The organism is Peribacillus sp. NPDC096448 (assembly GCF_044762675.1).
Taxonomy (GTDB): Bacteria; Bacillota; Bacilli; order Bacillales; family DSM-1321; genus Peribacillus; species Peribacillus frigoritolerans_B.
The window spans coordinates 1-56,558 of the sequence record NZ_JBIWEU010000020.1; the positions used below are offsets into that span (position 1 = coordinate 1).

Below are 56,558 nucleotides of genomic sequence, written 5' to 3' on the forward strand. Positions count from 1 at the left end.
GAAATGTTTGACTTGCTCATTTGCTTTTTTGATAGTGTGTGCTCACTTAAAATTTAACGTTGGCGCTTTGTTTTGTTCAGTTTTCAAAGAGCAATATTTCCCATCGCTTCGTTTAGCGACTTTATTAGTATAACACCCTCCAAACACAAAGTCAACAGCAAATTCATTTACTTGTTTATCTTGTTTGTCTCAAGCGGTGTATTTAATATATTAGCACTTGCATATAGATAAGTCAATTTAATCTTTTAAATTCCCTTCATTTTTTCTATTCTTCTATATATGCACCACTTTCTTTCTATAAATGCGGCCCCTTCCAATGAATCATTCAAACAAAACAGGGAGGGCAGCTGATTATAGCCACCCTCCCTTTATTAATGATTATTTATTGATGGAGATTACATCCGCTTCTTCCCTATCTACATTTCCGGCCTTTTCAATCTTGACACTTTCACCTTCGGAAAGGTTAGTAAAGACGATTGGCGTAATGATAGAGCTGGCATTGTTTTTGACATACTCTATATCAACTTTAAGCAATGGCTGTCCGCTTGTCACTTTATCTCCTTGAGCGACAAGCGCTTCGAAACCTTTGCCTTCTAACTTAACTGTATCGATCCCGACATGTATCAAGATTTCACGTCCAGCTTCAGAAACGATACCTATTGCATGTTTAGTCGGGAATAAGTTAACGATCGTACCGTCCACAGGAGAAGCAACCAACCCTTCCTCGGGTACAATTGCAAATCCATCACCCATCATTTTTTCAGCAAAAACTGCATCAGGCACTTCCGTGATCGGTTTTAATTCCCCTTTAATAGGAGAAACAAAGCGCTCGGAAACTTCATTCGTCCGTAAAGGTTTCGGGACGACATCCTCGATTTGCTTTTCCACACCTTCTTCAGGAGACGCTTCTACTTTACGCGGCCTTTTTCCATCAATGATATCCTTCATTTGCCCCTTGATCGTTTCTGAACGAGGTCCGAAGATCGCCTGGATGTTATTGCCCACTTCCAAAACTCCAGCGGCACCAAGTTTCTTCAGCCTGTTTTTATCAACGTCACCGATGTCTTTGACTGACACACGAAGGCGGGTAATGCAAGCATCCAAGTGAGAGATGTTTTCTTTTCCGCCCATGGCATCCAAGATATCCCCAGGCAGACTTCCAGCAGAACTTGTAGATGCGTCCGTTTCCTCATTCTCTTCCACTTCACGGCCAGGAGTTCTAAGGTTAAACTTCCTTATCGCAAATCGGAATCCAAAGTAATAGATAACCGCAAGAACTAAACCAACGGGAATAACAATCCATGCATTGGTTTGCGGATTGATTAACCCGAACAGTACGTAATCGATCAAACCACCCGAGAACGTCATCCCTATTTTCACGTCCAGTAAATGCATGGTCATGAATGATAGACCTGCAAACAGACAGTGAATCCCGAAAAGTATCGGTGCAACAAATAAGAATGCAAATTCAAGTGGCTCAGTAATCCCTGTCAAGAAAGATGTAAGTGCTGCAGAAGCCATCAATCCCCCGACTATTTTCTTTCTTTCCGGTCTTGCTTCATGATAAATGGCCAAAGCCGCAGCTGGTAACCCGAACATCATGAATGGATATTTACCAGTCATGAAGGTACCGGCCGTTAAATTCTGTACGCCATCTTTAATTTGTGCCATGAAGATGGCCTGGTCCCCTCTGACTGGCGTTCCCCCTCCTTGAGGGATATAACTACCAAATTCGAACCAGAATGGAGAATAGAATATATGGTGCAATCCAAAAGGAATCAGCGCACGTTCTACAACCCCAAAAACGAAAGCCCCAAGTGTCAGGTTAGCACCCAACATATTTTCGGAAAATGAATTTAACCCCGATTGAATCGTCGGCCAAACCAAAATCATCAGCAACCCAAGAATAACTGCGCTTGCAGCTGTTACAATAGGAACAAAACGTTTACCTGCAAAGAATCCTAAATAAGAAGGCAGTTCGATTTCATAAAACTTATTATACATAACAGCAGCCATGACACCGACAATAATACCGCCGAACACACCTGTTCCCAACGTCGGGATTCCCAGAACATTTGTATACACCGCACTATTGTTCTCAATGTCGGCAGCGTCAATGCCAAGAACAGTTCCCATCGTTACATTCATAATCAAGAAACCGATAATCGCCGCAAGGCCGGCAACACCATCTCCACCAGCTAACCCAATTGCGACCCCCACAGCAAACAACAAGGGAAGATTCCCAAAAATAATATTTCCGGCATTCTCCATTACCGATGCGACCATTTCCACTCCGCCACTCGCAAGAAACGGGGCGATATCCAACAAAGTTTCATTTTGCAATGCATTACCAAACGCAAGCAAAATTCCGGCCGCTGGTAAAATGGCTACAGGAAGCATCAAAGCTTTTCCGATTTTTTGCAAAACACCAAACAACTTCTTAAACATAGGTTTTCCTCCTCTTTACTGTTTTTCCATGCTAATAAAACGGTTACATTTAACGATGGTATTCATCTTCCCACGCATCAGTATTGAAATACAAAAAAGGCATAAGCAAAGATAGGATTGAAATGAAAATTCAGGTATATAATACCCTCTTTCAAGACAATCATTCTCCTCACTTATGCCTGATCGAATCAGTAACACGTAAGTTAATGTATGTTTATTTAATTTTCTTTTGTAATCGTTGGATATGCATCGTTAGATAGACAGCTTCCGCGTCACAAACCGGTTTGCCTAATTTTTGCTGCATAATTTTTATTAGCTTCCAAGAGATATTGTAACACAAAGGATATTCTTCTTTCAATAGCATTGCTATTTTTTCAGGTTCCTCTACTTTTTCCCCAGCCAACACCCTGTCTAACATGAATCTTAAATGACGGACCAAACGTGAATAGTCTATGCTATCCTTATTAATTTTTACGTTGAGCTGTTCTTCAACAACATGGATAAGGTGATAGATTAACTGCGAATGCTGATTGACTTCAGATAAGTCTTTGTTTGATATTGCGCTATGAATATGAAGCGTAATAAAACCGATTTCCCCTTGGGGCAGGCCTATACCTGTCTTATCTTGAATCAATTCTACTACATCAACAGCAATATCATGTTCAAAAGGATAAAGGGTTATCGTTTCTTTCAAGAATGGGTTTTTGATAGTCATTCCTTGTGAAACACGCTGAAGGGCGAACAATAAATGATCTGTTAAACCGACATGTATATGTTCATTTAACTTTCCAGTTACTCGGTCATTAATGAGATGAATGGATTCTATAATGGCAGCTTGAAGATTTTGATCGATTTGCGGCAAAAGTTTTTTGTAACTTTCCTGTTCCTTAACATTTTTCAGGACAAACGTTTTCTCCGCTAGTTCCGGACTCAACTCTTCGCCTCTCTTCCGGTTGAAGCCTAAGCCCTTTCCAATAGTAACGACTTCTCCATAAAACGGATGCGTGGCAATCACCACATTATTGTTCAAAACCTTTTCAACGATAAAACCATTCATTTTTCTCCCTCTTCTTTTCTCAAAGTCATCCTATGCCCCATACAGGATAAAGTACTTAGTACTTAGTACTTTTACTATACACGATATGAGCTTTCTCTTACAACATGAAAGAAGAGCCCCGAAATCAGGACTCTCCTTACACACTTGCATTATTACTTCAAGAAAATGAAATATAGCAGGAAGACGACCCCAAGACCCCACATTATCGGGTGAACCTCTTTAGCTCTTCCTTTCATCGACATAGTGATCGGATAGAAGATGAATCCGCAAGCTATACCTGTCGCAATTGAATATGTCATAGGCATCATGATGACCGTAAAGAAGGCCGGAACCGCAATTTCGAACTTTTGCCAGTCAATATTTTTAAGTGATGATGCCATTAATACTCCGACTATAACCAATGCCGGCGCAGTCACCGCGGATGTCACCACTGAAAGAAGCGGGAAAAAGAAAAGGGATAGAACAAACAGCAACCCAGTCACTACAGCTGCAAAACCGCTTCGGGCACCAGCAGCAACACCTGATGTGGACTCTACATAAGACGTCGTGGTGGATGTACCAAGAATTGCACCTGAAACGATGGATAATGAATCAGCAAGCAATCCTTTTCCCACTCTAGGAAGAACATTATCCTTCATCAATCCAGCTTGTTGCGCGACAGCCACCAACGTGCCGGCTGTATCAAAGAATGCTACGAACAAGAAGGTTAGTATCACGATTAACATTTGACCAGTGAAGAGATCACCGGGATTTCCAAAGGCATCGAACGCAACCCCGAATGTAGGCGCTATGCTAGGAACTGCACCGATAATTTTCTCCGGCACCGGAACTTGCCCAAAGATCATTCCTGCAATGGCTGTAATGACCATTCCTATGAACACGCCGCTTTTGACGCCTCTCGTCATCAAAATGACGGTTACGACAATTCCAAACACAGCCAATAAAGTATTCCCCGATGTCAAGTCGCCCAGACCGACAAGAACACTGTCATCATTCGTGATGATTCCAGCATTCTGAAACCCAACAAAAGTAATGAATAAACCGATACCGGCTCCAACTGCGTATTTCAATTCGACCGGAATTGCATTAATGATTTTCTCACGTATTCCCGATAGGGAAAGCAAAACGAAGATAATACCTGAAATTAATACTCCTGACAAAGCCGTCTGCCAAGGAATTCCAAAACCAAGCACAACGGTAAAAGCGAAGAAAGCATTCAATCCCATACCCGGCGCGAGCGAGATTGGATACCTGGCTATGATCCCCATCAATATCGAGCCGATTGCAGCTGCCAAGGCGGTCGCTGCAAAAACCGCTCCGTAATCCATTCTCAATTCATCCGGATAGTCCTCGATGCTTTGTAAAGTCAGCATCACAGGGTTAACAACCAGGATATATGCCATTGAAAGGAAAGTAGTTAGTCCACCAAGTATTTCACGGCGATAATTAGTTCCCAGCTCATTAAACCGAAAATAATTTTTCATTATGAGTCTCCCCTATCATAAGATCGTGCCAACAGAAAATGCCCCGTTCGCTTACGAACGGGGCTTGACTGCGGTCATGTAAAGAAGTGGCGGTTTATCCATACCGCCAATCCTTCCACATCGTAGTCAAGCCGTTCACGGCAGCTTGGTAGAAACTTTTGGGCCATATCCCCAATATTATACGACAATTATGTTTTTTTATTATTATAGGTATAGTGTATCAGTCACCAAAATAACCGTCAATATATCAAACGAATATTTTTTATGTAATTTTAGGCAATGTTCGCGTTTCGCTATATATTCCTTAATTATTATGGCTAGATCTTCGCCAAATTACGTAAAATGTAAGTAATCTACATATTCAAATACTATTTTAACAAAAAAATCAGTGAAGGTTAATTCCTTCACTGATTGGATGATTTTAATCTACTATTCCCACTCGATCGTTGCAGGCGGCTTAGACGTAATGTCATACACTACGCGGTTTACATGGTTTACCTCATTAACGATTCTCGTTGAGATGATTTCAAGTACATCCCATGGGATTCTTGCCCAATCGGACGTCATTCCGTCAATGGACGTAACCGCACGGATCCCGATTGTATAGTCATACGTACGCGCATCGCCCATTACCCCTACGCTTCGAATGTTAGGAAGCACCGTAAAGTACTGCCAAATTTCGCGTTCCAAACCATTCTTTTTAATTTCTTCACGTAAAATATGGTCAGATTCACGTACGATTTCAAGTTTTTCATCTGAAATTTCACCTAATACACGAATACCTAAACCTGGACCTGGGAATGGTTGACGCCAAACGATTTCATCCGGAATGCCCATTTCACTTCCAAGTGCACGCACTTCATCTTTGAATAGGGTGTTCAAAGGCTCAATCAATTTAAATTGCATATCTTCCGGCAGACCGCCAACGTTGTGATGCGATTTAATTGTTTGTGCAGTGGCCGTACCACTTTCAATAATGTCTGTGTAAAGTGTTCCCTGTGCAAGGAAATCGATTCCTTCGAGCTTCGTTGCTTCGTCATCGAATACGTAGATGAACTCGTTACCGATGATTTTCCGTTTTTGTTCCGGATCTGAAACGCCAGCAAGCTTCGATAGGAAACGTTCTTTTGCATCGACCTTGATTACGTTCATATTGAAACCTTCACTGAATGTTTCCATTACACCTTCGGCTTCCCCTTTACGAAGTAATCCATGATCAACGAAAATACATGTCAGCTGATCGCCAATCGCTTTATGGATCAAAACAGCAACAACGGATGAATCCACTCCGCCGCTCAAAGCGCATAACACTTTTTTATCTCCGACCGTTTGGCGGATTTTCTCCATCTCGATTTCAATGAAGTTCTCCATTGACCAGTCACCTTTACAGCCACAAACACCGAATACGAAATTTTTCAAAATGTCATTACCGTATACGGAATGACGGACTTCTGGATGGAATTGCACGGCATATAATTTACGTGACTCGTCACTCATAGCCGAAATTGGGCAAGACGGGTTCGTCCCATCAATTTGGAAACCTTCAGGCGTTTCCACCACTAAATCACCATGGCTCATCCAGACTATTTGTTCTTTTGGCAGGTCACTGAATAACTTGGACTCATTTTGGATGGCAAGAGTCGCTTTTCCGTATTCACGGTTTTTCGCTGGTTCCACCTTACCGCCAAAATGTTTGGTCATAAGCTGCATGCCATAACAAATACCAAAAATAGGAAGGCCCATTTCGAATATGCGTTCATCACAACCAAAAGCATTTGCATCATAAACACTGTTTGGGCCCCCTGAGAAAATGATTCCCGTTGGGTTCATTTTCTCGATTTCCTCTACAGTAATTGTATGAGGATGAAGCTCACTGTACACACCAAATTCACGGATACGACGAGTGATCAATTGATTATATTGGCTTCCGAAATCAAGTACTACGATCATTTCCTGGTTTTTTTGCAATTCTGTTTTCCCCGGCACAAACGTCACCTCTATCAATGTAATTCACTCATAAAATCGAGTGATAACTTCTTATAAAAAATATTATCATAAAAAAAGAAAAACTAAAAATCCACCCTCAAAAATACAGAAAAAGTACAGACGAAGGCAGATTTTCAGCTTTCCTGTTAAAATCCGCCTTCATAGTCAAATCATTTACGGTGATTCGGTAGAAACTTTCGATCCATATTATCGAGGATATATGAAGGATATATTAGTTTAAGTTAGTTTTTGTTATTGTATCAATATAATAAAAACCTGGTCAAGAGCTAGTTTTTCTCATTAAGCTTTCCCAACCCTTTTGAAAGTGTTTCCATTCCCCATCTTCCGCGTCTCCACGATATATCATTAACTCGTATCCAGCAGTCAATTCACTCATCTCATCCGTTTCGTACACTGCATCCACATAGGCGGCGTACTCCCTTAAAGTTTGCCCCTCCGGCCGAACTAAACCAGCTCGTTTTAATTGTTTCAATAATATTAAATAAGCTGTCGAGAAATGAGCACCGGTTTTCTTTCTATAACGAAGAATCTGCAGATGAGGAATCCACTTCCTTCTGAGGAAATAGCCGATAGAAGCGAAAATCATAGCACACGACAGTGTGATGGCAGTCCATTTTAAGAACCCTTCCATGTTTGCAATACCAGTTTTCACGGATGATTGAGTTTCCCTATCGGGTGTATCCTGGCGCTCTTTGGTCTCTTTCTTTGTTTGCTCTTCATTAGTCGGGGGTTCTTCAAGGTTCTTTATCGCTTCCTGTTTCAATTCCGAATCGTAAAATTCAACTTCCCCATCGAAACCCTTTGTCGGCTCGAAGGGAATCCAGCCTATCCCTGAAAAATAAACCTCGACCCAGGAATGTGCATTATTATTGGTCACCTTATAAACGGATTCGCCGTCAAGGATTGATTTTTCCCCTTCGGTATATCCCTTTACCCACCTTGCAGGTATATTGGCGGCCCTCAGTAAAACGACCATTGCAGTTGAATAATTATCGCAATACCCTATCTGTGTCTCAAATAAAAATTGATCGACATAATCTTGATTGCTCTCTGGATACGGAATATCGTCCTTAGAATAAATGAATTCAGGTCCGTCAAAATAATTCTCAATGGCTTTTGCTTTATCGTACCAATTCGTTTCATTCCTTGTTAGCCGGGATGCCAATTCAAATATCCGGTTTGGCAATCCTTCTGGAAGCTGAGTGTTTTTTTCCATTAATAAATCCATGGATTCGTCGGGTTCCGTTACCTTCCTTAACTCAGCTATATCAAAACTTGGCATATCATAAACCAGCTCATACTCTTTCATGGACAGCCGTTCGCCATTACCCTGTTCAGAAATAACTTTGTCCATATCCTGATAATATTTAAAACCCTTTCCGTTTTTGCCCTCAACCTTTTTTAAATACCCGGACTGCGGATGAAGGATATGTGAATAGGATTCCGTCATGGACACTTTTGCCGTCATTTCTTCTGTCCTCACCAATTCAGGAACGTCGTAAATATCTAAAGTTTCCATATCCTGACCGTTGGAAAAAGTGTGAAATTCCGTTTCCGGTATGGAAACCCACCCTTTACCGGTATAAATATTCTTGTTCTCTACTTTCCAGTAATGTCCTGCGGGAGCATTATTATAAAAAACGATGGAACTATCCGGCTCTATCAAACCGCCAAGATCCGAATCGTCTTCATCATATCCGACACTTTTACGCTTCGAATCACCGTCTTCTTTCACAGCTTTATCGGAATAGGAAGTAATATAAGGCACCGGGTCCGGCCATTGCGGAGAGAGCTTAGGGGCAGCGAAACCGACAAGGACACTTCCCAATATCATGCCGGTCAGCATCAAGATCCACTTATTGATGGAAGCCAACGGAAACTTAATCCTCTCCTGTACCGTTAGCCTCAGAAGGGACAGCAAGCCGAGCATCAAGAACCCGATGATGATGATTCTTATCATTGCCTTATCCCCCACATAAGGAGTGAATGTGTCAAGTACCGATATAAAAATCACCGTTAACATAAAAAAGAAAAAGATGCTTTGCCTCACCATCACCCAGTAATGGATCAAATATGTCACAAGCCAAAGAAGCACAAAAAATAGAAACGTTCGAAATGGATTTGTGATCAACTCCCAATTCCCATCATATATAAAACCAAGATTGCCCTTAAAATCCGCTAGAAACCCTTTCAGCCATGACAATTGATATAAATCGTCTTTTGAATGGAGGAACTGTAATGAAACCATTATATAAGCACTAATGAGAATAAATCGGATAGACCAATGTATGCGGAAATAATGCAGTAGCAGGGAATAGAGCAAAAATAAGATAAAAATGATGATATTACCTGTATCAGTGAGTTTATCGACAGGCCTTAACCATTCAGTAATCAACAACAGACCAAATACATACATGAGGACGTGCATGAACCTTTCCAATTTTTCGGTAGTGACATTCATTTCGCCATCACCTCCGATCTGTCAAACTTCAGTTGACCATGTTCAAAAAAGCTAACCTTTATCCCCCTCGAAACAGCTGCAGAACTTGACAACCTTTCCTCATCAGTAAGATCCCCCTGTTTCTTCACACATAAAATTAATCCCTGATTAGGCCGGAAAGCATTCAATATTTCCACCTTTTCTAAGGTTAAGTCTGAAACGACGAATATCACAGCAGCGTTTGCCGGAAAAATTCCCTTCCTGCCATTTTCGTTCAATGCATTTCCAACACTCGGCTCTTCTTTAACAAGTCGGTAAAAAATCTTTCGTTTCTGTTTATTGCCTGCTGCTGCCGGTATGATTAACCTCGATCCCCTACTCACATACCCAATTTCCATGCCTTTCTTTAACATGGCGTGGGCAATGGTAGCTGCCATTTCAATGGATTCTTCGAATAAATCCGATGGCTTTTCATCAAGCATGATGAATACATCCCGGTTTTTCTGCACCTCGAATTCATTCGTCATGATTTCACTCGTTCTGGCAGTCGCCTTCCAGTTAATCCATGACAACTGATCGCCTGGCTGATATTCCCTTACCCCGGAGACCACTGAATGTTCCCGTTGTGTTTTCTTTGTTGAAACCACTGCCCCCTGATTAAACACTCGATCAAGATCACTGTAGGCAAGTTCGTGATAACGAGGAAAAACAGTTATATTCAAAGGTGAACTATATATCGCTTCCTTTTCGACCAGCCCGAAAAAGTCCCCTATCCAAAAGCGGATCGATTGAAACGAATGCTCTCCACGCTGCAAGTTTTCCAAGGTATATGACATGCTGAAGGTACGCTTGAATCCCGGAAAGATAATCATTTTCCTTTGGAGTCCCCTATCTTCCATTTCCTGTGGCAATTCCTCCTCTACCACCATAAATAATAGGGGCAACCGGTTTTTACGGGTAAACGTCAATGCTATCTCAACAGATTCACCAGCCTGGCATTCCCTTTTATTGACCTTTCTCTCAACGGTAAAATCATGCAGCGGATAAAACAGCAGGATCGAAGCGTACACAGAAAACGGCAAAAATGAATAAAAAATGAACCAACTGACAAAACCGCCTTGAAACATTGCATAGCAAAAGGAAACGGTCATAAGTAATACAAGTCCGATCACACTCATATTTCCCCTTAGAGTGTTGATGAATCTGCGCATTAGGTCACAGCCCGCTTCACAGGCACTTTTGTTGTTGCGACAATTTCATGTATCACCATTCCAGCATCGAAGCCCTCATAATTCGCTTCAGGTTTCAAAATAAGCCGGTGGGAAAATACGAATGGCACTAAATATTGAACATCGTCCGGCAGAACATAGTCCCTTCCCTGGATCAGCGCGTAGGCCTGGGCTGCCTTCATCAATGCTATCGATCCACGCGGGCTCACCCCTAAATAGACCCCTTCATGTGAACGTGTTTGATTCGCCAATTCAACAATGTACCGTTTTATTGTGTCATCCACTATCACCGCTTTTACCTCAGCCTGTAATTCTATCAATTCATCCAAGGTGATGACGGATTCCAGCTCCTCTAGCGGTGCCGTGTATTGAACCCTATGAAGAACCTCTATCTCTTCTTCCACACCTGGATAGCCCATTTTCATTTTTAATAGGAATCTATCCAATTGAGCCTCCGGAAGCGGATATGTTCCCTCGTACTCGATTGGATTTTGTGTCGCCATTACGAAGAAGGGCTTCTCCAATCCTCTTGTGACACCATCAATCGTCACACTTGCCTCTTCCATGGCTTCAAGCAATGCAGACTGAGTTTTCGGCGAGGTCCGGTTTATTTCATCGGCTAAAATAATATGGCCCATTATCGGACCTGGCCTAAAGATGAATTCCTGTTCCTTAGGATTGAAGATCGAAACGCCAGTAACATCCGAAGGAAGTAAATCAGGTGTGAATTGAATTCGCTTAAAGCTTGCACCTATTGATTTTGCCAATGCCCTTACCATGACTGTCTTTCCCACACCCGGAACATCCTCCAATAAGACATGCCCGCCGGAAAGGAGTGCCACGATGCTTAATTCTGCTATATCCCGTTTTCCGATAATCACCTTTTCGATATTCCCCAAAATCATTTCTAGTTTTTGGTTCAACTTCTTGTAAATCATTCGCTACCTCCCGGGATTCACATTATCATTATTATTTCATGTCTTTTCTATATCACGCATTTTACATTAAGCTCCAATTAAACCTTACATTGTAAGTTTACTAGATAATCAGTAAACCATAAACGAATTTGTCTAAAAATATAAATGCTGCTTAATGAAAAAGGTATGGTAAACTGTTGCTAAGCCATCTTCTTTAATTATTGAAAGCGAAATAAGCATCGTTTGTATAGACTGTTTTTTAAGTGCCCTTAATGTAGTCCAACGAATACCATGCTTTTCATTTGCATCTGCGGATACATGCTCAATCGTTTTTTGTATTTCGGATATCTATTTTTTACATCTTGATGATTACGCAGATGATATGCTTCATATGCCCGCCAGTCCTCAGGTATGGTTTCTATCTAAATGTTATAACAAGTTGATTGAAGAGAAAGGTACGAGACTCCTGCGGGAAATGAACGTCCAAAATGTACAAGCCATAAAAAACGGCAGGAAAACTCCAATAAATTGTCCACCTTTTCATAATTTCCCGCCCCGGTCATCAAGGCAATGAAGCCACGCCCTTCCGATTTGTATATTCTTAAGTAAACTTCTTTTCTGTCTTGTTTATGCTAAAATGAATGCAATCCACTCATAAGATATTAAGAGGTACTGATCATGTATAAAAAATTCTTCATTTTGATCTTCGCAGCCGCCCTTCTTTTAGGGCTTATTAAAACCATTATGGATATATAGCCAAAAACAGCCCGATTCCTGACAGGAATCGGGCTGTTTTCATTTTCGCTTAACCTCTCCATTCAGCTTCCCCATTTTCGGGATAAGGATAAAAAACAAACAAACGACCAAAAGCGCCAAAACGATGCCGAGCAATATCGTCAGGTCAAAATTAAGTGAAGGCTCTGTTTCTTCTTCGTTTCTCGTTGGAATGCGGACCTCCGAGAATAATCCAAGCTGTTCTGACTTTGAAGCGATGGTATTATTTTGATTCTCCGTCACAGGTGACAGAAACAGCGAGTCCTTCACCGAGTCAATGGCATCATACTTCCCTCTTTCAAAAGTGAGATTCTTTTGTTCTTCAGGCAGTTTCCGCTTTTGTTCCAACAATCCTTCTTCATGGAAATACTCCGTTTGAATATCAATATCCTTTTCTTGATATTCATTGGGCTCCACCATCGGTTCCTCTTCCGCCCCGCCATGAGGTGCATGGCTAAAAAACAGGATGAGCAAGACAGGCATTACGTATTTATTCCACTTCATGGGCCATTGCTCTTCTTTCTGCAAGACGCTTCACTACATATGGAATGATCGTTGCGATAAGCGTCAGCACAATCAAGATGATACTAGCCGGAATGAATGCCGACTGATTACCGAATTGAATGGACATGTATACGTCTGCAACAGGGTGGTCTACATTGAAATTAGGCATGATTAAATCCAATAATGGTATGGTAAAGAAACTGATTAAACCAATCACCAGGATAGAACCGACAAACGGCCCAATCGAGAAGGCAAGTCGGGTAAACGCTGAACAGAAGAATAAAAGCAGGACGGTGAAGACGGTCCATTTAATCTCCTGCATATCTCCCAGTGGATAGATCTTCAAACCATATATGCTGATGATTAAACCTACGATCAGATTCAATAAGGTAAACAAGGCCGCATGGACCATCATTGGAATGGTTTCATAATGATGCAGGAAGAAACCGATCAATAACCCGGAAATAAGTATGATCACCAACATGACGATCGGCGGGATATTAACCTTTTCTTGATGAAGGACTTCCCCGCTGATTTGTACGGGATTCGCTAAATATTCGTACACATACCCGTTCTCCTGATCATCGACTAGAGTGTTGTTCAAGACGCTATATACGTCCGTCTTGATTTTTTCGGTTGAGTCTACATTTTGGGACCAATTATCATTAAGCTGATCGGCCCTTTCCTGCACTGACCCCACTTTCGCTTGCAGGTCTGCTGTATCCTTCGTGACCGTGTCCTGTCGTTCCGCTACAGAATTGACAAGCTCGGAAATGAAGCCGACAGTTGTTGCCGTATTGTCTTGAAGTGATACAAACATTTCTCCATCAAGGTTAACTGGCGGTTCGGCCTCCATCTCAGGAACTTCCATATGATCCGACAAATTGGCAGACACTTCTTGAGCCTTGCCGGTAATTGCCGCTAATTCAGCTAAAGTAGCTTTCTGCCCCGTTTCAACATTAGCATCATATTCTTTCATATAACCCATAATGGAATCCGAGAACATCTGAAAGTTCTCATTGACTCCTGCTAAACTGGCTTTAACGAGTTTCGCTTCTTCATCCACGTTTCCGGAAACCCCATTTTTCAAGTTTTCCAATTCTTTTATATTGGCTGCAAATATCTTATCTACATTTGCTTCAGTGACTCTTTCAGCCAATTCACCATAAGATGAGAGTGAACCGTAATAGGCAAGGAGGGTATTTGAATCCCGATTGGTGATAGGATTCTCAAATGCCTTCACAAGCACTGCTCGCCTTTCTCCCCCCACTTTTTCAAGAAGTGACTGTTCGAGAGTCTTGATTTCTGCAATGGCCTCATCGATTGTCATACTCTGGATGTCATGTAATTTTTGAATATCTTCTTGTGACTTTTTCCATTTGTCACCTAAATCCTTATAATTCGTGCCGAGTTCATTATAATCAGCTTGCAATTGCGTAAACTGCGCCAGCAGATCATTATATGAATCTACCAGTGTATTAAACTCCGTTATCACTTGGTTATGATTCCCCGTTCTGCCGCTTACCGTTCCGCTGAGATTATTGATTTCCGTTTGGAGATCCGCTGTTAGGATGTTGATTTGTTCAGCAGCTCCTTCACTTCCTTCTGCCGGCACCAAACTTTCAAGTGCCGTGTTGATCCCATTGATTTGATCCAGCAGAACCTGCAGCGACAGTTCATCTATCGGGTCCTTCTTTTCAGGTGCAGCAACCGATTCACCTTTTCCCGTTTCCGTTTCAATATCTTCTATAGGCGTGGTTCCTTCACCAATATCCTCCCCATCACCAGAACTGCTTGCAAGATTCCCTCTTTGCACAAGCAAGGTGGACTGAAGGTTATCAAGACCCGCCTCTTCCGATTGCTTCAATTGTTCAATCGAGCTTTGTTGATCTTGGGTGATTTTCGTAATTTGTTCGACTTGTTTGTCTTTCATGCTTGTTGAAAATTGTTCCAATTCATTACTGCTGGAATCGAGTTTCTGCTGCATGATTCCAACATTTTCACTAATGCCTTGATCATTAAGGCTGTATTTCGTATTCATTCCTTGCTGAATCTCCGGTATAGCTTGATTACCCTCATTCAGCACCTTGTCATATGATTGTACACTCTCCATGACAAGCTGCTGATTTTGGGCAGATGCCTTCTCAAAAAGGATACTTTGAGCCTTTTGATATTCCTCAAAAGAAACAACATCTTTCACAAATGAAGCCATTTGAGTCTTCGTGTTCCCTATTTCATCCATTGTTTCAGTACTTGTTTTGCCAGCATCCTTCGTCTCGGCAAAGACTCCTTCAAGCATGTCCTTATGCTGCTTGATTTCGCCGGCAAGACTTTCCGAGCTCGGAGTATAAAACTTATACATCGTGTTTTGAAAAGCGATTTCTTTAGCAAGGACATTATCGAACTTCTTACGGATGTCCTCGACTGATTGGGAAACATAGCTCCAATACTGTGTTGAAATATGCTTATTCATTTTGCTCTTTGTCTTCTCTAATTCCTTTTGTACCTTTTCCATGTTCTCTGCATTCAAACTGGGTTGTACCTTGTACTTTATCCCCGCCTTAACAGGCTGTTCATCATCGAATGTATAAATATTCTCTGAAAAATCGGATGGAAAATATATGACTGCATCATACTTTTCATTAGCAAGTCCACTTTCCGCCGTACTTCTATTAACCACAAACCACTCATATTCAGAATCCTTGTCAAGTGTAGTAACAAGCTCTGAGCCCATGTAAATGGGATTATTGTTAAATTCAGTCCCATTATCTTCATTTACAATGGCGATTTCACGAGAAGCCGTTTCTGTCTTTTTCATTGGATTTTGGCCAATATAAGAAAAAAACAAGATTGGCAGCGCAATGATCACCAGGATTTTACCGATTAACAGCATCGGTTTTATTTTTTCAGACACTCTCTTGCACTCTCCTTCTTTCTTCACTTAGCGGAATTTGGATTTTACTTTCCTGGCCATTCAGCACAAAGTATCCGTAACCCGGCTGTATTTCTTCTTCTTTTCTGGAATAGGAGAGGGTGTACAAGCTTTGGTCCGATTTTTTAAGAAGCAAAACAGCCTGCCTGACTTGTTTCAATTCGGTTGTCAACGAATCATACCCCTTCGTGAAGTCGTTGGCATTTCCCGCGACAATCAGACTAAACCCGAGATGGCTGTATTGTTTCATCAAACTGCTGATCCTATCCTGAATCCTGCCGTCTATCGTTTGTTGGATCCTTGAAATGCTATCTATGACAAATATGACCGGTGGGAATTCCAGTTGCTTCATCGGTTTCATTTCCAATGCCGCAAGATAACTTCGCTCACGTTCTTCAAATATTCCAGTGATATGATCGAGCCATTCGGTTATCTGCTCTTTTGTTTCCACATAGCTCACCTTCTCCTCAAAAGCATAAGAAGATAAGCCGCGATCCACTCCGTCAAATAATCCAATTTCCCCGATTGCCTGTTTAAGCAACGATTCCAGTAGCACTTTAAGGACATTCGTTTTCCCTTTACGTGACTGTCCTACGACAAGCAGGAATGGATTGGAATTCAACTCCACGAATACAGGTGTAACGCTTTCCTCTGAAAGCCCGATTGGAATGGTACCCTTCTTTATGGCTTGTGAGCAGTAACTCTTGAAGTTGCTGGAATCAAGACGTGCCGGTAACATCCGAATCGCCGGTGGTTTGTCCATTTCCTTATATTTAGCCTTATGTTCTGCCACGACTTGTTTCATTTCTTCCAAAACGGCTATATCATCCGCTCCATCGGCTGGTAAATAAACCTGCGTGAGATAGGTTTGATCCTTTTTCACCAACGCCCTGCCAGGAACAGGTTCATTTTCATAAGGGGTTCGCCCCAAAACTGAATATTTTTCCGAACTGTCCATTAAGTAATGGACGACCTTCGTCTTAAGGCTATTCATTAACGGCTGGCGAATCGCATTGATTCTCGTTGCCGTTAAAATCATGAATATCCCAAGTGATTGTCCATCACGTGCAAACTGAACGAATTGGGCTTCCTGATCCTGCATCTCATCCTTCACTAAGTCAAAATTGTCGACCACGATATAAATAATCGGCAATTTATCTTCCACTAATGCATTATAAAGCTTTATGTTACTAAGCTCCTTTTCTGAAAAAAGCTGCTTACGCCTTTCCATTTCCGCCTTCATGAATAACATGAATTTTTCTATTTTCCTTAACTCATCGAACCTAAAGTATTCCCCAGTATGAGGCAGCTGGCGCATTGGCAGTAAAGCGCTATTCCCGAAGTCGAAAATATAATAATGCAGTTCTTCAGGACTGAATTGATCTGCAAAACTAAAGAGAAGTGTCAAAACGGTGGTGGACTTGCCGTACCCGGAAGAACCAAAAACCCCAATATTCCCATCTTCAATCCAGTTATAGACATAATTTGTCTGGCTTTGCAATTCGGGCTCATCCTTCATTCCCAGGTGGAATTGATTCCTCGTCGGGCTTCTTTCAGTGTTTCTCGATAAACGATCTGAAAGAGGCGGCAGCCATGGGCTTGCCAACTTCTTAATCTCCATTTCTTCCTGCATCGCAACAATTCGATCCGCCACAGCTTCTATTTCACTAATCTTTTCTTTCCTCTTATTAGTGATCTGTTCCGATACATTTGAGATTTGAACAAGACCGAGGTCTGTGACAAGTGCCACTTCGTCCTCAGATCCAACCGTATCCTCTAAATATGGGGCACCGCTCCACGCAGACTGGAACAATTCATAAACCTCGTTATTTCCTACCTGCAAATATCCCCGTCCGGTGACAGTAATATTTGCCGCATCGCTATTTTTAAGAATTTCCTTACTATCACTGGCATCCTGCACTTTCAAGGAAATTTTAAAACGGGCATTGCTCCAAATCTGGTTATCAATTACACCGCCCGGCTTTTGTGTAGCAAGAATTAAATGAACTCCCAAGCTCCGTCCAATTCGCGCCGTACTCACTAATTCGCGGATGAAATCGGGTTCTTCGTTTTTAAGTTCCGCAAACTCATCTGATATCAAAAATAAGTGCGGTAACGGTTCATCCGCTTTGCCTTCTTTGTATAAGTCCGTGTAATCGTTGATATGATTGACTTCGTATCGATCAAACATGCGCTGGCGTTTCTTCAATTCGCTATTGATGGAGGCTAGTGCCCTGGCACTGAAGTTCTTGCTTCCCTCAATATTCGTAATGACTCCCAGCAGGTGCGGAATCTGCCTGAATGGCTGTGCCATTCCCCCGCCTTTATAATCAATGAGCAAAAAGGCAACTTCATGTGGATGATAATGAACGGCTAATGATAGGATGTATGTTTGCAGTAATTCACTTTTCCCCGATCCTGTCGTTCCAGCAACCAATCCATGGGGGCCATGCGCCTTTTCATGCAAGTTCAATTCAACCCTATCCGTTTTCCCTTTCAATCCAATCGGAACTGCCAAGGATTTGGAAGACTGATTGGTCCGCCAGTTTTGGCTGATAGGCAGATCTTCCACTTCACGAGCTTTCAATAATTCCAGAAATGATACCGTTTCTGGTATGGAATTGTTCATGCCTTTTTGATGATCTAGCGAACGCAGCGTACGTGCAAAACGCTCATTCCCTTCTTTTGAATGTGCATCAAGTTTAAAAGGAGTATGAACGGCCTTCGTTTGCTGGATGAGAATTTCACCTTCAAAATCATTGATATACTTCACAAGCGTATGGACATTTTCGGTCAAACTTTCTTTTGCATCCGCTGCAAAAATCGTCGAGATACCCAAATCGTCTGTTTTACCTTCTAAATATTCCAATATGACATGCTCCGCAATTAAATTACGATCCGTGACAATAAAGACAAAGTGGGGAGTGAATCTCACTTTCCCTTTGTTCTCGTCCAAATCTCTTTCCCTCAATAGCTGATAAATCGAGGTCAGCAGCTGGTCACGTGATTGCTCATTATATATAAAGCCTTTTGCATAGGCATGCGGCAATTGAAAATGAGGGAGCCATTTCATCCATTCCCATTCTTGGTAATCCTTTTCCGGAAAAATGGCCACAAATCGAACATCATGATAACTATGAAAAAAGGCCAGTTGCCCAATCAGTTGCTGCAGCTCCCGTTTAACGATCGATTCCTTTCCGACCAGGCCCATCGATCCATTTGATAAATCGATCGATAATGGAAGATCATCCAGGTTTTTGTATACATCCACAAGTTCCTGCGACTGCTCAAGTAAATCATCTATATCCCGATTGGACATATCGCTGCTATTTACCGACACCTGATAACTTGAGGGTATGGTCGTAGTTCCGATCTTAAAGTGCAGAGCATCTTCACTTTCCAAAGTTCGCTCCCATATACGATCGCTAATACTGTCAGTCAGCAGCTTCATCCTTTCAAAGGAGGGGTAATGATAGGACAGCACATTCTTTTGTTTTTCAGACAGCTCTTGCAGTTCTTCCCTCTTCTGCTCTAGATACCTGGTATATACACGTTGACGTTTTTCTTCTCTGAATTTTTGCTTCTTTTTGTCTTTAAAATATTGTACCGTCGAGGTAACTAAAGTCGTTGTGAACATCACAATCGATATGATGATGAAAATTCCCCGAGGCTGAATGACCGTGATGACCCCCATGACGATTAGCATCATTAAAGGCGGCATAAGGATTAGCCATAACCCTCTATTATTATCTTCCGATTCTTGGCTCGGAAAAGATATCGTCACTTTTTCATCCGGCAATTCGTAGATCATCCTTGGTGTCCGGCGATACTGTGGATAGCTTTTTTTCATTTCAGAGATTGGTTTCTTCATTTTAGATAAAGATGTTTCATAACTTTCGGCACTATGAATCATCAATAAGTCGCCTTCAACCAACCTCAGCACCATATTCGGCCAGCAAATCAGATCACCATTTTGAATGGGAACAGCCTTCGTTACCCTTTCACCATTCAAGAAAATCCTGCTATGTTCATTTGGCATGAGGTGCCACTTCCCTTTATGCACCACAAGGGAAAAGCCAGTGCCGGAAACCGGTCCTTCTTTACGGAAAGTCGCTCCCGCCTTGGCCGATAAAGTGATTTCTTTCAAGTTGCCTATATAATAGAGGCTTTCTTCCAATTCCCCTGCCGTATAAAAAATCTCAACCGTTTCTTCTCCTTCATGAAAGGTGAAGCTATGGAATGGCTTTACATCGCCAAGCTTCTTGTCCTCCCTAAACACCTCATATTCATCAAGTCCCTCATGTTTTTTCAGCTTGATGGAACCTTGTTCAAAGGGAATGGAATAAACGGTGATCGTATCCTGTCTTGATGGCCCAATCGTAATTGGACCGTTATGATTATCCTTGATCGTATAGGATTGGTAGGTCCCCTTATAATAAATCCATAATAAACTCATTAAATCTCACCTCCGCAAAAGGCCCATTGCTCACTCTTTGCTTTTCTCTTTTTCTTCAGTTGATTTTTTGGAGGAATCCTTACTTTCTTCTTTCCCCACAGAAGCAGGTTCGTTTTCCGCTTCTTCTTTTACAGCAGGTTTTGCTTCCACTGCGCTTTTATCCTCTATATTGGACTCTGTTGCTGACTGGTTTTGATCTTGCTGTTCCTTCATTTGCTCATCCAATTCCTTTTTTTCCTTTTCATATTGGGACAGCTCTGTATCGATTTCTTTAATTTGCGTTTCCTTTTCTTCCCCAGAAAGTTTATCGTCCAACTTAATCTGTTCTTTCTGGTTTACCAGCCCATACATTATCAATTCGCGATCCTCCATGATTCTCGCCAAATCGATCGCGTCCTCACTCATGCCCCTGCCTATATAAATCCAATATAGGAGATACTGACTATCGGTCTGCAAAGTGATTGCATTTACTACATTCTTCTTCCTGACATCATCTAACGGCTCATAAGCGACATAGGCCATAGCCAGTTCATATTGAACGACATACGGCATATTTTTTGGATCGTAGTTTTCCAAACGGTCAATGACTTCACTGTATTTTTGTTTTAAGAAGCTTTCACCGCTTTCTACATATGCTTCCTGCTTAGGTTGTGAGAAGAATAGTGTGTAAATCGTAAACAACAGCAGCGGCACCAGAACGATCATCGTACCCCAAAGTGTATAACGGCCCGTTTTCCATTTCTTTTCAGGAATATGCACAAATGCTTTTTCTTCCTTCTCTAAAACATCTATCCGATCTTGAATGACCGTGGAAAGTTCATCCCAAGTCCCCGATACCAATATACTTTGTGTTTCGTTCGATAGTTTCAGTGTCTTATGATAAAGTAAATACTCTTCGAATGTATACTGCCCATCCACAAGTGCCGAAATCGTTGCCTTCGTTTCTTTAAATAACTCATCTTGATTATGCTCATAAGGAGGCAAACTGTCTTTTACGCCATAATGCAGGAAATATGGGGCCAAGCTCGAATCAAAAACGATATTTTCTGGACAGACGACTAGTTGCAGGCGACTCAATTCATGATTCCTGATTTTCTTCAAGATTTGATAAGACGATAACCATCTACTCAATGAATTTTTATCTTTAGCTTTGGAAAAAACAAAAAAAGAGGCTGGTGGATTTACTCTGATCTGCACCTCGTCCTCTGTAACTTCTATATGTTTCTGGAGAGCATCATCCGCTTCATGAATAATCTGTAATTCCAGTGGGTCCTGCATAGAAAGTTTTGCCCGTTGGAAAACGAACGAATGCCCCTTATCATCCTTCATCATTACAGCTTCTGTTTTTTTCTCCAAATATGAGGATTTTTTCTCATCCATTTTATGTAACTCCTTTACCCCTGCTAAAGGGCTTTAGACTTTTTTCCTATAAAGAGTCCACACTTAATCCATTAGAGGATCTCAAGGCGGTCCCCCGTCGTAATGCCGCTATCAAGCAGGGTTTCATATCCTGAACATACGAACTCTTTATTCTGGACCCGCACCCAATAGCCTTCTTTAGGTGCACTGGCAATATCCTTTACCTGCCAAATTATTTCCACAACCTTCTTGATGGAACGGTAATTCGAAACTTGCAAATCAAATACTTCCCCTGTATATCTGTTTAAATCGATCGTTAGTTGAATATATATGGAAACCACCTCTTTTAAAGCAAAAAAGCACCACGATCTTCATAAAGAGTCGCGGCGCTTTTTCCTAGAAATTTCTTTATCTCATTGACCTAATGATTATCCGCGAATTTGACTAGCAATCTGATTATCTGTGTCTTCAAGGATTTGAGCTGATTTATTCAATTGTTGAGAAACTTCATTCAACAAGCGGGCCATATCCATGAATGAAGGCTTCAATTCTTCATACTGACCTACGAATGCCTCGCTGGAGGAACCTTCCCAAATACCAGTTAAATGATCTCTCATTCTATCTAAACGACCAATCATATCCGTTACTTGTTGGCTCTCATTATCATATTGTCTAGCTACATCTTTCAGTTCCGAAGGTGTTACGCGAATTTGTGACATAGAAAAAATCCTCCTTTTATCTTATATAGTACATTTTAATGGAACCATACATTTTCTGCCATATAAATAAGCGCAAAGTCGAAAAATGGTAAATTATGATTATACAAAAAAACCTAAATATGGCATTATGAAAGTCTATGTACCTGTTTTCCCAAACCTTTAAACCCATTTTTTAATTATTTTTTAATATTTTACATTTTTATGGTAAAAAAAGTTCCTTATACCCAATATTTCTGAACCTTCATCCAATAATATGATTTTCACCATAATAATAGTGACTTTAGACTTTCTTTTTTAGAAAATTAATCAAACGTTTGATTAAAGTCTGAAAATGATCCTTTTCAGACTGTTCACCTTTATTATTGATCGAATCCAAACCATTTAAAAAAGGACATCAGAATGAATGGAAGACCTATTTTTACAATCAGCCGCAGCAGGAATCCGTGTCATATAGCGAGAATCGATATTCCCAACAGAAACAGGCCATCTCTTCCCAATGGTTTTTGGAAAAGTGATAGCCTTTATGTTTAATCCATGATTCAATTAAGTTGCTAAGTCATATAACCCGTTCCAAAAAATCTTTCAAAAACCGCTCACTTTCCACATTCGTACAGACACGGATTCTAGGTTCGCCATCCTTTTGACCGATTGTCCTGCCTGTTTCTTCACCCTCGGTCACCACCTTGACGGTCATCAACTCTGTACTCACAAAACTTGAATCAATCGCAACCCCGACAGCAAGCGGATCGTGAAGGGCGCAACCGCCTAAACCTGGATGGGAGTTTTCATATGCTTCCATATAATAATCTGTCATTTCCGCTAAAAATTTGGCGCTTTCCTTACCAGTGGCACGCCAATCATCAAGCTTCGATTTCAGTAGGTATGTTTGCAGTGTCACATCAAGCCCCACTAGTGTGATTGGCAGTCCAGAAGTTAATACCTGATCGGCTGCTTCAGGATCTGAAATAATGTTTGCTTCAGCATAAGGGCTTACATTTCCAGGTACGTTTACGGCACCGCCCATAATTATGACCTCTTTTACAAGCGACATGATCAGTGGCGCTTTATTAATCGCCAATGCGATGTTAGTCAGTGGTCCAACTGCAATGATCGTAATTTCATGCGGTCTGCTTTTCACTTGATCGATAATGAAATCTGCTGCATTTCCTTGTGATGCTTTGATGGTTGGTTCAAACCGAAGGGTATTTCCTAACCCGTCTTCCCCATGGACATGCTTGGGATACCTCTTCTTCCTTCCGCGTACCAAAGTTTGGCCAGCACCTTCATAAACCGGTATGCGCCTATTTAATTTCTCCAAGACGGCAAGCGTATTACGGGTCGATTCAACAACGGGCACGTTACCAAAGCAAGTGGTGAATCCGAGCACTTCCAATTCAGGGGAATTTAAAGCATATGCCATCGCCATGGCATCATCAATCCCAGTATCTACATCGAATATGATTGGTTTCAATATTTCCACACCTTCCAAACACTTTTTGAGACCCTTTTAACAACTCATTGCCTCTCTTTTCTCTTTCTTATATATAAAGAACACTGTTTTCCAACTGAATTTTAACATTCAACGATAGCCAGTTCCACAGAAAGTTAGGAATAATCATAATTTGCAAACAAATGACAAGTAAGGCTGGTTCTTGTATCTACCAGTAAAAATAGTTGACCGCTCATAAATATCAATGATATAAAAAGTGAAAAGAAGAAGTCGTCTCTTAGAAGTGACCTAATTCCTTTTCAACTTGTTCAATGCTATTACGATGTAGTTATGAATACATGCGTTACGAATTTATGATATCCAAGGTGGAAAAAGGATGAAAATGTTTAAGTTGATTGAAGATGTTCCTTCTGCGTATAAAAAAGGAACAAAATTCTTTTTAATATCACATTCAGAGTTCATTGGCGTGAAAAGTTATGTATTGCTGGCTGAAGATTTGAAAGGCAAGATCGAAGTAACGGAAGAGGAATTGAGGAGTAAATTCGTTTCCATACATTGATTTAAAAAGCTCCATTTGGTTAACTGTAAGCTGCTTAACCAAATGGAGCTTTTCCTTTCCAAGACATGGGATTGAACCAGCTGAAAACTGAATATGTGGAAGGAAAGGACATGTCCATTATCGTGAATGTTTTCTTAAAAACTATGATTCTAGTGGGCCGGAAATTTTCATCCAGCTCATTTTTGACGAGTGCACCATAACAAACCTTATTTAATAGTCTATTTACGGGATAATATTCATCATATTCTATCCCACCCACAGCAGGAAAAAGCATTGATCAAGTCTATACCAAATCAGATGAAGTTCATTCATCAACTATTTGATATGGCTGCATGGACTGATTCTAAATAACTCTTTCAAATAAATGCATCTTAAAATCAGAACCGGATATTATCTTTGCCTTCTATTTTATTGTTTTTTTGATTCACACTACACCATATAATAATCAAATTTCAATAAAAAAGAGAAGTATTCGCGTATAGCGATGAGGCGCCGCCAGAATGTAAAAATAGGATGTTATCCTCCGGCTTAAAGGTGCCTTTTTGTATTAAATCGATGAGTCCCGCTGCCGCTTTACCCGTATATACCGGATCCAGCAAAATCCCTTCTGTTCTTGCCATTATCTTGACTGCTTCCACCATTTCAGGTGTAGGCAAAGCATAACCCGGCCCGACATACTCATCAAAACACGTAACGGCCTCACGAGGAATTGAATTTGGAATGCCGATGTGTGCTAAAGTTTCTTTAACTAGCTGATAAACTTTCTCTTCTTGTTCAACTTTTCCTCTGCTTACGTTTATTCCAATTACTGATATTCCACTTTGGTTTCCATGAAATCCGGCCACTAAACCAGCATGCATTCCTCCGCTTCCGCTTACACAAATAACAGCTTTCAAATCAATTCCTTGGTCAAAGGACTGTGCCAAGATCTCCTGGGAGCAAGCAACATATCCCGTTGCACCAATGACATTGGAACCCCCAACCGGAATGATGTAAGGTTGATGTCCTTTCTCTATCACCTCTTTAGCCACTTTCTGCATTTCTTGCATCAAGTCCGCTCCATTAGGCACGACTTTGATTTGTTCGGCGCCCAATAAATGATAGAGAAAATAGTTACCGTTAAAATCCAGTTCAGAATTTGAAAGACCCTCTTCCAACACAAGGATGCATTTCATTTTTTCTTTAACCGCAGCAGCTAGTGTCAAGCGGCAATGATTGGATTGAATGCCCCCACATGTAATTAACGTATCCGCACCTTTATCCAATGCATCGGCAACAAGGAACTCTAGTTTTCTTGTTTTATTTCCCCCGGCCGTCAGACCAAGTAAATCATCTCGTTTAAGATAAATAGAAGGGCCACCAAGAACTTCGGAAAAATGATGTAATTTCTCAATGGGTGTATCTGTTGGTGTATATCGCTGTCTAGGAAGTTTTGCTAAATTCATATTAAAACTCCTCCTGATATTTTCTGTTTAAGACTGGCCATATTTACATTAAAGAAAGTAGAATATCAACCTGCCTTCCCTTTTATATATAATTAAATAATAGCCAACGCTTCTATTTCAATAAAAGCATCTTTAGGTAAACGAGCAACTTCAATCGCACTTCTTGCCGGATAATTATCAGAGAAAAACTCTCCATATACATGATTCATCACGGCAAAGTGATTCATATCGCTTAAAAAAACCGTTGTTTTTATTACATGCTGTAAGCTTGATCCTGCCGCTTCTAAAACCTTCTTAAGATTCTCCAATGATATCCTTGTTTGCTCCTCAATATTATCAGGCATTTCTCCAGTTTCAGGATCAATTGGGAGCTGCCCTGAAGTGTACACTATATTTCCTGCCTTAACACCTTGTGAATAAGGACCGATAGCCTTGGGGGCTTCTTTTGTTATGATTGATTCTTTTGTCATATAAACCACCTCTTTTTTTGTGTGTAATCCTAGTAATACGGGATAGAATTAAATTTAATTTCCCTTTTAATAAAGCGCTTACAATCAATACAAGCCTTCCCCCTTATTCTTTGCGCTCAAAATCACACTCCATCAGAGGAACCATTTTTGTTTTCTTAATGATTTTATAGCCAAGCCAGAGAAGCAAGAAAATAGGAAGACCTATATACGTCGCGATAATTTCTGCCCAGCTAATTTGATCTCCGTAAAAAAGAGTCTGCCCAAAAATGAAAACCACAAAAAATAACAGCGTGATAACCGGGCCCAGCGGGTACCATTTGGCTTTAAACGGCAATTCATTTAGATCTCTGCCTTGGGCTACATAAGCCTTACGGAAGCGGTAATGACTAACGGCAATCCCGAACCATTTGATAAATCCGGTAAGGGCTGAAGCATTTATCAACCAAATAAAAACTGAACCATTTCCAAAAAGGGAAGCCAAAAAAGAGGCAAGTCCTATAAAAGCAGTTGTACAAAGGGCCCACATGGGAATTCCCTTCCTGTTAAGCCGTGCAAAGATCCGTGGTGCCTTTCCTTCTTTCGCCAGTGCCCATAGCATACGTGAAGAAGCATACATTGCTGAATTTGCTGCTGATAAAACAGATGTAAGAAGCACTGCATTCATGACGGAAGCTGCAAATGCCAACCCAGCTCTCTGAAGAACAAGCGTGAAGGGGCTGATAGATACATTTTGAACGCCGGATTTAAGCAGGTTTGGATCCGTATAAGGGATAATCAAACCGATAACAAAAATCGTCAACACGTAGAAAATAAGGATTCGCCAGAAGATTGACCGAATGGCTTTCGGTACGTTTTTCGATGGATTTTCGGTTTCACCGGCTGCCGTCGCAATCACCTCAGTTCCCTGGAATGCAAAGCCCGCGATGAGCACAACACTGAAGATAGATACAAGCCCGCCATGGAAAGGAGCATCTCCTTGGGTAAAGTTACTGAACCCGACCGTATGTCCTCCCATAATTCCAAAAATCATGGCAACCCCAATAACGAGAAATACGATGATCGAGATGACCTTAATACCAGCAAACCAATATTCACTTTCCCCATATGCCTTGACTGATAAAACATTTAAAATTAGCAACAAACCCAGAAAAAGTGCGCTCCACAAGATAGAAGGTGAGTCCGGAAACCAATACTTCATAATAAGAGTAGAGGCCACCAAATCTGCAGGAACCGTTATCGCGGTTGTATACCAATAGTTCCAACCTAACGCAAAGCCTAACGCAGGATCAATATACCTTGAAGCATAGATGTCAAAAGCCCCCGGGACCGGTAAGAAGGCCGATAGCTCTCCTAAACTATTCATGACAAAATAGACCATGATTCCTACCAGAATATATGCAGCAAGCGCTCCTCCCGGCCCCGCACTGCTAATCGTCGATCCGCTGGATACAAACAATCCAGTTCCAATAGCGCCACCTATAGCCATCATCGTTAAATGTCTGGATTGCAGCTTCCTTTGTAAGGATCCTTTTGAATTTCGCTCTTCTAGGGTGTTACTTATCTCTGCTTCTAATTTCCCCATAGTGTATCCCCCTTTTCCCTCATAGTTCAAATACTTTGTATGCAAAGCTCATCTGGCTGTTCTTTTGAATAATCTCTTTATTGACTATTCAGGGAACTTTCAGTAAATTATTAAACTACCTACCTTTTGCTTTTGTCCTTACAAAAAACTCAGCCGAGAAATTGATATGGGCACTCTCTTTCATTTCAAGTAACTTTAAATGGGTAAAATAGAAATCTTTAAAACAAAGTTAACATAATTGGTATTTTTCCAACTTGCGATAAAGAGTAGACAGGCTAATCTTTAGTTCCCGGGCAATTTGTTCTTTATCATTTCGATATTTTTCAGTCAGAAAATAGCTCTGGATTACTTCCTTTTCATATTCTGAAATCATTTGTTCTAAGCTTAACCCACTACTCTCAACAGAGAGATGATCCTGTTGAAAGAGATAGTCAGGTAAATCTTGAAAGCCCACAATATCCGATTCGGCCATATTGACCATATATTCTACCGCGTTTTCTAATTGCCTTATATTCCCAGGCCAATCATAGCGAATAAGCCATCGCTCCAGCATGGGGTCAAGTCTCAGTGGATCCCTTTGCATGATCATACAATGTTTATGAATGAAATGTTCGAGATACAAAGCGATATCATCACGCCGTTCTCTCAAAGGTTTGGTATGGAGAGGGAGGACATTGAGACGATAATATAAATCTTCGCGAAAGGTACCGTTTCGCACCATTTCCTCTAAGTTTCGGTGAGTGGCTGCAATCACCCGTACATTAATTTCGATTGCTTTTTTGCCACCGATTCTTTCAATCTCTCTTTCTTGTAAAACCCGTAATAACTTTGGCTGCAAGAAAAGCGGCATATCACCAATTTCATCAAGAAAAATGGTTCCTTTGTGCGCTAATTCAAATTTTCCCATTTTTCCATTCCGACTCGAGCCGGTAAATGATCCGCCCTCGTAACCAAACAACTCACTTTCCAACAAGCTCTCAGGTATGGCTGCGCAATTTACTGCCACAAATGAATGCATTCGGCGCTTGCTTTCAAAATGAATCGCTTTGGCTAATAATTCTTTTCCCGTACCGCTATCTCCCCTTATCAAAACAGTGGATGGGCTATTTATAATCCGTCTAGCTTTTTTAATAACATCTTGAAGCCCGGAATCTTTACCAAGAATGTTTTCAAAAGAAATAGCTTTTGGGGTGATCGGTATCTCTTCTTGAATTTTGCAACCCGGTTCTTTACCAGGGTCCAGCATTGCTAATTTATTGACTAACAATGTACTAACATTGCGTAGAAACTGTATCAGATTCTCTGATTCAATAATCATTTTCTCCTTTTGTTCATGGGAAAAACCAATCATGCCGATGACCCCAACTGGTTTGTCTTGCTTTACAATAGGAAACCCGATGGTAGCGAGTTCTTTGCACTGATTTACGAATTTACAACTCCTACACTGCGACTCATCTTTTTTCACATCGTAAACCACTCCAGGCTCCCCTGTTTCCAATATCATTCTGAAAAAGGAGCCTTCCGGAGCCGTTTTGCCAATGAGATCTTTATAGTAGCCAGTTCCACTAATACGAACGCCCTTTTCATCAAGCACGGTTATATCCAGACCAAGGATTCCTGCTGTGTTCTCAGCGTAATCTTGAATAAACTGCTGCATGCCGATAAAGCCTGCCATATTATCCTCCTCTGCTATTGCGCTTTACTGAAATAATAAAATTAATTTATTATAAAATAAATTTCTACGCTTTGCACAAAGAGGAGACAGCTTTTTCTATGCCACCCAAAGCATTTTTCAACATTGAACGTGGACAAGCAATATTGAGGCGCATAAACCCTTCACCTTCCTTACCGAAAATCTGCCCTTCATTCATTGCAACCCTTGCTCGGCGCAACATAAATTGATCCATTTCTTTAACTCCCAATTCCCGGCAATCAAGCCATACAAGGTATGAGCCTTCAGGCTGGATGACTTTGATTTGCGGGATGTTTTTGCTGAAGTAATTCAGAGTGAACTCCATATTCTCCTGCAAATATTCAATGAGCTGATCCAGCCATTCTTCTCCGTGCCGGTAAGCAGCCTCTAAGGCAACAACGCCAAATATGTTCGGCGAACCAATAGATAATGTATTAAGTTCCCGATCATACCTATCGCGCAGTTGCTGATTTGGAATAATGATACTTGACGTCTGTACACCCATTAAGTTAAAAGTTTTGCTTGGCGCAATACAGGTAAGAGAATGGTTCGCAAACTCTTCTGATATAGAGGCAAAAGGAATGTGAGTATGTGTCTTATAAACAAAGTCAAAATGAATTTCATCTGCCACAACAAGAATGTTATGCTTCATACAAATCTGTCCCAATCTCGTCAATTCTTCTTTGCTCCATACCCTTCCGATCGGGTTATGAGGACTACACAGAATCAACATTTTTACCGATGAATCTATCTTTGCCTCTAGATCTTCGAAATCTATGGAATAACGCCCATTTTCAAGCTTAAGCGGGTTGTTTACAATTTCACGGCCGTTCGCTTGGACTACACGGGCAAAATGATGGTATACAGGAGGTTGGATAATTATTTTGTCCCCTGTCTGCGTGAAGGACTGAATCGCCAACGATAGAGCTGGAATCACTCCTGGGCTGTGGGTAATCCATTCTTTTTCAATGGACCATCGATGTCTTCTTTTCAGCCAACCAACAATGGATTCCATGTACGAGTCCGGTCTAAGCGTGTAGCCATAAACACCGTGCTCCACACGTTGTTTTAATGCTTCGATGATAGGTTGTGGAGAATGAAAATCCATATCGGCCACCCACATCGGTATAACATCCTTTACGCCAAAATGATTTTCAAGATCATCCCACTTTTCGCAGTCAGTGTTCAGTCGACGGATTTCTTGGTCAAAATTATATTTCATCGAGTATCTCTCCCTCATGTTTGCTTGTTTACCTTGCCTCTTTTATATATGCAATTGTCATGCCAACCCATTTCTCTTTATAAAATCTCCTTATTTTCTTGGAATATCTTGTTTGAATACCCTAAAAACGCGGTCTTTTTTTAAAACCCTTTCACCCTAAGCATTGGCACTTTTGCATTCTTAGGAAATAGTTTTCGCATGGATGATAAAATACATTTCTGGTGGGTCATAATTTCTTCCGATTTCTCCATTCCTCATAACCGCCTATAAGGCTTTGTACTTCTTTAAAACCATGAACTTGCAAAAGGCTTGCAGCGATAGCTGACCTTCCTCCGGTTTTGCAATAAACCAAAATTGGTTTATCATGTGGAAATTTAGATGCCTGTTCTTGTAAATGGCCAAGCATGACATGATTAGCCTGTGGAATATGGCCTTCCTTCCATTCAGTCATGCTTCGGACATCAAGCACATATATGCTTTCTGTTTGAATTGCAACATCCATCATGTCCATTGTAACTTCTTCATATTTCATAACACGTGAATCAGATTCGCCAGCCTGCTCAATGATATATGGATCCATTGTTGCAATGACGCGATCCAACCCAATGGACTGGAGATCTTTTACAACACCTGTAACGTCAGCATTGCTTGCTAGAAGATATATAGGCAAGTCATAATCCAACAGCCACCCCGCCCACGTTACAAATGTTTTGTTATATGGGATATTAATTGAGCCTCGTATATGCTTGGTGGCAAATTCATTGGCCGGACGCGTATCTAAGACGATTCCCTGTCCCGCCCAATCCTGCACAATATCTATTGGCCCCCCCATTGGAATTGGTGCTGCTATCCTTCGAATTTGTTGCGCTCCCTCTTTATTCAACCGCTTCATCATTGAAAAATAAGGGGGTGCCTCAGGCTGCCCTGCCAACAGAGCCTCAACAAAGAGATTTTCATCATTATATTGCAATGCCCAATTTGTCCGTTTTTCATAGCCGATGGTTGACGACGGGATTGCACCTAGCGATTTACCACAGGCACTGCCCGCTCCGTGCCCTGGCCATACTTGCAGATAGTCTGGAAAGTTTTTAAACTGTTGCAATGACCGAAACATCATGCGTGCCATTTTTTCTGATGAACCATGTACCCCTACGGCTTTTTCTAATAAGTCGGGACGCCCCACATCACCGACAAATATAAAATCCCCGGTAAATATGCCGAGCGGATCCGCACCCCCATCTGTTACGAGCAGCGATATATGTTCAGGTGTGTGTCCTGGAGTATGTACCACCTCAAAATTAATATTTCCAATGGCAAATACATCTCCATTTCTCAGAAAGCGGTGTTCATACCCAGTTGCGTATTCATATTCCCAGTCCGGCCTTCCTTCATCAGACAAATACAATGTCGTTTCAAGCTTAGAAGCCAGCTCCAGTGAACCAGACAAAAAATCGGCATGAATGTGTGTTTCCGTTACGCCCACGATCCTTACACCATGTGCTTTTGCCGTTTTTATGTAAGGTTCTATATTACGTGACGGATCAACAATGATCGCTTCACCGGTAGCCTGACATCCCACAAGGTATGAAGCTTGAGCCAGTTTCTCATCATAAAAATACTTTAATAGCATAAATCCTTCTCCTTTCAAGCACCTCGAGTACTTTTGTTTTGTTATGGCTATCTACGTTATTACATCATTCCTTTAAGCATTCCGTTCCAATACATAACGGGAAGCAAGTTTTTCTTCAATAAATACATACTGAACCTCTCACGGGATTGATCGATTGGAAAGGTTTCTTGCGGCTGTAAATCATAATCGAACTCAGCCAGTATAAGCCGCCCATATCCGGTAACAAGCGGACATGAAGTATAACCGTCATATTTATGAACCATAAGTTTGGCACGCATCCGATGAAGCAAATTTTGCACAAGCACGGGCGCTTGTTTGCGAATCGCAGCCCCCGTTTTCGACGTAGGCAGGTTTGTGCAATCCCCTATGCCAAATACATTGTCATAGTGTTGATGCTGAAGCGTATATTTGTCCACATTCAGCCACCCATTACTTGCCGCGAGCGAACTATTCTTGATAAAATCAGGGGCGCTCATTGGTGGTACAACATGTATCATGTCATAATGCATATTCACGCGCTCTCCTGTGTTCAGGTTTTCAAATGTCGCTCGCTTCTTGTCACCATCAATTTCAACAAGATGATGCATAAAATATGTCTCTATTTCTTTTCGTTCAATTATTTGATTTAGTGCCTGTTCATATTTTTTCACATTGAATATGGATGGGTTCCCTGAAACAAAAATAACCGAAGATTGCTGGCGAACTCCTGATTTTCTGAAATAGTCTTCTGCCATATACATAATTTTTTGAGGAGCCCCACCGCATTTTACCGGCGTGTTCGGATTGGTGAAAATGGAAGTCCCCCCCTTGAAATTTCTGATCGCCTCCCAGGTGCTATCAACATAATCATAAGAATAATTACTACATACCCCATTCTTTCCAATACTCTCTTTTAAACCTTTGATTTTATGCCAGTCAATTTGAATCCCGGCTGCGACAACTAGATATTCATAGTGCAATTTTTTTCCGGATGCTGTTACAACAGCATTTTCATCGGGCTCAAATGTGGTTATCGCATCCTGTACCCACACGGCTCCGCTCGGAATAACGGATGCTTCCTCCCTTTGTGTCACAGTTTTGTCAGCTTCGCCAGCTCCCACAAGTGTCCATAATGGCTGATAATAATGTTTCGTCGCAGGGTCAATGATGGCAATGTTTCCGCTCAGAGTGCGAGATTCACGCAGAAGACGGGCTGCAACCGTAATTCCGGCACTGCCCCCACCTACAATCAAAATTTTGTAATGTGTCTCATTCTTCATATTTGCCATTCTAATCTCCTCATCTCAATTTTATAAAGTATCTCACCAATCTAACACTTCAGCATTAATGACTAGCATGTAAATGGAGACCAACATAACAACAACGGAAAATACATAATGGAGCGTACGCTGCTGTTTGCTTAAGAGCACTTCCAGCCAAGTTCCCACTGTTCCGCCGACCACTCCCCCCTCCAACAAAAGCGGGCATAATCCCCTAAAGCAAAAAAGTTATATTAAAAATTATATATTCCTCACTTCTAGCCCTAAACGCTATATAGTTCCTATGCAAAAAATAAGCTGATAAAAATCAGTGATTTTAAATATATTGCCAATAAATAGTGAATAACTACAAAATATTTATTGGCTTCAGATTAATGCGGGTCTCTGATTAACGTTACAAAGTAGAGCAGTTCTAATTGAGTTTCAGTAGTATTGGATTTGTATGGAAGCGGCACCGAAATGGCGCCCTCCCAATTAAGTACTAGTAAATGATTATCTTTTTAATTTTCCACTTTCTTCTACGATTTGATTAAGAAACTGTTCAACCTCTTCCTGGCTTTTTCCGATTTTACTTACAAAGCGATTAAGTTCCTTCCCTTCTTGAAAAGCAATAAAGCTTGGGATTCCAAACACATCTAGCTTCTCAAATAGTTCCGGAAAATGGTCTCGATTTACTGCGATCATATCTATTTTTTCTTTATACACTTCTTCTACGATTGGCATGAATAAATTGGTATTCTGACAGTCTGGGCACCATTCAACATAAAATTTGGCAACAACTGGTTTTGTTGATAAAACCGCCTCGTCAAACTCTTGCTTAGTTTTGATCTCTTTCATAATTAAGATCCTCCCTATATTTTGTCCATTACTTGATCGCTCTTGAATCAAGATATCTTTCGCAATCCAGAGCAGCCATACAACCACTTCCTTCAGCAGTAATTGCTTGGCCGTATTTATGATCTTGAACATCCCCGCAGTAAATACACCTGGAATATTTGTTTGTACCAGGATTCACGATGATATATTCCATATCATCCGTAAATTGATCCACATCCGCCGAGTAAACCTAGTACGAATCCGACATTAGTTCCTGAAACAATGGAGAGGAGTACTTGAATAGTCGTTCATTCTCTCCTGAGACTCTTACCAACAGAGCTGAATAGTTGGCTATTCAGCTCTCCCTCCTTTCTTGATTTACTCTTATATATAAGCAAAAACTATGCCAACTAATTTCTCCTGTAAAACCGCTTGTTTTGCACACTCCACACTTAATAAATTCTCAATTTTGCCACCATTCCTCTTAAAAAGACTTTCTCATCAAGCTTGATGCCTTCTTAGGAATAGGAACTATTTTTGCACCTGTAATAAAATCAACTTGTATAAAATGGTTTTTTAACATATCGGTTAACAAGAATTTTTATTTTCACTTCGGTTAACTGAAATAGGATACATAAACAATGTTAATGTGTTGCTTCTGATGAAAGAAAAAAATCGCCCTTAATTTATTTAGGCGATTTAACGTTACTGTTATTATAGAATTTAAAACTGGATGTATACTGTCGTCCTTCAAAGTTCAGTCCTAAGCCAGGCTCAAAAGAGATCTGGATACCCATAGGTCTTACATGAACAGAATTTGTGGCTAACTTCTGACGGAAGATTTATTACCGACCTTCACTTCATTTTTGTTATTTTCCAGTGACACTTCTTACGCTTCCAAACACCACGTTTATCTCAAAAAGCTTTATTGGGCACCTGCTTTTTGCGTATCACTTGTTAAACCAAATCGCTATCGAAGCTGACAATATGACTAACCCATCCAACTTCAAACGATTGACTTCTCGCATTAATTCTTTGCCCTTTTTTTGCCATAGAAAAATCCCCTCCTAGGTAAACTGTTAAGAACATTTTATCATGCTCTCTTTTTCCTCAGTCTACCTGTAGGGGATAATACAAAGTTTCCTCGTTTTCTTATTTCAAGTCTTCAATCGAATCAATTTCGACGTAATCCGGTACGACCAGACCATTCTTTGTTCCTTTTAAGTTTGGTCCAAGGTTAACCATATCATCTTTATACTTATTATAGTATTCAAGATGTGTTCCCGGGAGCCATGCAGCCACCATTGCGTCCGCACTTCCGTTTGCAACGCCGGCAAACATTGGTCCGACTTCAACCTGACTTAATGTTACATCATAGCCATTCTGCTCCAGGACCTTGCCAATCACATTCGTGCTGGCAATTTCAGTGTCCCAAGCAACATAAACCAGTTTGATTTTTTCACCATTTCCTGATTGTGCACCTTGGGTCCACTTGGATACTTTGTCCTGATTTTCCTTTATCCATTTTTCCGAAGCTTCTTTAGGAGACATTCCATCGGAAATTTCGACCATTACGTCTTCCATATCTTTTGTTTCCCAGTTGAATTGATCAAGAATTTTATAGGCACCAGGTGCATCCTGTTCAAGTCCTTTTCTGGCAATCGAATTGATGTTTTCAGCTCCGCCGAATGACTCATTAGGATCTTCAAGATATTTCAAGTCATATTTCGAGAACATCCAATGCGGTGACCATCCAGTAACGATGATCGGTTCTTTTTTATCGATTGCTTTTTTCAATTCTGCAACCATCGCAGCCGATGACCCTTCAACCAACTTCCAATCATCCAGCTTATAATCATCTATAGCCGCTTTAGTAAGCTTCATCAATCCTGCGCCAGGTTCAATTCCGATGATTTCATAATTGGTTTTTGCAGCAAGACTGTTTTCATCCCCATTCATGGCTTTTTCTTTTGTAAAAGTACCGAATAGCGCAGTACCCACAACTAGTAAGGCCAAAATCGTAAAAATGATTTTCCTGCTAACAATATGTTCGTAAGCTGGTTTACGAAGATTTTGCGTGATACGATCGAGTATGATTGCAATGATTACAATGGATAATCCTGCTTCAAATCCTTGCCCCACATTAATTTGGCTGACTGCCCTGTAGACATCCGCCCCAAGTCCGGGTGCTCCAACCAATGAGGCTGTAACAACCATGGATAGTGCCAGCATGATGCTTTGGTTAACTCCTGCCATAATCGTTGGAGTAGCCAATGGTATTTGTACCTTGAATAACTTTTGGCTGCTGGTTGAACCAAAAGCATCCGATGCTTCGATCAGATCATTAGGCACTTCCTGAATCCCAAGATTGGTCATACGGATTGTCGGTGCGATTGCGAAAATGAACGACGCAATGATTCCAGGCACTACCCCTATTCCAAAGAATAAGATCGAAGGAATCAAATAAACGAATGCAGGCATTGTTTGCATGAAGTCCAAGATTGGGGTAACGATATTGCGTACGGTTTTATTTTGGGCACACCATATTCCGATCGGTATCCCGATCACGATCGTTAAGACTCCTGACAAAATAACGATCGCCAGTGTTTGGATGCTTGATTCCCAATAACCCAGATTATCAATCAATAGTAAGCTAATGAATGCAAAAATTCCTAATGGCCATTTGCTTGTATAGGTAACCAGGAGGGTCAGGACGATAATTAACACAAGCGAAGGTCCTGCACTCATTACATCGACCAAGATATTCAATAGACCCTCGATCACATTCGTTATAAATGTAAATAATCCAGCAAATACAATAGTTATCCAATCCACTAAAGAATCGACCCAAGCTCCTAGTGGGATTTTCGGCATATTCATTGAATTATTCACTCTCCATTTCATTCAAGGAATCTTTATTTCCGGCCAAAGCACCGATGACGGCACCGCGAAGAAGAATTCCTTTAATTCTGTTCTGATCATCGATGACTGAAATTGGCAAGCTTGAAGTCGCCATCACATCCATGAGGTTTCCAAGTAATTCATCCTCTTTTACAGTTGGGATATCTGTTGACATCACCTCAGAAATCGATTGGTTATTGCTCATTGCCTGACGAGCCTGTTCAGCAGTCACGGCCCCCAATAACTTCTGCTTTCTATCCACAACAAAAATGCTGGAATACCCTTGTTTGCGCATGATTTCGAGGGCAACCCTCGGACCTCTGTCCACAGCGATCTTCTCTGGGCGTATCATCACATGAGACGCTGTCAATACTTTTGATAGATCAACATCTTCCACAAACTTCTCGACAAACTCATTGGCTGGATTCATCATGATTTGTTCAGGGGTTCCCAATTGAATGACACTTCCATCTTTCATAAGGGCAATTCTATCCCCGATTCTTAATGCTTCATCAAGATCATGGGTAATGAAAATGATCGTTTTTTTGTACTGATCTTGGATTTGAATCAGTTCATCCTGCATATCCTTACGAATTAATGGATCGAGGGCACTGAAGGCTTCATCCATCAGTAGGATATCCGTATCACTTGCGAGTGCCCGGGCTAACCCAACCCTTTGCTGCATACCACCGCTAAGCTGTGATGGCAGCTGATTTTCGTAGCCTTTCAATCCAACGGCCTCAAGAGCCTTCATCGCATTTTCATGACGTTTTGCTGGATCCATTTTTTTAATTTCGAGCCCGAATTCAGCGTTTTCCAATATCGTTTTATGCGGAAATAAAGCGAAGTTCTGAAATACCATGCTTATTTTCTTTTGTCTGACTTCCCTTAACCGGGCAGCGTTCATCTTCACGATATCTTCATCATCAATTAAGATTTCACCCAAAGTGGGATCGATCAAACGATTGAACATGCGGATCAAAGTAGATTTCCCGCTTCCGGATAGGCCCATGATGACAAAAATCTCACCGGGATAAATCTCGAAATTAACATTATTCACTCCGACCGTTTGTCCCGTTTCTTTCAAGATCTCTTTTTTCGTTTTGCCTTGCTTCAATAAGTCTGTTGCTGCTTTTGGAGATTTGCCAAAAATTTTCGAGACATTTCTGACTTCTACATTCGGCTTCATCAAGTCACCTCATTCTAATAGTTGCCCATATGATATTCAGTTTTGCTGAATTCCCCCGTTTTATGCGAGTGATGATTATTAATGCACAAGTATCTTGAAATAACCGAAATTCTACCCATTACTTTTTCTTCAAAAAAGCGGAAGTGACACTTATTAAGCGGCACAGGGCATACGTGCGTAGAAAAATAATCTATATTTATTATTCCCAAGAAAAAATTCTTTACTTGGATTATATTTTGTGTGATAAATTGAGCATTTCACGTAGGAAAAAAGAGGTGCAATCACAACTGAGGAAACTAGCAGGCACAACATATACCAACTGTAATATAAACGATTTCCACTTAGAGTTTTGTCCGGATGATGGACTTACGACTACCCTCTAAAGTACTTCATTTCCTTTACCAGGTGGAATGATACTTGCAGTGCAGTATAACACCAAAACGCATAGAAATATGATTATGGGATTCCCAATATGTCTAATTTGAGCTTTGCAGGGAAAAGAGGTGCAATACAACTGAGGAAACTAACAGGCACAGCATATACCAACTGAAATATAATGGTTTTTTTTAGAGTTTTGTTCAGTCCCAGCACAAGGAATGAACCTGTATCCCTAAAGTACTTAATTACCTTAACAAAGAATGAATATAAGTTCAAATGATGTGGGACGGAATTCTTGCCTAAAAAGCCCATTTACGCCATCGATTCTAAAGGTTACGGAAGGCTCTAAAAACCTTGATATACCAACACTTCGACTTCCTATAATCATAAACGTCCATCATCCGCCACAATTTTTTTTCAGTTTTTTTAAAATCTAAATTCATCCAAAAAGTGGAAAATGTAATTTCCTGCTTAAAAATGACATGGCAAGATTGGGATTTCACACATTTTTTTATGCAGACATACATGGAAATGTGTCATATAAACAGAAAAAAAACCTTGAAACAACAATTTCATTTCAAGGTTAATGCATATTATCGATACATACTAATTAGCATTCCTATGTTCATCAAAATCAATTTGGCATTCCTCTAGCGGAATTACTTTTGTTTTCTTAATGAACTTATAACCAAGCCACATTACCAGAAAGAATGGGATGCCAAGATAGGCAGCGAACACACTGGCCCAGTTAATATGATCGCCAATAAAGGCTTGATAGTTTTGCGCCAATAAAACGAAAAAACAAAGAGCAAAGGAAAATATCGGACCGAAAGGAAACCATTTTGACTTATAGGGAAGATCGTCCAGTGAATGGCCTTGGGCAATATAAGCTTTTCTAAACCGGTAATGGCTTGCCGCTATACCGAGCCAAAATATAAATCCAGTGACTCCAACCGCATTCATAAGCCAAATATAAATAACTCCATCACCGAAAATGGAAGCAAAAAATGCCAGCATCCCTACAAGTGAAGTGACGACCAGTCCCCAAATGGGAACACCGCGTTTGTTAAGCTTCCCAAAAATACGTGGTGCCAGTCCTTCTTTTGCCATTGAGTACAACATTCTGCTTGTCACGTAAAGACTCGAATTACCAGCGGATAATACAGCTGTCAAAATGATTGCATTCATCACGGAAGCAGCGAATGCCAGTCCCACTTTTTCAAACACCATCGTAAACGGGCTAACCATGATTGTGTGTCCCTGCAGACTGCCATTCGTATAAGGAACGATCAATCCGATAACAAGTATGGCCAGGATGTAAAAGAGGAAGATTCTCCAAAAAATGCTGCGAACTGCACGAGGTACATTTTTTGCAGGGTCTTCACTTTCACCGGCTGCCACACCGACTATTTCTGTACCTTGAAAAGAAAATCCAGCAGCAATGAAAATACCCAAAGTTGCCAAAAAACCACCGGCAAACGGAGCGTCACCAACTGTGAAATTTTTAAAACCAATCGCCTCTCCGTTCATGATCCCGAATATCATCAATATTCCGACAACGATAAAAATGATGATGGTCGCCACTTTGATGAGGGAAAACCAATATTCCCCTTCGCCATACCCTTTAACAGATACGTAATTCAATAAGAATATCAAAACTAAAAACAAAGAACTCCATAAAAAAGACGAGCTGTCAGGAAACCAAAACTTCATTACCATCGTTGCGGCAGACAGTTCTGCGGCAAGAGTCATCGCCCAAGTGAACCAATAGTTCCAACCAAGCGCAAACCCTAATGCCGGATCGATGAAACGCGTAGCATAGGTACTGAAAGCGCCGCTGACCGGCATAAACGATGCCAGTTCTCCAAGGCTTGTCATAATAAAATAAACCATTATACCAATTACGGTGTAAGCGACCAAAGCACCGCCAGGCCCTGCAGAGTGAATGGCTGGACCGCTTCCGAGAAACAGCCCTGTTCCAATTGCACCGCCCAGCGAAATCATCGTAAGGTGGCGCGCTTTTAGCTTTCTTTGTAAAGTATTTGACGGCTGGTTTTGTTCATTTATGACAGGTGGTTGCAATTGCCGATTTTCCAAATTAGATTCCCCTCCAAAAATGCATTTTTAATCTAGCACGAATAGGTAAAGTCGATCATTCCATCAATAGTCATTTCCTGCATTTATTACTATTTCAAGGTCATTTTCTCTAATGCTGAGACCTTTTTGGATTTCAGGGATCTATGTAGCATTTACATAACGATGTTAGGCTTAAAAGCCCAAGTCAAAGGGCTATAAGCCTAACGTTTATTGAAAAAGGAAACACCGTTTTTTAAGATTCGGATATTCCGAGCTTCATATTATGTTGTAGGTAAACTCCTATGAATAAATGAATTCCAATCGATTTGCTGTAACCAGCTTGCCGTCGCTTCAATATCCTTTGAAAAGATACGATCTTGTGTAATGCTTGGAATGAGCTTTCTTGCTTCCGTATAAAACTCTTTTGTAAACGGAGCCATCTTTTCTATTCCACGGTATTCCACCGCTTGTAAGGCACAAATGAGCTCAATCGCCAAAACGCGGCGAACGTTTTGAATGATTTGATGTGCGTGCCGGGATCCAATCGTTCCCATGCTTACATGATCTTCCTGGTTCGCTGAAGATGGAATGGAATCAACACTTGCAGGATGTGCAAGCGTTTTATTCTCAGAGACGAGTGAAGCTGCACAATATTGCATGATCATCGCTCCCGACTGTAAGCCAGGTGACGGACTTAAGAATGGCGGTAAATCATTTAGCTGAGGATTGACGAGTCGCTCAATCCGGCGCTCTGAAATATTTGCAAGCTCGGCAACAGCGATTTTCATGAAGTCCATCGCAAATGCTATCGGCTGGCCATGGAAGTTCCCCCCTGAAATAACCTTTTCCCCATCGTCAAAAATAAGCGGATTATCCGTCGCAGCATTCATTTCAATTTCCAATTTTTCTTTTACATAATCAAGCGTTTGCCATGATGCCCCATGCACTTGCGGGATGCAGCGGAGGGAATAAGCATCCTGAACCCGCAGTTCTCCTTGCTTGGTGATGAGCTGGCTGCCGCTGATCATGCGGCTAATCCGTTCCGCGACCTCTGTTTGCTGGCGGTAACCGCGTGCGAGATGAACATCCGGATCAAAGGCATCTTCAATGCCGCGTAATCCCTCTAAAGTCAGTGAAGCAATCGCTTCAGTTTGATGGGCCAGCTGTTCGGCTTCAATGTAATTTACGAGGCCCATCCCCGTCATGGCCTGTGTTCCGTTAATTAATGCAAGGCCTTCTTTTGCTTTAAGCGTCACTGGAAGAATGCCTTCTTTCGATAAGGCTACGATGGCCTCCATTCGCTCTCCTTTATAAAACACTTCCCCTTCTCCCATCAATACTAGCGCCAAATGCGAAAGCGGCGCCAAGTCCCCACTTGCCCCAAGAGAACCTTGCTGAGGGATGACCGGGTGGATATGAGCATTCAAAAGATCGATCAAACGTTCAATGACGACAGGACGGACGCCGGAAAACCCTTTTAATAGCGCATTGGCACGGAGAAGGACCATAGCTCTCGAAACCACCTCTGGAAATGGTTCCCCGACTCCGCACGCATGGGAATGGATCAAATTCCACTGTAGCTGCTCTGCGTCCTCTGCATCAATCAAAACATCGCTGAACTTTCCAAAACCTGTTGTGATGCCATAGACGACTTTCTTTTGTTTCACGATATTTTCAACCGCTTCCCGGCTTTTTTCCACTTTCTTAACACTCTCGGCGGAAGCAGAGACAAATGCCTCTCCATACAATACTTTTTTCGCTTCTTCAATCGTTAAAGTTTGGCCCGTTAACATAATCATTTCCTGCACCCCTATTCTTTTTTTAAACAAACAAAAGGAGGCCATATTGACAGACTTATCCAGTCTTTCAATACAGCCCCCTATTTCACTAAATAACTATAGGCTTTTAATTATTTAAATGTGGTTAATTCCCAAGCCAACGGCTTCATGTTCAAATCCCCGAACCGGTGCCCCAATCGTTCCATACACGGCGACAGCAATCCATTCACCTTCGTCCCCGTTTTTAAACGGCCTGCCCCGAACGATTGCAAACCGAAGGCCCGCAGTCCTCAAAAGACCGCCAAGCTCGACTTGGCCGCGTGTCACTCCTTGGAGTGCTTCGATGATCGCATGATACAGCGCATGCATTTCACGATACATATCGGGATTGACCAATCCAAGTCTTTTCGCCGATGTCTCAATGGCCGCAACTATTTTCTGCAGCTCCATTGAACCGACTTTACCTTTTCCATAAAGCCAATCCATCCGCTTAAGGTCATTCGTCAATATGACTTCTTCCTCTTCGTCCGCAAACGCGTACATGATTGCATGGCGCCCGATTCTTCTGTCGAATTCCTTTGTCATGCAGGTACCTCTTTTACAATTTTCTAAATACACTAATAACTAAATATCATTGTAAGCGGATACAAGCTATTCGGTCAATATATTTTTTAAAATAGTTCTTTTAGGGGATGATTCATCACTCCCCAAAGTTGCTTTTTACCCTTACAGCCATCATCAACATTTATCAATCAACCATTCATGCAAAAAAGCCCATCCTCATTAGCGTCCCGGAAAATGGTTTTTTTCTGTAACTTTATATAAAATGTTTTTCACGATTCGTCCCCCAGATCGTCCCTGATAACCAGATTAATGCCTTCATGAAATTGTTCGGTTCCATTTTCATCTGGAAGATGACCAGACCTGCACCGAAAGCTGCATTAATTCCTATGCCTACCAATAATAGTCTAGCAGGCGTCACCTGCCCTTTTTTCCAAGATAGTGCATAAATTAAACGGCAAGGAATGAACCCACTAAAGCAGTGAAAGGCATGATGAATACCGAACACCTTTTCTTGATCAATAGTGATGAATCCACTGGCTCTAAAGCATTGAATGAGTCTTTATGGAAAAGTACACCAGCTTTGAAACCCGGAAATGTTCATGAGTTTTCTGCTGATGAAAGCTGGTTATACACCGGGGCAATCGCTAATGAACAAATCATTGATAATGTTTTAAAAATTTTAGTGAAATAATAACCAAGGCTATCACAGGCAGTGATGACTTCTGCCTGTTTCCCCAATGGGACACTATTTTGAATCATGTAATAGCATGCGTAGCGCTTCTTGCCATCTACTTATTGAGTACTTTATTAAACTTCATCGTTTATTATTACGGACATAAACTTGGTATAAACATCGAAACGGACCATAGGGAAAATCTTTTCTCCAAGCTGCAAAAGCAATCCTTTAAATTTTTTGACAATAATAAAACAGGGCATTTAGTATCCAGGATAACGAATGATTTAATGGACATCGGGGAAATCGCACACCATGGCCCAGAGGATTTATTCATAGCGTTCATGACCATTTTGGGCGCTTTCTTCGTCATGTTCCAAATTAATTGGCAATTCGCCATTATCGTATTTACGGTTGTTCCCTTTTTGATAGTCTTATCCGTTTATTTCAGCCGTAAAATGACAAGGGCTTTCAAAAGGATGTTTGGTGATATCGCGAATTAATGCCCGTATCGAAAATAATATTAGCGGCATCCGCGTTGTCCAATCCTTTACCGAACAAGGTGCCCATGATCATTTGCTCCATCAAGACGGAGCATATAAAAAATCTGATCCTTGCCCAAACTGTTTAGAATAAAGCTTCCAGCCATTCTGATAACAAGAAGAAAGGTCTCCCGACATTAATGGGAGGCCTTAAACTTTATGGAGATATACATTTATTCATTCGTTTTCCAATGCTTCATAAATCGCAGTTACAACACTTCCATAGCTTCCTGTTTTGAAGAGGTCGCCAAAAAACTGATTGGAATTGGCTACAGGATTGACGAGCGGAGAGTGCTTTTTATTTGTAAGTAAAACAATCCCTAAACCAATTTCCGGATCAATGATCGTGACCGTCCCGGTCCATCCAGTATGACCGTAGGCACTATCGCTTGCATAAGGACTGAACATCCACTCCATGCTAGCATCGCCATTTCGTCTCCACCCAAGTCCATATGTAGGATTCATCTCGGAAGATGCGACGAATTCATCGATTGTTTCTTGATCAAACAACGTATGTTTACCGTATCCCCCGCCATTCAGCATCACCTGCAGAAGGACAGCCATATCTTCCGTATTGGAGAAAAGGCCCGCATGCCCTGAAACGCCCCCCATCGAATAAAAGGCTTTTTCATCATGCACTTCCCCTTGAAGTGTATATGTGCGAATGTTAGGGAAATCTATCACGCCATCCCGCGTGTTGCCAAGCAATTCAGTTGCGGCAAAATCCTTTGGCTTAAAGCCCTTTCTAAGAGGATTGAACTTAGTATTTTTCAACCCAAGCGGCTTGTACAATTCGTTTTCAACATAGACATCAAGCTGCTGACCCGTTATTTCTTCAACAATGGCACCAAGCAGCATATAATCGACATCACTGTAGACATTCTGTGTTCCAGGTACATATGTGAGCGGTGTTTTGGAAATGAACTCGATGGTTTTATCCCGCTCCTGGGAATAAAGTTCTTTCGAAACCTTTGGATTATGGTATTGCGGATCGGGTCTAAAACCTGCTGTATGGTGAAGAACATCAATAATTCTCAGATTGTCCTTTCCTTTGATCACATCCTCCTCCGTGTCTTTGAATTCAGGAATGTATTGCTGGACTCTTGCCTGGATATTCAGCTTGCCTTCGCTGACTAATTTCTGAATGGCAAAATTGGTTGCATACATCTTCGTGTTTGAAGCAAGGTCAAATAACGTGTCATTTTCCATTTTACGGAACTTCTTAAGAGGTGTATGTTCATTATACTTCTGTTTGTACCCGTAGCTTTCATTTTTAACGATCTTTCCGTCCTTTATGACAATCAGGGCAGCACCGGGGAAACCGGCAGCCACTTCCATTTCAATAAGCTGATCCACTTTTTCCAGCCTTTCAGACGAAAAGCCCGCTTCTTCCGGTTTATTTACTTTCTTTAATATTGGATACTGGCTGGAAGTTTCCTTACTCACAGCGGCTTCATGATTTTGATTTTCATTAGCAAAAGACACGGATGGTGCTAATAAGGAAAGTGCCAGAATTGAACTCAGTGTGCAGCTTGTCCATATATTCATCATTTTCCACCCCTTTGAAATCACTTTAGAAAATAAAGAACAACTTTACCGAAAGTTCGGTTCTTTCTTCACCAGGAATCACTAAAAGCGCTAATGGAGTATCCTTTTCCGTTCCGGAATTACCATTGGGATATTTTAACATTATTTTGATGAACGCGGATTAAAAGATAATATTTACCAATAATTCTCAATTTTTCAGTATATATCATTTCTAACATCATTTCAATTTGATATTTATTTTTTATATTTCAAATATTGAGGTTAAGTCATCCCAATAATCTTTCTATCATTTCATCGCCCAGTAAAAGCAACGTTCACGATTCTCCTCTTTCTCTCCTCTACTATATTCAAAATCAATTTTCCCACAAAGCTAACGTGAACTATAAATGGCTTTTAACTTCATTGCATAAGAAACACAGAAGATATTAATACTATATGAGAAATAAAGGAATTTTGGCTGCTAACTGAGACAAGTATAGGGTGATGAAAATGTGGAAAACGATTGTTTCCTACCTTCCAGAATGGCAGGTTTTTATACAAGCTTTCATTGTGTTTGTTATTCCGTATTTAATCTCCAAATTGTTTAATCGGCTTCGCAACTCAAAGGATGAGTGATGAAAATGAAAGAGTGGATATCAAAGATCGGTAAAAAAGGAAAAGGTACCGATAAAGACAAACAACAAGCAAATACCTCCCAAGATACAACGTATCAGTTTACAGATAATTTTAATTTAAATCTAGAAATGGTTAGGCAAGAAATTGGACATAATTGGGATGTTCATTTTCGGGAATTTAATCTAGGGCGTACCGGTATACGTTCAATTATCATTTTTGTGGATGGACTATCGGATAAAGATCTTATTGATAAACATATTATGCCATCATTGATGGTTGATTTTTCAGCAGAATATAAACAGGACCTTCCCTACCTCAAAGGAAGCATTTCAAAAGAATTTATAAAAAATGAAGTGTTATCCATTAGTGAAATTGAAGCTGTTCGTTCCATTAAAGAGTTAGCATCTAAAGTGCTCACAGGTTCTACCGCCCTTTTAATTGATGGATCATTGGATGCGCTGATCCTTGGAACTACAAAACTTAAAACAAGGACGGTTGAAGAGCCGGTATCAGAGGCATTAGTCAGAGGTCCACGGGTCGGTTTCACTGAATCATTGAGTGACAATACCTCTTTTTTAAGAGGTAGCGGTGAAAATGAGAATTTATCGTTAGTAAAATTCCAAGTAGGAAAGCGTTCGAAAAAAGACTTGGTAGTCGCATACATAAAAGATATTGTTGATCCCGAATTAGTTCAAGAGGTGGAAAATCGAATTAAGAGAATTGATATTGATAGTGTGCCGGAATCGGGTTATGTAGAGCAACTTATCGAAGATAATTACCTTAGTCCTTTTCCACAGGTACAGAATACAGAGCGCCCTGATCGCGTGATCGCTGCGTTGATGGAAGGCCGAGTGGCCATCTTATTAGACGGGACGCCATTCGCTTTGATCGTTCCAGTTACATTAAGCATGATGCTACAATCGCCAGAAGATTATTATGAAAGGTGGATTCCTGGCACATTCATACGTATGCTTCGTTACCTCGCAGCTATTCTGGCTCTCTTTACACCGTCTTTGTATATAGCTTTCATCTCATTTCATTCAGGGTTGATTCCGACCAAACTGGCCATCTCCATTATAGGAACCAGGTCCGGGGTTCCGTTTCCGGCACTTATCGAAGCATTATTCATGGAAATAGCCATCGAAATTTTGCGGGAAGCAGGACTGAGATTGCCTAAGCCAATCGGTCCCGCAATGGGTATCGTCGGCGGTTTAATCATTGGGGAAGCTGCTGTACAGGCAGGGATTGTTAGCCCTGTTTTGGTCATTGTAGTAGCCTTAACCGCCATTTCATCATTTTCCATTCCGCACTATAGTATTGGGATTACATTACGGATTCTGCGTTTTCCAGCTATGATTTGTGCTGCCACATTTGGATTATACGGGGTCATTCTCTTTTTCCTTTTAATGACCAGCCATTTAGTTAAATTAAAAAGCTTTGGTGTACCCTATTTGAGTCCAGCCGTTCCTTATCGCTTTAGTGAATGGAAAGACCTGATGGTTCGCATGCCGCTTATGATGATGAAACGCCGTCCAAAGATGATGCATACAAAAAACCCCATGCGTAAAGGATAACCTATCGGTGAAAGGGTGGTTAAAAGAATGATTCTCAGTCCGAAAGACAGAATTACAACTCCTCAAGCAGCTGTCATTGTCATCAACTTCATACTTGGTACAGGATTACTCACCCTACCCAGATCATCTACGGAAAAGGTACATACACCAGATGCATGGATAAGCGTTATTTTAGGCGGAGTTATCGCGATAATCGCGGGGGTGATCATGGTCAAATTAAGCCAACGGTTTCCCGAAAAAACCTTCTATCAATACATCAATGAAATTGTAGGAAAATGGCTTGGTGGGTTACTGAGTTTATTTGTAATCTGTTATTTTCTTACAACTTCCGGATTTCAGCTCCGTGCAATGGCGGAAGTAATAAGGTATTTACTTCTTGAAGGTACGCCTAACTGGGCAATTATTATAATGTTTATGTGGGTGGGCCTCTATCTGATCATCGGCGGCATTAACCCGATTGCCCGTCTTTTTGAAATTATATTACCTTTGACAGTTATCCTTTTTTTGGTTGTTGCCTTTATGAGCTTTAAAATATTTGAGATCGATAATCTGCGTCCGGTATTAGGAGAAGGAGTTATCCCTGTACTTAAAGGAGTAAAAACAACGGCTCTCGCTTTTACAGGGTCTGAAATCATGTTAGTGCTTATTCCGTTTATGAATTCGCCAAAAAAAGCAGTAAAAGCCGTTCTTGTTGGAGTTTCCATTCCATTGATTTTTTACGTGATAACGGTCGTAATGGTTATCGGGGCATTATCTATTGATGGAGTGGTCACGAGAACATGGCCGACCCTTGATCTTATCCGAAGTTTTGAGGTCGCCGGGTTGATCTTTGAACGGTTTGAATCTTTATTGCTCGTAGTTTGGATCATGCAAATATTTGCCACGTTTTCAATCACCTACTATGCAGCTGCTTTAGGGCTGGCACAACTTTCGAAAAAGAGCATTCACCCATTCATGTTTGGCTTGCTTCCGATTCTTTACATCATTGCCATGATTCCAAAAAATATCAATGACCTCTTTAAACTAGGAGATTTCGTCGGCAATATTGCACTGTTTTTATTTGGTTTACTCCCGCTTCTCCTGCTTATTATCTCAAGAGTAAAGGGAGGAAAATATGAAACAAACACATAAAAATATACGGCCTCTCTTCGTTTCCCTCTCCGTTCTTTTGTTCTTATCCCTTACAGGATGCTGGAGCAGTCATGAAATTGAAGAGCAAAGTTTAGGTATAGGTATGGCATTTGATAAAGGCAAGAAGTCCTTCGTTGAGAAAGAGTTAAATGAACAAGGGGAGGGATATTTGAAAAAAGACCTGATTACTTCAACCTATCAACTTATCACTCCACAAGTAGCAAGTTCAACAACGAAACAAGCCGGGCCACAACAAAAATCTTATCTGAATGTTTCTGAAACGGGAGATTCTATCCTTCAGATGACTCGTGAATTACCATTGAGAAGCGAACAACCTTTAACTGCTCACCATATGAAAGTGATTGTTATCAGTGATAAGCTTGCAAAATCACATGATTTGGAAAAATTACTTGATCTTAATTTTCGGGATAATGATTTTAGACCAAGCTGTCTTGTGCTCATCAGTAAAGGAAGAGCAAGCAAAACACTGGAAACAAAGACTGCAGGAGAGATTCCAGCGTTTCGACTTGTTGGCATTGTAGAAAATGCCTATCGAACAACGAGGATTTTGCCTCCTATGCCACTTATTAAAATAGAGAGCAAGATCCATTCAGAATCAAGTTTTCTTTTGCAAAATGTACTATCAGTGAAAGGGGAAGTCAAATTTGCCGGAGCTGCCGTAATCAAAGGAAAGACACACAAAATGGCTGGTACTTTGAATGAAGAGGAACTGGAGGGTGTAACTTGGATAACAGGCAAGGGAAAAGGCGGTGTGGTGAAAAGCTTTGATAAAGAAACCGGCCAACTGATCGTGTATGAAATAGAATCCATGAAAAGCACTATAATACCACGAGTTAAAGGAGACAGCATCTCTTTTGATGTAAACATAGAATCAGTGGGAAGACTGTCTGAAAACTGGGTAGTTCCAGGAGATACTTTTAAAAATGAATTTCTCAAAAAAGCAGAAAAATCTTCTGAAAAAGAAGTGAAACGCCTGGTGGGGAATGTATTGGAAAAAATGCAAAAAGAATACCAAGTGGACGTCGCCGGCTTCGGAAATCGATTGAGAATTGAGCACCCCAAAGTATGGAATAAGGTCAAAAAGGATTGGGACCAAACATTTAGTGAAACTCCGGTCAACTACGATGTAAAAATAACTATTAATGATTATGGAACATCAGGAGGATCAAAGAAGTGAACCTCCTGATATACACATAGAGCCCCAGGACATATAAAGTGCCACGGGAAGCTATTAAACGGTTAAATGCGATGAGCGCGAAAAGGCCTCCCATAGTTTACTACGGGAGGCCTTTTCGTGAATTTTCACATCGAAAGATCAGCTTAATTCCACTTTATTAATTTCAGATAAATAACCCCCATTTAAAATCGAGCCTTCGTCTGCAACAACATATTCGATAACAGTTGGGCTTATGGTTCGAATATAAACAAAAGCTGAATCATCCACATGCCCAATTCGAAGCTTTTTCCTCTGTGCCTGTTTAATATCAAGCTGGTTGGTACTAGCTTCCGGCAGGCTTGTGTAATAAATTTCAAAATCCTCTTCTGACGCATCAATGAAAAGATGCCACTTGTTATACTCTTCTTCTTGGTCAATCATTGTTTTTAATTTCCCTTTTCTCCCTATGCCAAGAAAATACTTGAACTTTGATTCACCATTCACCATATCGCGGTCAATAACTTTTATACTTCCGCCTTTCCTGCTTTGTACAAGTCCGAAGGCAACGCCTGTTTTTCCTGTGGGAGCAGTTAATATATCTCGGTTAACCACTCTGTTTCTCTCTTCTTGCTTTATATAAGCGCCCGCTGTCCCGAGTGGCGGGAGAATCTCAAAAAGATCACTAGACACTTCTCCCCAGTTCTGAGTGTTCTGTGCTTCCCTTTCAATCCATTTATTAAATAGATTCATAACGACCGGGGATTTACTTGAATTACCCGCAAGCAGTATATTCACTTTATTAATTTTGCTGTGTTCTGACCGGGCAAAAGCGCGCCGTAAAGACTCAAAGAAATTTTTAATGCCTTTGTCGATTCTCTCCTCAATCAGATGTTCCATTTCATCTTGATCGATCAAAAGTTCCACATTGAGTTTTGCGTGGCCGGCTTTGTTAAACAAGTCTGCCCGGATCATGCCTTTTCCAAACTGTTCTTCATACCGTTCATGCCTTTCCCAAAGCGGCCTTAATTTTTCCACCAATTGTTTCGTATTTAAATAGGATTCTTGTGACTCATTAATCAGTGTTTCACTTCCGGGAAATTTCACACATTCTGCCGGGAGGGTAAAAGGAATGTTTAGCTCACGCATTGTTCTTTGGTTGTTTTTAAACACTTGGAACGCCAAAAGCTCCAGCATGTTCTCTCCACCTAAATAACGGTCCCCGCCCGCTGCAAAATGCTCAATGACATAATCATATCTGCCTTCTTTCAAGCCCGCTTCACGCCAAATCCCAAAGTCAAAATCTGTCGTTCCTCCACCAAAATCAAACACACCATAGTATGTTTTTTCATCCTCTTCCGGTTCAAACCCGTATTCCTGTAACGCACAAACGGCATAGGCAGCAGGTTCACTCGCCCCAGCGGTGACACGAAACTTTTTCATTAATTCTTCATCCTGCTGAATCGGCATAGGCAGCGTCTTTTTTAACCCACGCTCAAAACACTTTAGAATTTTTTCCCTTACCTCTTTTTCATACGTCACCGGGAAAGATAAGGTGTAATCGAGGTAAATTCCATTGTTCTGGTTATTGATATACAAACCAAGGTAGTAGGCGTATAACTCGATTGGGTTGATTTCCTGATCGGTTAAGTCCAAAAAGGAACGCAGTACAACCGCATATCCCCTCTTGTCTTTTAATCGGAGTTCGTTATTCTTTTCTCCAGCCCACTGCTTTAGATTATTCAATATGGAATAATAATGGTCACTCTTCCCATTCATCAAGTTGTTAAGAGCATTGTGGGAAACCGTCACATCCTGCCACCTTGTATCCGGTCTTCCTTCTTTTCCTTGATAAAGCTCCAGGAAATGTTCTAAGTCAATAAATTCAATCACGGTTGGATTTTCATAATGCCAGTCTTGTACTTCCGTGTTAAGGTAGCCAACCCCAATACGCATGGGAAGGGTAAAATCACTTTCTTCTTGATGAACGACAACTGTACTTTTCGTTCCAAAATCAATGCCAACTATGCCGTCCTCCCTAATATCCATTTTAGGGTTTCTGGCCATTATTTCTTCGTTCAGTTTTATCGTTAAAGGTTTTTCATCAGAGAGGACAGGCCATAAATCCCAATGTCCCCGGTTTGGATCTGTTAACATCTTTTCATCATATGTATCAATATCAGCTCTTACTTTTTCAGAGTTTAAAAGCTTCTCATAAAACGTTTTGGAATCGATAGCGATCGATGGCAATTCTTTAAGAAAACTTTCATGATCTAAGCCCTTTAATTGATACAATTCCAGTAAATAATCATACTCCTTCTGGCTTTCTGCGCTTAATCCACTTGGTACTAACCGGTTTTCCAGCCAGAGATGGAGAGCCATTCGGTCATTGATTTCAAAAGCATTTTCCCCATTCAAACGGAAAACAGGAACGAAAAATCCTTTTCCCAGCAAATTCGTTTTTTGATTTACTACATCGAAGCTTTGGATGTCGTACCCGTTTGATTTAAACGCTATTGATTTAGAAGAGTTCGCCGTTTGATTGGCAAATATCCTTGAAATGGAAGGATTTTTACTTGCGGAGTAATCATCCAGAGCTATTATTTTCTTATATACAGGGTGATCGGGTGTATTGAAACTTTTGGCAGTTTCTTCACGCGTCATGGCATCACCTATAAAACCGGAAACGTCCAGATGCTTTTTGTAGTCAAAATCTTCATCCATTAATTCATAGTATTTTTTATAAGGGAATAAAGCCGCAATATTGTGATCATATATAACATTCCCGTCATTCATGTAAACCCATCTGGAACGGAGCATCTTTTTAATGTCTTGAAAGAAGCTCGCTTCATCCTTAAAAAGGGTTTCTTCGGCACGCTGATATAAATGGCTGATTAACGATCTCACTTCTTCATAAGTCATTGAAATGGCAGAGACCGGAACGGTTTGGGAATCAGGTGAAAATGGAACCTGCTCTTCGCTCTTATTCATTAAGTAAATGGAACTGTCTATGTTATTTTTTTCAGCTAAACTTGTTACGTTCTCAAACGGCTCTTTATCTTCTATCGTTTCTTGTTTTTCAACTTCTTTTAATAATTCTTCTGAAAGATCTTCACCAGAATCCAAATAACATATCAGATCACCAATCTTGACTATAGTGTCCTCCGCTACATTCAATTCTTTAAGGGTGCCTTCTTTCTCTGAAAAAAGGTCAAATTCGATGCCCTCACAGCTGAATTTGGCCAAGCTTTCGCCCACCGTAATATAATCGCCTGGCTGCTTATACCATTGTACAAGAAGGATTTTTTCAATGCCCTCTTCAATCTCTGGGATAATAATCGATGTCATTGTTATTTCTCCTTTTATATCATTCTCTATTCCGCCTGCTAGATTCTCACAACGGATTTTTTAATGGTTTTACCATTAATGCTTATATATCCTGGCAGCAGGATGTCCGTAATGTTCCCGGATATTTTGCTATTGATGGTCCTTATGTACAAGTCTTCTCTGAAGACCTCATTCATTTTCACTTCCTGGATTTTATATAAAGGGGTATCGTATGTTTTACTGTATTCTTGAAAGAAATACAGAAAAAGGGCGAGCAAAATCTCTCTTTCCTGCTCCCGTCCTTCCATAATCTCGTTTTTAATAAAATCCCACAGTGATGAAATGTTTTCATATTGTACACCACAGACAATGAATTCCTGCACTGAACCGCCCTTGAAGATTCCTTTTAAGGAACTTTTCGTGGTTTCGGATAATTGTTGAACAGCTTCGTAAAGTTCTTCTGCTTCCCGATAGTCTGCTCTTCTCTTTTGCAATTCATTATAATAGGATTCCATTTTCTCATTTAGATGGGTAATCTTTATTTGGTACTCACTAATTTCTTCTTTCTTCGACTCAATCTCTTGTTGGAGTTTTGCTATTTCTTTTTCTTTTTCCTTCAGCAGTTCCTTTTGTTCCCCCAATTGACTATACGGACCAGCTTCTGCTATAGCTTTTATCTTTTCAATGACTCTTTCGTCTTGAAGGGAAACCATTAATGCCTCAATAAAACCATCATCCAATTCTTTATTCATCTTTACACTCCTTTCAAAAGTGTCAATCAACCTGACTCGCTCTGTATATGAATGAAAAGGTTTACCCCTTTTTTGCCATAGAAAAATCCCCTCCCAGATAGACTGTTAGGAGAATACAACCATAACTTATATTCCAAGAAAGCAGCAATGAGATTACTTATTTTCAAAAATACGTATATAACGTATTAATGATGTATTGATAATATGATTCTTACTATCACTTTTTACAATAAAATACTCACAGTGCTCCATCCTTTTTAAGACTTCTTGTAAAACATCCTCTTTTTTACTGCTCAATCCCTTTTTTATTTTCTCCCACTTAACATCAGCGTCAAGAGTATAACAAACATTGAATTCCTTTAACAGGTTAATCTTCCCCTTAAATGCTTAGTTTCGTAACTGTTTTTATTGTTCATAGCTAATCCAAATTCATACTTTTCCTCAATCCGATATACTACCTCATGAGTACCACTTAATAATATTCGGTATGTTCATATTGTTTAAGTGGGTTGAAATAACTAGGGTTAAACCTCCGGATTACTTGATAAGAAAAGGCCTCCCATCAGTAAACTGCGGGAGGCCTTCAATTTAAATCTTTCACATGTTAGGGTGATCTCCCTATAACAGGGAGATTTAATGCCCTCCATTCATCTTTAAATAAAAAAGAAGAAAAAAGGACTATGTACCAAAGTTCCACAAGGGTCGACTAGATTAATTTTAAAATGCGATTATATTAAGAAGATGACAAATCCGAACAAAAAAAGCCCTTCTCGGTTGAGATGGCCTCTAGTTATGCTGTTTCAGCGCAATCGCTTAACTTTTTTAAATCGCATTGCATGATGCTAGTGGATTCTTGATTGTTCGCATACATGTTTGGATGGGAGCTTAAACAAATTATCCATAACAGCAGTAACGCAATCTTCACAATAATAATTGACGAACTCTCGACCTTGGTCAAAAATTGGTGTCATCGTATCTATGTCAGCCCATTTAAAACAGTAAATACACATTTGCCTCATGATATATCACTCCTTTTTCATCCAAAAATAATTAGCAATAATCAAAAGAAGAATATGTGCTGCCTGTCGACATTATTCATGAAACGATACTCTTTCGTAAAGAACCTCAATCATCTAAAAAGTTAAGGCAGCAGGGGAAACTGATATAAACCGATACCATTTACATACCACTTCACCTGAGTATTAAACCTCTCCAAAAAACATTATTTGTCACCTATCAATTATTACCACCAGTTTTTTTCTTTTACTAGAAGTTCTCCCAAGTTCAAATTTGTGTTTACTCCGTTTGCTGATTGGAAATAACATAATAAATCTTTTAACTATAATCAGAGTAGGAGTGATATTTATGACAAGACGTTCCAACAAAATCAAACATAAAGCAAAAACTACTTTGAATAAAGTAAAGACTAATATTAAGGAAACAATATTTAATATCGCAGACATTCCATCAACATCTGTACAGCAACTGGCTGATTTTATACAACATCACCCTGATACAAAAGTCACCCAGAAACAAATGCTTGGAATTTCCTATGCCTTCTATAGTTTAGAAACGGAAGGGTATCATTATTATTTAGAAACCAACCCATCCAAAATTTTGCAATTGGATGGGTATGATAAGAATAAAAAAATGGTATGCTATCGATCATATAGGGACTATGATCAATTAAACACACCGATTAAAATGCCATAACTAAAATTTTCTGCCTCTTTAATTAGAGGCATTATTTCTATTGTTTTTAATTTTAACCGCCCTGCCCCTTTATTTACATAAGAAACTCCTATGGCGGCGCTCCTCGCCGCCACCATCTACTACGAAAATCTAAACTCAAAAATAGAGTCTAACCCATTAACCCCTTGACGA

At 40.6% G+C, this 56,558-nt stretch carries 39 protein-coding genes, 1 pseudogene and 2 riboswitches; of the genes and pseudogenes, 7 read left to right on the forward strand and 33 right to left on the reverse strand.

Annotated features, from left to right (window positions below):
• Positions 1-378: 378 nt before the first annotated feature.
• The 14 genes from ptsG to ACIQ0C_RS23300 all read right to left on the reverse strand — a co-directional run bounded on the left by ptsG (position 379) and on the right by ACIQ0C_RS23300 (position 23,797).
• Positions 379-2,448 carry a glucose-specific PTS transporter subunit IIBC gene (ptsG, locus tag ACIQ0C_RS23235; RefSeq protein WP_403064331.1) on the reverse strand — a complete coding sequence of 690 codons (2,070 nt, stop codon included), beginning with the start codon at positions 2,446-2,448 and terminating at the stop codon, positions 379-381.
• 214 nt (positions 2,449-2,662) lie between these two features.
• The gene (gene glcT / locus ACIQ0C_RS23240; RefSeq protein WP_403064335.1) at positions 2,663-3,505 is read right to left on the reverse strand and encodes a glucose PTS transporter transcription antiterminator GlcT; all 843 of its coding nucleotides are present in this window, start codon (positions 3,503-3,505) and stop codon (positions 2,663-2,665) included.
• A gap of 152 nt (positions 3,506-3,657) precedes the next feature.
• A complete protein-coding gene (locus ACIQ0C_RS23245; RefSeq protein ID WP_402842893.1) occupies positions 3,658-4,989 on the reverse strand; it encodes an NCS2 family permease in 1,332 nt (443 codons plus the stop codon).
• 103 nt (positions 4,990-5,092) lie between these two features.
• Positions 5,093-5,194: riboswitch (purine riboswitch) on the reverse strand.
• A 224-nt stretch (positions 5,195-5,418) separates the two neighbouring features.
• Positions 5,419-6,975 (reverse strand): glutamine-hydrolyzing GMP synthase, encoded by a 1,557-nt coding sequence (gene guaA / locus ACIQ0C_RS23250; RefSeq protein WP_283916613.1) that lies wholly within the window; start codon positions 6,973-6,975, stop codon positions 5,419-5,421.
• Positions 6,976-7,117: 142 nt separating this feature from the next.
• Positions 7,118-7,219: riboswitch (purine riboswitch) on the reverse strand.
• Between the two features lie 36 nt (positions 7,220-7,255).
• On the reverse strand, positions 7,256-9,457 hold the full coding sequence (locus tag ACIQ0C_RS23255) for a DUF4129 domain-containing transglutaminase family protein (protein WP_403064338.1): 2,202 nt from the start codon (positions 9,455-9,457) through the stop codon (positions 7,256-7,258).
• Positions 9,454-10,608: a DUF58 domain-containing protein gene (locus tag ACIQ0C_RS23260; RefSeq protein ID WP_403064342.1), complete on the reverse strand. Its 1,155-nt coding sequence runs from the start codon at positions 10,606-10,608 to the stop codon at positions 9,454-9,456. Before ACIQ0C_RS23260 ends, ACIQ0C_RS23255 begins: the two co-directional genes overlap by 4 nt.
• A 38-nt stretch (positions 10,609-10,646) precedes the next feature.
• Complete coding sequence (locus ACIQ0C_RS23265; RefSeq protein ID WP_403064345.1) at positions 10,647-11,603, reverse strand: AAA family ATPase; 957 nt, start codon at positions 11,601-11,603, stop codon at positions 10,647-10,649.
• Positions 11,604-12,377: 774 nt separating this feature from the next.
• Positions 12,378-12,860 (reverse strand): type VII secretion protein EssA, encoded by a 483-nt coding sequence (gene essA, locus ACIQ0C_RS23270; protein ID WP_403064348.1) that lies wholly within the window; start codon positions 12,858-12,860, stop codon positions 12,378-12,380.
• On the reverse strand, positions 12,847-15,774 hold the full coding sequence (esaA, locus tag ACIQ0C_RS23275; protein ID WP_403064351.1) for a type VII secretion protein EsaA: 2,928 nt from the start codon (positions 15,772-15,774) through the stop codon (positions 12,847-12,849). The genes essA and esaA overlap by 14 nt, the downstream gene beginning before the upstream one ends.
• Positions 15,767-20,248: a type VII secretion protein EssC gene (gene essC / locus ACIQ0C_RS23280; protein ID WP_403064354.1), complete on the reverse strand. Its 4,482-nt coding sequence runs from the start codon at positions 20,246-20,248 to the stop codon at positions 15,767-15,769. Before essC ends, esaA begins: the two co-directional genes overlap by 8 nt.
• Before the next feature lie 30 nt (positions 20,249-20,278).
• The gene (gene essB, locus ACIQ0C_RS23285) at positions 20,279-21,628 is read right to left on the reverse strand and encodes a type VII secretion protein EssB (RefSeq protein WP_403064357.1); all 1,350 of its coding nucleotides are present in this window, start codon (positions 21,626-21,628) and stop codon (positions 20,279-20,281) included.
• A gap of 71 nt (positions 21,629-21,699) precedes the next feature.
• Positions 21,700-21,939, reverse strand: coding sequence for an ESX secretion system protein YukD (gene yukD / locus ACIQ0C_RS23290; RefSeq protein WP_053537134.1), 240 nt, complete (start codon positions 21,937-21,939; stop codon positions 21,700-21,702).
• A 96-nt stretch (positions 21,940-22,035) separates the two neighbouring features.
• Complete coding sequence (locus ACIQ0C_RS23295; RefSeq protein WP_034306171.1) at positions 22,036-22,326, reverse strand: WXG100 family type VII secretion target; 291 nt, start codon at positions 22,324-22,326, stop codon at positions 22,036-22,038.
• A 556-nt stretch (positions 22,327-22,882) separates the two neighbouring features.
• Entirely contained in the window at positions 22,883-23,797 is a 915-nt protein-coding gene (locus tag ACIQ0C_RS23300) for a nucleoside hydrolase (RefSeq protein ID WP_403064360.1), read from the reverse strand.
• A gap of 355 nt (positions 23,798-24,152) precedes the next feature.
• Between ACIQ0C_RS23300 and ACIQ0C_RS23305 the strand changes: the two genes are divergently transcribed.
• Positions 24,153-24,335, forward strand: a complete 183-nt coding sequence (locus tag ACIQ0C_RS23305) for a hypothetical protein (RefSeq protein ID WP_098373529.1) — start codon at positions 24,153-24,155, stop codon at positions 24,333-24,335.
• Between the two features lie 452 nt (positions 24,336-24,787).
• Here the strand turns inward: ACIQ0C_RS23305 and cuyA are convergent, their stop codons facing one another.
• The 16 genes from cuyA to ACIQ0C_RS23385 all read right to left on the reverse strand — a co-directional run bounded on the left by cuyA (position 24,788) and on the right by ACIQ0C_RS23385 (position 43,843).
• Positions 24,788-25,780, reverse strand: a complete 993-nt coding sequence (cuyA, locus tag ACIQ0C_RS23310) for a D-cysteate sulfo-lyase (protein ID WP_403064364.1) — start codon at positions 25,778-25,780, stop codon at positions 24,788-24,790.
• Between the two features lie 92 nt (positions 25,781-25,872).
• Positions 25,873-26,250 (reverse strand): RidA family protein, encoded by a 378-nt coding sequence (locus ACIQ0C_RS23315; RefSeq protein ID WP_403064367.1) that lies wholly within the window; start codon positions 26,248-26,250, stop codon positions 25,873-25,875.
• A 103-nt stretch (positions 26,251-26,353) separates the two neighbouring features.
• The gene (locus ACIQ0C_RS23320; RefSeq protein ID WP_403064370.1) at positions 26,354-27,832 is read right to left on the reverse strand and encodes an amino acid permease; all 1,479 of its coding nucleotides are present in this window, start codon (positions 27,830-27,832) and stop codon (positions 26,354-26,356) included.
• 229 nt (positions 27,833-28,061) lie between these two features.
• Positions 28,062-29,507, reverse strand: coding sequence for a sigma-54 interaction domain-containing protein (locus ACIQ0C_RS23325; RefSeq protein WP_403064373.1), 1,446 nt, complete (start codon positions 29,505-29,507; stop codon positions 28,062-28,064).
• A gap of 64 nt (positions 29,508-29,571) precedes the next feature.
• On the reverse strand, positions 29,572-30,747 hold the full coding sequence (locus tag ACIQ0C_RS23330; protein WP_403064376.1) for a MalY/PatB family protein: 1,176 nt from the start codon (positions 30,745-30,747) through the stop codon (positions 29,572-29,574).
• A gap of 226 nt (positions 30,748-30,973) precedes the next feature.
• Positions 30,974-32,377 carry an MBL fold metallo-hydrolase gene (locus ACIQ0C_RS23335; protein WP_403064379.1) on the reverse strand — a complete coding sequence of 468 codons (1,404 nt, stop codon included), beginning with the start codon at positions 32,375-32,377 and terminating at the stop codon, positions 30,974-30,976.
• Between the two features lie 59 nt (positions 32,378-32,436).
• Positions 32,437-33,636 (reverse strand): FAD/NAD(P)-binding oxidoreductase, encoded by a 1,200-nt coding sequence (locus tag ACIQ0C_RS23340; RefSeq protein ID WP_403064419.1) that lies wholly within the window; start codon positions 33,634-33,636, stop codon positions 32,437-32,439.
• Between the two features lie 42 nt (positions 33,637-33,678).
• Positions 33,679-33,819, reverse strand: a complete 141-nt coding sequence (locus tag ACIQ0C_RS23345; RefSeq protein WP_403064382.1) for a hypothetical protein — start codon at positions 33,817-33,819, stop codon at positions 33,679-33,681.
• 309 nt (positions 33,820-34,128) lie between these two features.
• Positions 34,129-34,473 carry a thioredoxin family protein gene (locus ACIQ0C_RS23350; RefSeq protein ID WP_403064385.1) on the reverse strand — a complete coding sequence of 115 codons (345 nt, stop codon included), beginning with the start codon at positions 34,471-34,473 and terminating at the stop codon, positions 34,129-34,131.
• A 28-nt stretch (positions 34,474-34,501) separates the two neighbouring features.
• Complete coding sequence (locus tag ACIQ0C_RS23355; protein ID WP_403064388.1) at positions 34,502-34,687, reverse strand: hypothetical protein; 186 nt, start codon at positions 34,685-34,687, stop codon at positions 34,502-34,504.
• A gap of 917 nt (positions 34,688-35,604) precedes the next feature.
• Positions 35,605-37,332: a glycine betaine ABC transporter substrate-binding protein gene (locus ACIQ0C_RS23360; RefSeq protein ID WP_403064391.1), complete on the reverse strand. Its 1,728-nt coding sequence runs from the start codon at positions 37,330-37,332 to the stop codon at positions 35,605-35,607.
• 4 nt (positions 37,333-37,336) lie between these two features.
• Positions 37,337-38,542, reverse strand: coding sequence for a quaternary amine ABC transporter ATP-binding protein (locus tag ACIQ0C_RS23365; protein WP_402842926.1), 1,206 nt, complete (start codon positions 38,540-38,542; stop codon positions 37,337-37,339).
• Positions 38,543-39,526: 984 nt separating this feature from the next.
• Complete coding sequence (locus ACIQ0C_RS23370) at positions 39,527-40,924, reverse strand: amino acid permease (RefSeq protein ID WP_403064422.1); 1,398 nt, start codon at positions 40,922-40,924, stop codon at positions 39,527-39,529.
• Positions 40,925-41,277: 353 nt separating this feature from the next.
• The gene (hutH, locus tag ACIQ0C_RS23375; RefSeq protein ID WP_402842928.1) at positions 41,278-42,795 is read right to left on the reverse strand and encodes a histidine ammonia-lyase; all 1,518 of its coding nucleotides are present in this window, start codon (positions 42,793-42,795) and stop codon (positions 41,278-41,280) included.
• Between the two features lie 114 nt (positions 42,796-42,909).
• Entirely contained in the window at positions 42,910-43,359 is a 450-nt protein-coding gene (gene hutP / locus ACIQ0C_RS23380; RefSeq protein WP_207439498.1) for a histidine utilization transcription antiterminator HutP, read from the reverse strand.
• 232 nt (positions 43,360-43,591) lie between these two features.
• Complete coding sequence (locus ACIQ0C_RS23385) at positions 43,592-43,843, reverse strand: iron chelate uptake ABC transporter family permease subunit (RefSeq protein ID WP_403064395.1); 252 nt, start codon at positions 43,841-43,843, stop codon at positions 43,592-43,594.
• On the opposite strand from ACIQ0C_RS23385, the gene ACIQ0C_RS23390 reads away from it, so the two are divergent.
• Both ACIQ0C_RS23390 and ACIQ0C_RS23395 read left to right on the forward strand, forming a co-directional pair.
• On the forward strand, positions 43,826-44,029 hold the full coding sequence (locus tag ACIQ0C_RS23390) for a hypothetical protein (protein ID WP_403064398.1): 204 nt from the start codon (positions 43,826-43,828) through the stop codon (positions 44,027-44,029). The two genes, ACIQ0C_RS23385 and ACIQ0C_RS23390, sit on opposite strands and share 18 nt — an antisense overlap.
• A 35-nt stretch (positions 44,030-44,064) precedes the next feature.
• A pseudogene (locus ACIQ0C_RS23395) lies at positions 44,065-44,572 on the forward strand (ABC transporter transmembrane domain-containing protein); the annotation flags it as partial.
• 158 nt (positions 44,573-44,730) lie between these two features.
• Here ACIQ0C_RS23395 and pbp4b read toward each other — a convergent pair.
• The gene (gene pbp4b, locus ACIQ0C_RS23400; RefSeq protein ID WP_403064425.1) at positions 44,731-46,101 is read right to left on the reverse strand and encodes a penicillin binding protein PBP4B; all 1,371 of its coding nucleotides are present in this window, start codon (positions 46,099-46,101) and stop codon (positions 44,731-44,733) included.
• Positions 46,102-46,721: 620 nt separating this feature from the next.
• Here pbp4b and ACIQ0C_RS23405 point away from each other — a divergent pair.
• From ACIQ0C_RS23405 to ACIQ0C_RS23415, 3 genes are read left to right on the forward strand one after another with little or no spacing between them, the layout of a single operon-like run.
• Positions 46,722-48,290, forward strand: coding sequence for a spore germination protein (locus tag ACIQ0C_RS23405; RefSeq protein ID WP_403064401.1), 1,569 nt, complete (start codon positions 46,722-46,724; stop codon positions 48,288-48,290).
• A gap of 27 nt (positions 48,291-48,317) precedes the next feature.
• A complete protein-coding gene (locus tag ACIQ0C_RS23410) occupies positions 48,318-49,421 on the forward strand; it encodes a spore germination protein (RefSeq protein ID WP_403064404.1) in 1,104 nt (367 codons plus the stop codon).
• Positions 49,405-50,619 carry a Ger(x)C family spore germination protein gene (locus ACIQ0C_RS23415; RefSeq protein ID WP_403064407.1) on the forward strand — a complete coding sequence of 405 codons (1,215 nt, stop codon included), beginning with the start codon at positions 49,405-49,407 and terminating at the stop codon, positions 50,617-50,619. The genes ACIQ0C_RS23410 and ACIQ0C_RS23415 overlap by 17 nt, the downstream gene beginning before the upstream one ends.
• Positions 50,620-50,757: 138 nt before the next feature.
• Here ACIQ0C_RS23415 and ACIQ0C_RS23420 read toward each other — a convergent pair whose 3' ends face one another.
• A complete protein-coding gene (locus ACIQ0C_RS23420) occupies positions 50,758-53,943 on the reverse strand; it encodes a biotin/lipoyl-containing protein (protein WP_403064410.1) in 3,186 nt (1,061 codons plus the stop codon).
• A gap of 38 nt (positions 53,944-53,981) precedes the next feature.
• Positions 53,982-54,674, reverse strand: a complete 693-nt coding sequence (locus ACIQ0C_RS23425; protein WP_403064413.1) for a coiled-coil domain-containing protein — start codon at positions 54,672-54,674, stop codon at positions 53,982-53,984.
• Between the two features lie 1,365 nt (positions 54,675-56,039).
• On the opposite strand from ACIQ0C_RS23425, the gene ACIQ0C_RS23430 reads away from it, so the two are divergent.
• The gene (locus ACIQ0C_RS23430) at positions 56,040-56,387 is read left to right on the forward strand and encodes a hypothetical protein (protein WP_403064416.1); all 348 of its coding nucleotides are present in this window, start codon (positions 56,040-56,042) and stop codon (positions 56,385-56,387) included.
• Positions 56,388-56,558: the final 171 nt, after the last annotated feature.

What these genes read in the sequence shown, in the direction of transcription:
- ptsG (WP_403064331.1), bottom strand. Translation starts at nt 2,448, where the DNA reads ATGTTTAAGAAGTTGTTTGGTGTTTTGCAAAAAATCGGAAAAGCTTTG.
- glcT (WP_403064335.1), bottom strand. Translation starts at nt 3,505, where the DNA reads ATGAATGGTTTTATCGTTGAAAAGGTTTTGAACAATAATGTGGTGATT.
- ACIQ0C_RS23245 (WP_402842893.1), bottom strand. Translation starts at nt 4,989, where the DNA reads ATGAAAAATTATTTTCGGTTTAATGAGCTGGGAACTAATTATCGCCGT.
- ACIQ0C_RS23255 (WP_403064338.1), bottom strand. Translation starts at nt 9,457, where the DNA reads ATGAATGTCACTACCGAAAAATTGGAAAGGTTCATGCACGTCCTCATG.
- ACIQ0C_RS23265 (WP_403064345.1), bottom strand. Translation starts at nt 11,603, where the DNA reads ATGATTTACAAGAAGTTGAACCAAAAACTAGAAATGATTTTGGGGAAT.
- essA (WP_403064348.1), bottom strand. Translation starts at nt 12,860, where the DNA reads ATGAAGTGGAATAAATACGTAATGCCTGTCTTGCTCATCCTGTTTTTT.
- essC (WP_403064354.1), bottom strand. Translation starts at nt 20,248, where the DNA reads ATGAGTTTATTATGGATTTATTATAAGGGGACCTACCAATCCTATACG.
- essB (WP_403064357.1), bottom strand. Translation starts at nt 21,628, where the DNA reads ATGGATGAGAAAAAATCCTCATATTTGGAGAAAAAAACAGAAGCTGTA.
- ACIQ0C_RS23295 (WP_034306171.1), bottom strand. Translation starts at nt 22,326, where the DNA reads ATGTCACAAATTCGCGTAACACCTTCGGAACTGAAAGATGTAGCTAGA.
- ACIQ0C_RS23305 (WP_098373529.1), top strand. Translation starts at nt 24,153, where the DNA reads ATGAAAATGTTTAAGTTGATTGAAGATGTTCCTTCTGCGTATAAAAAA.
- cuyA (WP_403064364.1), bottom strand. Translation starts at nt 25,780, where the DNA reads ATGAATTTAGCAAAACTTCCTAGACAGCGATATACACCAACAGATACA.
- ACIQ0C_RS23315 (WP_403064367.1), bottom strand. Translation starts at nt 26,250, where the DNA reads ATGACAAAAGAATCAATCATAACAAAAGAAGCCCCCAAGGCTATCGGT.
- ACIQ0C_RS23320 (WP_403064370.1), bottom strand. Translation starts at nt 27,832, where the DNA reads ATGGGGAAATTAGAAGCAGAGATAAGTAACACCCTAGAAGAGCGAAAT.
- ACIQ0C_RS23325 (WP_403064373.1), bottom strand. Translation starts at nt 29,507, where the DNA reads ATGGCAGGCTTTATCGGCATGCAGCAGTTTATTCAAGATTACGCTGAG.
- ACIQ0C_RS23330 (WP_403064376.1), bottom strand. Translation starts at nt 30,747, where the DNA reads ATGAAATATAATTTTGACCAAGAAATCCGTCGACTGAACACTGACTGC.
- ACIQ0C_RS23335 (WP_403064379.1), bottom strand. Translation starts at nt 32,377, where the DNA reads ATGCTATTAAAGTATTTTTATGATGAGAAACTGGCTCAAGCTTCATAC.
- ACIQ0C_RS23340 (WP_403064419.1), bottom strand. Translation starts at nt 33,636, where the DNA reads ATGAAGAATGAGACACATTACAAAATTTTGATTGTAGGTGGGGGCAGT.
- ACIQ0C_RS23350 (WP_403064385.1), bottom strand. Translation starts at nt 34,473, where the DNA reads ATGAAAGAGATCAAAACTAAGCAAGAGTTTGACGAGGCGGTTTTATCA.
- ACIQ0C_RS23360 (WP_403064391.1), bottom strand. Translation starts at nt 37,332, where the DNA reads ATGAATATGCCGAAAATCCCACTAGGAGCTTGGGTCGATTCTTTAGTG.
- ACIQ0C_RS23365 (WP_402842926.1), bottom strand. Translation starts at nt 38,542, where the DNA reads ATGAAGCCGAATGTAGAAGTCAGAAATGTCTCGAAAATTTTTGGCAAA.
- ACIQ0C_RS23370 (WP_403064422.1), bottom strand. Translation starts at nt 40,924, where the DNA reads ATGATTTCGCTGGGCGGTGCAATTGGAACAGGGCTGTTTCTCGGAAGC.
- hutH (WP_402842928.1), bottom strand. Translation starts at nt 42,795, where the DNA reads ATGATTATGTTAACGGGCCAAACTTTAACGATTGAAGAAGCGAAAAAA.
- hutP (WP_207439498.1), bottom strand. Translation starts at nt 43,359, where the DNA reads ATGACAAAGGAATTCGACAGAAGAATCGGGCGCCATGCAATCATGTAC.
- ACIQ0C_RS23390 (WP_403064398.1), top strand. Translation starts at nt 43,826, where the DNA reads ATGATGAATACCGAACACCTTTTCTTGATCAATAGTGATGAATCCACT.
- pbp4b (WP_403064425.1), bottom strand. Translation starts at nt 46,101, where the DNA reads ATGAATATATGGACAAGCTGCACACTGAGTTCAATTCTGGCACTTTCC.
- ACIQ0C_RS23405 (WP_403064401.1), top strand. Translation starts at nt 46,722, where the DNA reads ATGAAAGAGTGGATATCAAAGATCGGTAAAAAAGGAAAAGGTACCGAT.
- ACIQ0C_RS23410 (WP_403064404.1), top strand. Translation starts at nt 48,318, where the DNA reads ATGATTCTCAGTCCGAAAGACAGAATTACAACTCCTCAAGCAGCTGTC.
- ACIQ0C_RS23415 (WP_403064407.1), top strand. Translation starts at nt 49,405, where the DNA reads ATGAAACAAACACATAAAAATATACGGCCTCTCTTCGTTTCCCTCTCC.
- ACIQ0C_RS23420 (WP_403064410.1), bottom strand. Translation starts at nt 53,943, where the DNA reads ATGACATCGATTATTATCCCAGAGATTGAAGAGGGCATTGAAAAAATC.
- ACIQ0C_RS23425 (WP_403064413.1), bottom strand. Translation starts at nt 54,674, where the DNA reads ATGAATAAAGAATTGGATGATGGTTTTATTGAGGCATTAATGGTTTCC.
- ACIQ0C_RS23430 (WP_403064416.1), top strand. Translation starts at nt 56,040, where the DNA reads ATGACAAGACGTTCCAACAAAATCAAACATAAAGCAAAAACTACTTTG.